Source organism: Citrobacter sp. NCU1 (assembly GCF_010231475.1).
Classification (GTDB): Bacteria; Pseudomonadota; Gammaproteobacteria; order Enterobacterales; family Enterobacteriaceae; genus Citrobacter_D.
Window position 1 is genome coordinate 288,358 of sequence record NZ_NRDO01000034.1, and the last position, 57,671, is coordinate 346,028.

Here is a 57,671-nt window from a genome sequence, read left to right on the forward strand (position 1 = left end):
TCTTTCTGAAAGAAGGAAGCAAATTGCAATTCGCGCAAGGCGCTACCCTGCTGGGTTCCACCGATCTTTCTGACTATCCGGAGATCCCTACACGGGTTGCTGGCGTTGAGATGATGTGGCCTGCGGCGGTACTCAATGCCATCGATGTTAACAACATCGAGATCTCAGGGCCTGGCAAGATTGACGGTCAGGGCACGCACTGGTGGGATCTCTATTGCGGTCCGGATAAAGAGAGCGGACTGCGTGTTGATTACGACAAAAAAGGGCTGCGCTGGATTGCGGATTATCTCGTTAAACGCCCACGCGCCTGCCTGATTTACAAGGCAGAGAACGTTACGATCTCTGATTTGACCTTTGAGCGTGCCGGGTTCTGGAATTTACAGATAACCTATGCGCACCAGGTCCTGGTGAGTGATTTAACTATCCGCGATAACCACGGGCCAAGCACCGACGGCATCGACATTGATTCCTCCAGCCACGTACGCGTCACCCGGTGTGATGTGTCGTGCGGTGATGACTGTATTGTCGTCAAGTCGGGTCGTGACGGCGATGGTTATCGGGTTGGTAAGATTGCGGAACATATCGAAATCGACAACTGTCTTATTCGCTCAGGCTACGGCGTGACTCTGGGCAGTGAAGTCAGCGGCGGCATTCGAAATGTCTATGTCCATGACATCACCTTTGAGAACTCAGATTGCGGGCTGCGAATGAAGTCGTCGAAAGAGCGTGGCGGTTTCATGGAAGATGTGGTGGTGGAAAATTTGCAGATGCACAATGTGCAATTTCCATTTTCCTGGATTATGGATTGGCACAATTCCTACAACCGCAAACTCTTTAACAACATTGATGAACTGCCAGAAGACTGGCAGGCAGTAGCAAGGCAAATCCCGGAGCATTTACAGATGACCAAAGTGCGTAATATCCGCATTAGTCACGTTAATGCCACTCTGGATGCTGACTATGCTTTACCGGCTCGCGCATTCGACCTGGTCGCCTTTACTGAAAAACCGATGGAGAACATTAGCTTTAGCCACTGTCGGATTGAGGCCAGGGAGTTTGGACGTATTGTTGCTGTGAATGATTTGCGCTTTGATGACGTGGTCGTGTCTGTTGCCGGGGAAAATGACGGCGAGAACGATACGTTTGATAATCGCTAAAACGAAAAAGCAGCGTGGTGGCCCCACGCTGCTATTGTAAAAAATCAGCTGCTACCTTTCATCATCCGGCTGTGCCCAGGCGACAATCAGTCGCCTGTTTTTTGCAAAGATAGCCGAGATCATCATGCATTATTTTTTGCTATAACAATGCGTTAACTCAATTTTTTAATTTATACAGAGTTGATTCTTGGATTTAAGAGGCGCGATCCTAATTGCAAAATTAGACTTATTATCTGATGCCACGAACAAATACTTTTACTGGTATACTGCGTGCCTTGCGCTTCGATGCTGTGCAATTCCGTGAAGGCATTGGGTGATTTGTTTTTAAATCATATGGTTAGAGATATGAAACATACTGTAGAAGTCATGATCCCCGAAGCGGAGATCAAAGCACGTATTGCTGAACTGGGTCGTCAGATTACTGAGCGTTATAAAGACAGCGGCAGTGATATGGTGCTGGTGGGTCTGCTGCGCGGTTCATTTATGTTTATGGCGGACCTGTGCCGTGAAGTTCAGGTATCTCATGAAGTCGATTTTATGACCGCCTCCAGCTACGGTAGCGGCATGTCCACGACCCGCGATGTGAAAATTCTCAAAGACCTGGATGAAGATATTCGTGGCAAAGATGTGCTGATCGTCGAAGACATCATCGACTCCGGCAATACGTTGTCAAAAGTGCGTGAAATCCTGAGCCTGCGTGAGCCTAAATCACTGGCGATTTGTACGTTACTGGACAAACCCTCACGCCGTGAAGTGAATGTCCCGGTGGAGTTTATTGGTTTCTCTATTCCGGATGAATTCGTGGTGGGTTACGGCATCGACTATGCACAGCGTTATCGCCATCTGCCGTATGTAGGTAAAGTCGTACTGCTGGACGAGTAATCAGCGGGTGCGCCTGCTGGCGCACAACGTGAAGAACGACATTAACGTCGTTTTACATGCCGGGTAAGGCGAAACCGCCACCCGGCATTTTATTGAGAACTTACTTGTGGTTGATGTGCTTTTGTTTGAGATTGGAAATCCCCTGACGGTAACGCTGCTCAAGGGATTCGCGGCTGACGGCAGTGACATCAAGATCGCGCAACAGACCATCGTGAATGCCATACGCCCAACCGTGGATCGTCACTTTCTGACCGCGTTTCCAGGCGGACTGCATGATAGTGGAGTGACCCAGGTTATACACCTGTTCCATAACATTCAGTTCGCACAGGGTATCCATACGACGCTCCTGAGGCATTTCGCCCAGCAGGGAGCTATGCTTAAACCAAATATCGCGGATGTGCAGCAGCCAGTTGTCGATCAGCCCCAGTTCCGGGTTTTCAACAGCAGCCTGCACACCACCACAACCGTAGTGACCACAAATAATAATATGTTCAACTTCCAACACATCAACGGCATACTGCACGACAGAGAGGCAGTTGAGGTCGGTGTGGATGACCAGGTTGGCCACATTACGGTGAACAAATAATTCGCCCGGTTCAAGCCCGGTTAAACGTTCTGCAGGAACGCGACTGTCGGAACATCCAATCCATAGAAAGCGCGGCTTCTGCGCTTGCGCCAGTTTTTCAAAAAATCCGGAATCCTCTTCCACCAGCATTTTTGACCATAGTGCATTATTGCTGATCAGTGTATCTATGTCTTTCATGGAGGTTAACGACCTGTAACCAAATAAATGCGTTGGGCTAATATAGGTCAACTCTGGGATTATTTAAACCACATATAAAGTGTAGGAACGTAAGGTAAGTAAAAATTTATGACCATTGCACTGGAACTTCAACAGCTTAAAAAAACCTATCCCGGTGGTGTTCAGGCGTTGCGGGGAATAGATTTACAAGTCGAAGCGGGGGATTTTTATGCGCTTCTGGGGCCGAATGGGGCAGGAAAATCCACCACAATCGGCATTATCAGCTCGTTGGTAAATAAAACGTCCGGGCGCGTCAGCGTCTTCGGCTACGATCTGGCGAAAGATGTGGTCAATGCCAAACGCCAGTTGGGTTTGGTTCCGCAGGAATTTAACTTCAACCCGTTTGAAACCGTCCAGCAGATCGTGGTGAATCAGGCGGGATACTATGGCGTCGAACGAAAAGAAGCGATCACGCGCAGCGAAAAGTACTTAAAACAGCTTGATTTGTGGGAAAAACGCAACGAACGTGCGCGTATGTTATCGGGTGGGATGAAGCGGCGCCTGATGATCGCGCGTGCGCTTATGCATGAACCGAAACTGTTAATTCTTGATGAACCGACAGCGGGTGTTGATATCGAACTTCGCCGCTCAATGTGGGGTTTTTTGAAGGATTTAAACGATAAAGGCACCACGATCATTCTGACCACCCACTATCTGGAAGAGGCGGAAATGCTGTGCCGCAATATCGGGATTATTCAGCACGGAGAGCTGGTGGAAAACACCTCAATGAAAAACCTGCTTTCAAAGCTGAAATCAGAAACCTTCATTCTCGATCTGGCGGCAAAAAGTCCGCTGCCGAAGCTCGAAGGTTATCAGTATCGCCTGGTGGATACCGCCACGCTGGAAGTGGAAGTGCTGCGTGAACAGGGGATCAACAGCGTCTTCAGCCAGCTCAGCGAGCAGGGGATTCAGGTGCTGAGTATGCGCAATAAGGCGAACCGTCTGGAAGAGCTGTTTGTTTCACTGGTTCATGAAAAACAAGGAGATCGCGCATGATGCAGCTTTACTGGGTCGCGCTGAAAAGCATCTGGGCCAAAGAGATCCACCGCTTTATGCGCATCTGGGTACAAACGTTGGTTCCGCCCGTCATCACCATGACGCTCTACTTCATTATTTTTGGTAACTTGATCGGTTCGCGGATAGGTGAAATGCATGGTTTTAGCTACATGCAGTTTATTGTGCCGGGCCTTATTATGATGGCGGTGATTACCAACTCTTACGCCAACGTGGCGTCGTCGTTTTTTAGCGCTAAATTTCAGCGCAACATCGAAGAGTTGTTAGTCGCCCCGGTCCCGACGCATGTCATTATTGCCGGATTTGTTGGCGGTGGTGTGGCGCGCGGACTGTGTGTCGGTGTGCTGGTGACGGCAATTTCGTTGTTTTTTGTGCCATTTCAGGTTCATTCGTGGCTGTTCGTTGCGTTAACGCTGGCATTGACGTCGGTGCTGTTTTCGCTGGCCGGGTTATTGAATGCCGTTTTCGCAAAAACCTTTGATGATATCAGCCTGATCCCAACGTTTGTGCTGACGCCGCTGACCTATCTCGGCGGGGTATTTTACTCTTTGACGCTACTACCGCCGTTCTGGCAGGGGCTGTCGCATCTGAACCCCATCGTCTACATGATCAGTGGTTTCCGCTATGGCTTCCTCGGTATTCATGATGTTCCGTTAATCACGACGTTTGGCGTACTGGTGATCTTCACCGTCGCTTTCTACCTGCTGTGCTGGTATTTGATCCAGCGTGGACGTGGGCTACGTAGCTGATTTCACATTCCTCTCCCGTTTTGGGAGGGGAATCCTTTGACAGTTGTCACCATTACATATTGATTACCTTGATAAACTACTTCCCTGCTAAGGAGGTAGGCAATGTTAGGTTGGGTCATTACCTGTCATGATGGTCGTGCAGAGGAACTGCTGTATCGCCTGGAAAAGAAACACGGCCCTCAGGCGCAATGCCGTGCGGTGAATTACTGGTGTGGATTAAGCGCGAATATGTTGAGCCGCATGCTGTGTGACGCGTTGCATCAAGCGGACTCTGGCGAGGGGGTGATCTTTTTAACCGACGCGCCTGGCGCTGCGCCTTATCGCATTGCATCTTTATTGAGCCATAAACATTCTCAGTGCGAGGTGATTTCCGGCGTCACTTTGCCATTGTTGGAAAAAATGCTGTCGTCGCGAGAGGCGATAAGTAGCGTTGAGTTTCGCAATCAAATCGTTGCGCACGGCACGTCTGAGGTGACCAGTCTCTGGCATCAGCAGCAAAAAAATCCCCCTTTCGTATTGCTGCATGATTTGTATGAGTATTAGCCGTTGGTATTGAGGGCGGTTTTGTTACAATAGGCAGGGTGTTCACCTCCCGGCTACTCCTCATGATCAAACATGTTTTTTTTCTCCTGCTGCTGATTTCAATGGGGGCTGGTGCTGCGTTGCCTGCGCGTTATATGCAGACAACGGAAGATGCTGCCATCTGGGCGCAGGTTGGCAATAACATGGAGAACGTGGGAACGCTTCGTGCCGGGCAGATCATCTCTGTTGAACCCATTGCCGCAGATTATTATGAATTCAAATTTGGTTTCGGCACCGGGTTTATCGATAAAGGCCACCTTGAGCCGGTGCAGGGGCATCAGAAAGTGGAAGATGGTCTGGGCGCCCTTAATAAACCCCTCAGTAATCAGAATCTGGTCACCTGGAAAGATACGCCCGTCTATAATGCGCCGGATGCGGGAAGCGCGCCATTCGGCATACTCGTAGAAAATCTACGTTACCCCATTATTAGTAAGCTAAAAGGTCGGCTCAACCAAACCTGGTATCAGGTACGGATTGGCAATCGGCTTGCCTATATCAGCGCGCTGGACGCGCAGGAAGATCACGGTCTCCCTGTGCTCACCTACCACCATATTTTACGCGACGAAGAGAACACCCGTTTTCGCCATACCTCTACGACGACATCGGTGCGAGCTTTCAGTAACCAGATGACCTGGCTGAGGGACATGGGATATACCACGTTGACGATGTACCAACTGGAAGGGTATGTGCGCAATAAGATGAATCTTCCGGCGCGCGCGGTGGTGATTACCTTTGATGATGGACTGAAATCCGTCAGTCGCTATGCGTATCCGGTATTGAAACAGTACGGTTTTAAGGCGACCGCTTTTATTATTTCATCCCGAATTAAGGGGCATCCGCAAAAATGGGATCCCAAATCGCTGCAATTTATGAGTATTTCTGAATTGCAGGAGATCAGAAATACGTTTGATTTCCAGTCGCATACGCACTTTTTGCATCGGGTAGACGGTTATCGCCGCCCGATCCTGCTCAGCCGTAACTATCACAATGTTCTTATGGATTTTGCACGTTCGCGACGCGCACTGACGCAGTTTAACCCGCATGTGCTTTATCTCTCTTATCCATTCGGCGGTTATAACGCCACGGCGCTAAAAGCGGCAAACGATGCTGGATTCCATATGGCGGTCACGACGGTGAAAGGGAAGGTAAAGCCGGGGGATAATCCGTTCTTATTGAAACGCCTGTATATCTTAAGAACGGATTCGCTGGAGACCCTGTCGCGGCTGATCAGTAATCAGCCGCAGGGGTAATTCTGCTCAGGCAACTTGTACCGGGATTGCCTTCGCTGTGCGTTTCATTTCGTTGTCGCCTTCAAAGTAGGCCACTTTGGGCTGCCAGCGACGCGCTTCTTCGTCGGACATGGTCACGAAACTGGCGATAATCACAATATCACCCACACTGGCGCAGTGTGCCGCCGCACCGTTCACTGAGATAATTTTAGAACCGCGTTCAGCCGCAATGGCATAGGTTGAGAAACGCTTGCCGTTGGTGACGTTCCAGATATCAATGGCTTCGTTTTCAAGAATGCCCGCCGCGTCGAGAAAATCCTGGTCAATAGCGCAAGACCCTTCGTAATGCAGGTCCGCCTGAGTCACTTTCACGCGATGGAGTTTGCCCTGCAACATAGTGCGAATCATAACTTCTACCTTTCTACCATACCGATAACAAAGCTGATATTTATAACAGCTTCAGGAAATTCCAGGCAGTATTGCCCGATTTTTAACCCCTGTCTACTGGGGTAATTCGACGCTCTGGTTGTCGATCAGACGCGCCTGACCCAACCAGGCCGCAACAAGGATGACCGCACGCTTACTGGTGTCCGTTAATTCCAGCAGGGTGTCGGCATCACGGATCTGAATATCATCAGCGCGGAAGCCTTTTTCATTCAGTTCTTGTTCGGCAATGGCGATCATCTCTTCGCCGTCCCGATCTCCGGCCAGTAATTTCCCGGCAATACCCTTCATGACTTTGTGTAAACCTGGGGCGATTTTACGCTGTTCAGCCGTCAGGTAACCGTTACGGGAACTCAGGGCCAGGCCGTCTTTGGCCCGGATGATGGGTACGCCAACGATTTCAATGTCATAACCCATATCGGCAACCATTTTGCGGATGAGCGCCAGTTGCTGAAAATCCTTCTCGCCAAAACAGGCGACGTCGGGTTGCACCAGGTTGAATAACTTGCTGACGATAGTGGAAACGCCGCGGAAATGGCCTGGGCGGCTGGCCCCTTCCAGCATAGTGGAAAGACCCGGTACGTCGACGTAAGTCTGCCCTTCAGTACCCTGCGGGTAAATTTGGTCAGGCGCGGGAGCAAAGACCAGATCGACTTTGCGCTTGTTCAGCTTTTCGCAGTCTTCCTGCAGCGTACGGGGATAACGCACCAGATCGTCCGGACGGTCAAACTGCATCGGGTTAACGAAAATACTGACCACCACGACGTCGGCGCGCGTTTTGGCTTCGTCAACCAGTTTCATATGACCATCATGCAGGTTGCCCATGGTAGGTACCAGCGCAATACGCTTGCCTTCCTGACGCAGACGACGGATATGCTGGCGTAGCAGCGGCAGGGTTTCAATAATTAACACAACAGGACTCCTTTAGTGGCCTGATTATCCGTAGGCCTGATAAGCGCAGCGCCATCAGGCATCTCTGCACAAACGCCGGAGGGTGACGCGGCGCGTCTTATCCGGCCTACACGATCCAAACGTTGCTTAATGGAAACTGTGTTCTTCGCCCGGATAGACGCCGGACTCAACTTCGGCAATATACTGCCGCACTGCGGCGCGGATGTCGCCCGCTTCTGCCAGGAAATTTTTAGCAAATTTTGGAATATGCCCGCCGGTGATACCAAACGCGTCATGCATCACGAGGATCTGCCCGTCGGTAACGTTGCCTGCGCCAATGCCGATCACCGGAATGGAAAGCGCTTCAGTGACCCGCTTCGCCAGTTCGACCGGAACGCACTCCAGCACCAGCAATTGTGCGCCTGCGGCTTCGAGTGCCAGCGCGTCGTCGAACAGTGTCTGACCGGCATCGCCACGCCCCTGAATTTTATAACCACCGAAAATATTGACTGATTGTGGTGTTAAACCCAGATGTCCGCAAACCGGCACTGCGCGTTCTGTCAGCATTTTTACGGTATTCACCAGCCACGCGCCGCCCTCGATTTTGACCATGTTCGCGCCCGCGCGCATAACCACTGCCGCATTCTCAAACGCCTGTTCTGGCGTGGCGTAAGCCATAAACGGCAGGTCTGCCAGTAGCAGGCTGTTCGGTGCGCCCCGACGTACGGCGCGGGTGTGATAGGCAATGTCCTCAACGGTTACCGGCAGGGTGGAGTCGTGGCCCTGTACTGTCATGCCAAGTGAGTCGCCCACCAGCATCACGTTCAGCCCTTCATCGGCAAACAGTTTGGCGAAGCTGTAGTCGTAAGCGGTAATGGTGGCGAAGCGTTTTTTGTCTTGTTTGTATTTCTGCAGTAAGGAGATGGTGGTCGGTTTCATAACATTTCCGGAGAATGAAAGTATCATTATCCGGCATTCTAACAGGAGGAGTCAGGGGGGCAATTATTTTAAGGAAATGTGTAAGTTGTCCGCAGAAAATGTTAAACGGAACGCCTGATTTACCAAAGGGCAGGTTTTTCTGCTGCCAGCAGCGTGAGTTGTTGGCGTATTGTAATGCCATCAGGAAAGACCAACTCAGGTGCAATTTCAAACAGCGGCCACAGCATAAAGCCGCGGTTTTTCATGTCATAGTGGGGAAGGGTCAGACGTTCAGTGCTAATCACTTCATCGCCGAACAGCATGATATCGAGATCCAGCGTGCGCGGTCCCCAGCGCTCCGCTTTACGAACGCGCCCCTGCTGTAACTCAATACGCTGAGTATGGTTAAGCAGCGCTTCCGGCAGAAGCGTCGTTTCCAGTGCGATAGCGGCATTCAGATAGTCAGGCTGATCCTGCGGCCCCAGTGGCGGAGTGCGGTAAAACGAGGAGAGTGCGACAATCCGGCTTTCCGGGATCTCTCCCAACGCCTGAATCGCCGCATTGACCTGCTCCAGTGGAGAGGCCAGATTACTGCCAATTGCGATATACGCAAGGGTCATGCACTGCCCTCACGACGCGGAGCGCGTTTGCGTGGGCGACGATGACGTCGACGAGCGGCCGGCTCTTCATCCAGCTCGTTCAACATGCCTTTTTGCTCAGGCGGTGCAGAGACCTGGAACTCCCCCCACCACTGCGCCAGACGTTGCAGTTCTGCGTTGTTTTCCACTTCTGCGCGTAGAGCCAGTAAATCGTAAGATGCACGGAACTTAGGATGTTCCATCAGCTTCCAGGCGCGTTTACCCTGGCGGCGCGACATACGCAACTGGAGCTGCCAGATATCACGCGTGAGCGACGTCAGGCGTTTGGGGATCGCCAGCGAGCGGCAGGCTTCGTCCAGCACATCATTCATGGCTAATGCGAAGGCGTCGTAATAAGACAGACCGCTCTCTTGCGCAATTTTCTGTGCCATCTCAAGCAACGGGTACCAGAACATGGCGGCGAACAGGAATGCCGGGTTGACGCGCATATCATTGTGGATACGGTTGTCGGTGTTCTTCAGTACCTGCGCGATAATACGTTCCATCGCGCTATCGCCGTTTTCGGTGAAATAGCGTGTGATGGTCGGGAACAGCGGCTGGAACAGGCTGTACTCGCACAGTTTTTTATAGGTTTCAAAACCATAACCCGCCTGCAGAAGTTTCAGTGATTCTTCAAACAGACGCGCAGGAGGAATATCGTTGAGCAGTGTCGCCAGGCGAGGAATAGGCTCTGCGGTTTCCGGACTGATACGCATGTCGAGTTTTGCCGCAAAACGGACAGCGCGTAACATACGTACGGGATCTTCGCGGTAACGCGTTTCCGGATTACCGATCAGACGGATCACGCCATCTTCCAGATCCTTCATGCCGCCAACATAATCACGCACGGTAAAATCAGCCACGCTGTAATAGAGGCTGTTGATCGTGAAATCGCGACGTTGCGCATCTTCTTCAATAGAACCGAAGATGTTGTCACGCAGCAGCATGCCGTTTTGTCCACGCTGAGACGTGGTGCGGTCAGTGTCGCCGCCTTCGTGATGACCACGGAAGGTGGCTACTTCGATGATTTCCGGGCCAAACATGACGTGAGCCAGGCGGAACCGGCGACCGACCAGACGACAGTTGCGAAACAGTTTACGTACCTGATCAGGCGTGGCGTTGGTCGTTACGTCGAAATCTTTCGGTTTTTTGCCGAGCAGAAGATCGCGCACACCGCCGCCGACCAGCCAGGCTTCGTAACCCGCCTTATTGAGCCTGTACATTACCTTCAGCGCATTTTCACTGATATCTTTGCGGGAAATTCCGTGCTGTTCACGCGGGATTACCGTCATATGCGGACGGGCGACGACCGGTTCAGCCTCGCTCTCTTCGCGACTTAGCACTTTGCGGCAAAAATTAGCGACTCGGGTAAAAATAGTGCACCTCGGTAGTGTCAAACTTCAATCAGGACAAAAAAATAGCGGCTAATCATAGCTCAGCATGACGCGTTTGAGAACGCTGAATTTACAATAGACGATGCAGGCACTGTCGCAAGTGTCCAGTTCTTCACCGCATATTGCAGCAATTCCTCCACATTCATGTCCTGCCATTCTAACGCGACGTTCTGACCCAGGAAGCGTAACGCATCAATAAGGACCGGGCGCGGATCGCCCTGCGGTAGCGCAGGTGCATGATTCTGCTTGGAGAGTTTAGCGCCTTGTTCGTTGAGCGCCAGCGGAAGATGAATATAGTCAGGCACCTGCCAGCCGAATTGCTGGTACAACGAAATTTGTCGAACAGTGGGTTCGATTAAGTCCGCGCCGCGCACGATTTCAGTGATGCCCTGAAAATGATCGTCCACCACCACGGCGAGGTTATAGGCAAACAGGCCGTCGCGGCGATGAATGATAAAATCTTCTTGCGCCAGATGACGGTCTGCCTGGATATCCCCGCGCAGCACATCATAAAACCGGGTGACGGGATGTTGTTGTTTAATACGCACGGCAGCGTGCTCTGGTCCATGAGCCAGATCGCGACAATGCCCGTCGTAGATCCCGCCCAGGCTTTGGATTCGGGCTCGCGAGCATGTGCAGTTGTAGCTCAGACCTTGTTCAGAGAGCCAGGCCAGCGCGTCCCGGTAGGCATCATGGCGTTGGGATTGCCATAGGATGTCGCCGTCCCAGTGCAGACCGTAATGTTCCAGCTGACGCAGGATAGTTTCTGCGGCACCGGGAACTTCACGAGGAGGGTCAATGTCCTCAATACGCACTCGCCAGATACCCTTTTGCGCCCGCGCCCGCAAGTAGCTGCCCAACGCGGCGATCAATGAACCAAAGTGTAGTTCGCCGGAAGGGGAAGGGGCGAAACGGCCAATATAGTGTGAGTCTGTCATGTCTTAAGAAAAATAAAAAAATAAGGCGGGAGTGACTCCCGCCTGGATTGAAGGTGGTAAAAATGGCCGGGATTAACCTGCCATTTGTTTTTCGCGAATCTCAGCCAGCGTTTTGCAGTCGATGCACAGATCGGCTGTCGGACGCGCTTCCAGACGACGAATACCAATTTCCACACCGCAGGATTCGCAGTAGCCGAAATCTTCGTCTTCTACTTTCTTCAGCGTTTTCTCGATCTTTTTGATCAATTTGCGTTCACGATCGCGGTTACGCAGTTCAAGACTGAACTCTTCTTCCTGTGCGGCACGGTCCACCGGATCAGGGAAGTTCGCTGCTTCGTCCTGCATATGAGTTACAGTGCGATCGACTTCATCCCTAAGTTGATTACGCCATGCTTCCAGAATACGTCTGAAGTGCGACAGCTGGGCTTCGTTCATATACTCTTCGCCCGGCTTCTCCTGGTACGGCTCCACCCCAGCGATGGCGAGAATACTCAGGGACGATGTTTTACGGTTTTGCCCTTCTTGCATGTTGCTTCTCCTTAACACGCACTATCGATCCCCATGTTCGGGGGAAAAATCAGGTCGCTATAAATAACAGATGCTTTTCCGGATAGCAATTATCTATACGTAACACTTGACAACCCTGTGAGGAAAAGCGTATTTGCGCACGCGGCCAGAATACTAATTAACCAGTTGTTTTTACCACTACAATGTAATGGGCAACGGTTCATTAAGAGTCATGCCTTCGGCAGAAAGTTCCGCTTTATAAACCAGAATTTCTACCCCCTTTTGTTGTGCTTCAATCAGGAGTTGCGCATATTTTGCATCGATATGCCGCGCGGGTGAAAACCGTGTAATGGCTGTGTGCAGCACCGCAAATAACACCACGGCGCGATGGCCAGCAGCCGCTACGCTCATCAGCTCCCGAAGATGTTTCTGACCTCGCTCAGTAACGGCATCGGGGAAATAACCATACTCTTCTTCTGCCAACGTAACCGATTTTACTTCAATATAGCAGTCGGGTCGGGAATCTGCCTGTAACATAAAATCAATACGGCTACGTTCGACGCCGTATTTTACTTCGCTTTTCAATACACTGTAGCCTGACAATTCCGGCAGGTGGTTATTTTCTATTGCCTCTTTCGTTAATCTGTTCGCCCACAGCGTATTAACACAAATGAACGCCCCGGACTGAGTTTCAGTTAATTCCCAGGTATGAGGATATTTTCGCTTCATATTTTCTGACGTCGAATACCACACGGTATCGCCTGCTGTCGCACAACCGGTCATTGCCCCTGTATTAGGGCAATGTAGCGTCAATTCGGTGCCGTCGGGCGTGATCACATCGGCTAAAAAACGCTTATAGCGCTGAATCAGCGTTGCGCGCTGTAAAGGGGGCGAAAATTTCATCTGAGTTCCTTGATTATTCGGCAAGTGTCCAGCGTTGTAATGCGGTGTATCGTGTACGTCCCCGCTCGAACGAAGAGGCATAAAGGGAAAATTCGGTCACTGGAAATGACCAGCAAAAACCTGGCGGCGGAATTGCCACGGCGTGACTGGCATCGCGCAGCAAGGTGATGTGCGGGTGAAAGGGTTGAGGGCTCTGATAACAGCCGCTACGCGCAGCTTGCGCCCGCAACATGTTGGCCAGTTGCAGCAGTCCTCGCGGCGACTGGCGCATCCCCAGCCAGACAACGCGCGAGCGTAACCATTGGCCCGCGTCATCCAGTTTGAGCGTAAATCCCGGTTGACGAATGCGTCCGGCAAGCTGTGACAGCGCCTGTTGTTTTTCCGGGCTGACCTCGCCCAGAAAGGCCAGCGTCAGATGCAGATTTGCGCTGGCCACCGGGCGACCATCCTCGGGGGCAAAATGGGCGGCACGCCAGGTGATAATTTGCTCACGAACAGGGCCGGGCAATTCAATCGCAAAGAACAGCCGTTTTGGCTCAGTCATGATGGGTACTCGGTTATGAATTAACGCGATGCTACAATGCAGCGCGAAGAAAGTTAACCCTCTGGAGTCATTTGTGACGTCGTTGCCTGTAGCCGCCGTACTGCCTGAACTGCTCACTGCCCTTGATAGCGCCCCCCAGGTTTTGTTGTCCGCGCCAACCGGGGCCGGGAAATCAACCTGGCTGCCGCTGCAGTTTCTGACACATAAAGGTATTCAGGGGCGGATTATCCTGCTGGAACCACGCCGTCTGGCGGCACGCAATGTGGCACAGCGACTGGCGGAGTTACTGAACGAAAAAACCGGTGAAACGGTAGGCTACCGGATGCGGGCGCAAAGTTGCGTGGGGCCGCAGACGCGCCTTGAAGTGGTCACAGAAGGCGTGCTGACAAGAATGATCCAACGCGACCCGGAGCTTAACGGCGTTGGGATGGTGATCCTCGATGAATTTCACGAGCGCAGTGTGCAGGCTGACCTGGCGCTGGCGTTGCTGTTGGATGTACAGCAGGGGCTGCGCGACGATTTAAAACTGCTGATCATGTCCGCAACGCTGGATAACGATCGCTTACAGCAACTGCTACCGGATGCGCCAGTGGTGGTCTCCGAAGGGCGCGTTTATCCTGTTGAACGCCGCTACCAGCCACTGGCGGCTCAACTGCGTTTTGATGAGGCAGTGGCCATTGCCACGGCGGAATTGCTGCGTAGCGAGTCGGGGTCGTTGCTGTTGTTTTTACCCGGTGTAGGAGAGATCCAGCGCGTACAGGAACATCTGGCTTCACGCGTGGGGAGCGATGTTCTGCTGTGTCCGTTGTATGGCGCATTGTCGTTGGATGACCAGCGCAAGGCCATCTTGCCAGCGCCAGCCGGGATGCGCAAAGTGGTGCTGGCAACCAATATTGCCGAAACCAGTTTAACGATCGAAGGGATCCGCCTGGTGGTGGACAGCGCGCAGGAGCGCGTGGCGCGTTTTGACGCGCGAACAGGACTGACGCGCCTGATAACCCAGCGCGTCAGCCAGGCCTCTATGACGCAGCGTGCGGGACGTGCAGGCCGACTGGAACCGGGGATCTGTCTTCACCTGCTTCCTAAAGATCAGGCACAGAGAGCGGCGGCGCAAAGCGAGCCGGAGATTTTGCAAAGCGATCTGTCGGGCGTGCTGATGGAGCTGTTGCAGTGGGGATGTCACGATCCCGCAGAGCTCACCTGGTTAGATCTTCCGCCAGCGACCCCTCTGCTGGCGGCTAAGCGGCTATTGCAGATGCTGAACGCGCTCGAGGGCGATCGCCTGAGCGCAATCGGTCAAAAAATGGCGGCGCTCGGCAACGACCCCCGACTGGCGGCGATGCTCGTTAGCGCCAAAAACAGCAGTGAAGCCGCCACGGCGGCGAAGCTCGCGGCGATGCTTGAAGAGCCGCTGCGGGGAGGGAAGTGCGATTTAAGCGTCGCATTTTCACGTCATCACCCCGGCTGGCAACAGCGCAGTCAGCAACTTCTGAAACGCCTCAACGTGCGCGCCACGGAACCGGACAGCCATTTGATAGCCCCGTTGCTTGCCCAGGCATTTGCCGATCGCATTGCGCGTCGACGTGGACTGGATGGGCGCTACCAACTGGCGAACGGGATGGGGGCAAAACTGGATGCCGATGACGCGCTGGGTCGCCATGAGTGGCTGATAGCACCTCTGTTGTTGCAAGGGAGCGCCTCACCAGATGCGCGTATTTTGCTGGCGCTGCCGCTGGATATCGACACGCTGATTCAGACGTGTCCCGCACTCTTGCAGCAATCCGACACGATTGAGTGGGATGAGGCGCAAGGCACGCTGAAAGCGCTACGCCGGTTGCGTATCGGGCAACTGACGGTAAAAGTTCAGCCGCTTGCCAAACCGTCCGAAGACGAACTGCATCAGGCGATGCTGAATGGCATTCGCGATAAAGGCTTAAGTGTGCTCAACTGGACGCCGGAAGCCGAGCAATTACGGCTGCGTTTGCACTGCGCGGCAAAATGGCTGCCGGAGTATGCGTGGCCTGCTGTCGATGAGGACTCGTTACTGGCTAGCCTGGAATCCTGGTTACTACCGCAGATGACCGGTGTGCATTCTCTGCGTGGGCTGAAGGCTGTGGATGTCGGTCTGGCGTTACGCAGTTTGCTGGACTGGTCTATGCTGCAACGTCTGGATAGTGAACTGCCTGCGCATTACACTGTGCCGACGGGAAGCCGGATAGCCATTCGTTATCATGATGATAACCCGCCTGCACTCGCTGTCAGAATGCAGGAGATGTTTGGGGAAGCGCAAACACCTACTATTGCTCAGGGGCGCGTTCCGCTGGTGCTCGAGTTATTATCACCGGCACAGCGACCACTGCAAATCACGCGGGATTTAAGCGCGTTCTGGCAGGGCGCCTACCGTGAGGTACAAAAAGAGATGAAAGGACGCTATCCCAAACATGTGTGGCCAGACGATCCGGCGAATACCGCGCCGACGCGGCGTACCAAAAAGTATTCGTAGTGGTCCCGTAGGTCGGATAAGCGAAGCGCCATCCGGCAAAAAACCAAATAATTGAGAGATTTCTTCTTCTGTCCTCTGGCGGAAGAACAGAGAATCAGGCCCTTGCGCCTGAACGTTGTGGAGAAAAAGCATGGCCGGGAATGACCGCGAGCCAATCGGGCGTAAAGGGAAACCGACGCGTCCGGTGAAACAAAAAGTGAGCCGTCGTCGACTCAGAGATGAAGAGTATGACGACGATTATGATGACGACTATGAGGATGAAGAACCGATGCCGCGTAAGGGTAAAGGCAAAGGCGGTAAGCCTCGTGGTAAGCGCGGCTGGATGTGGCTGTTGCTAAAACTGTCGATTGTTTTTGTGGTGCTGATTGCCATTTACGGCGTCTACCTGGATCAAAAAATCCGTAGCCGTATTGATGGCAAAGTCTGGCAATTGCCTGCGGCAGTCTATGGCCGTATGGTGAACCTTGAGCCGGAAATGCCGGTCAGCAAAACCGAAATGGTGAAGTTGCTGGAAGCGACGCAGTATCGTCAGGTGTCGAAAATGACGCGCCCTGGCGAGTTCACTGTACAGGCGAACAGCATTGAGATGATTCGCCGCCCGTTTGACTTCCCGGATAGTAAAGAAGGGCAGGTACGGGCGCGTTTGACGTTTGATGGCGATCATCTCGACACTATCGAGAACATGGACAACAACCGCCAGTTCGGTTTCTTCCGTCTCGATCCGCGTCTGATCACGATGCTCTCTTCACCAAACGGCGAACAGCGTCTGTTTGTACCGCGTAACGGCTTCCCGGATCTGCTGGTAGATACGCTGTTGGCGACCGAAGACCGCCATTTCTATGAACATGATGGGGTCAGCCTGTATTCCATCGGGCGCGCGGTGCTGGCGAACCTGACGGCCGGACGTACGGTGCAGGGAGCGAGTACGCTGACTCAGCAGCTGGTGAAAAACCTCTTCCTCACCAGCGAACGTTCCTACTGGCGTAAAGCCAACGAAGCCTACATGGCGCTGCTGATGGATGCGCGTTACAGCAAGGATCGCATTCTCGAACTGTACATGAACGAAGTGTACCTCGGTCAGAGCGGCGACAATGAGATTCGCGGCTTCCCGCTGGCGAGTTTGTACTATTTTGGTCGTCCGGTTGAGGAACTGAGTCTTGATCAGCAGGCCTTGCTGGTGGGAATGGTGAAAGGGGCGTCCATCTATAATCCGTGGCGTAACCCGAAACTGGCGCTGGAGCGTCGTAACCTGGTATTACGTCTGCTGCAACAACAGCAGGTCATTGACCAGGAACTTTACGAAATGCTGAGTGCGCGTCCGTTGGGCGTGCAGCCGCGCGGTGGGGTGATCTCTCCACAGCCGGCGTTCATGCAGATGGTGCGTCAGGAGCTGCAGGCGAAGCTGGGCGACAAAGTTAAAGATCTCTCCGGGGTGAAGATCTTCACGACGTTTGACTCGGTGGCGCAGGATGCCGCAGAGAAAGCCGCCGTTGAGGGGATTCCGGTACTCAAGAAACAACGCAAACTCAGCGATCTGGAAACGGCTATCGTGGTGGTTGACCGCTTCAGTGGCGAAGTGCGGGCAATGGTCGGGGGTGCTGAACCGCAGTTTGCAGGTTACAACCGTGCCATGCAGGCGCGCCGTTCCATTGGCTCACTGGCGAAACCAGCGACCTATCTGACCGCGCTCAGTCAGCCGAAGTTGTATCGTCTCAATACCTGGATCGCCGATGCGCCGATTGCCCTGCGCCAGCCAAACGGCCAGGTCTGGTCGCCGCAGAACGATGACCGCCGCTACAGCGAGAGCGGTAAAGTGATGCTGGTGGATGCTCTGACGCGTTCGATGAACGTGCCGACGGTGAATTTGGGGATGGCGCTGGGACTGCCGGCCGTCACCGATACCTGGCTGAAGCTGGGCGCGCCGAAAGATCAGCTTAATCCGGTGCCGGCGATGCTGCTTGGGGCGTTGAACCTGACGCCAATCGAAGTCGCGCAGGCGTTCCAGACGATCGCCAGTGGCGGTAACCGGGCGCCGTTGTCGGCGTTACGTTCGGTGATTGCTGAAGATGGCTCGGTGCTCTATCAGAGCTTCCCGCAGGCGGAACGCGCGGTTCCGGCGCAAGCGGCCTATATGACGCTGTGGACCATGCAGCAGGTTGTACAGCGTGGTACTGGACGTCAACTGGGGGCGAAATATCCGGGACTGCATTTGGCGGGTAAAACCGGAACCACCAACAATAACGTGGATACCTGGTTTGCCGGTATCGACGGAAGCCAGGTCACGATTACCTGGGTGGGACGTGATAATAATCAGCCAACCAAACTGTACGGCGCCAGTGGTGCGATGTCGATTTATCAGCGCTACCTGGCCAACCAGACGCCAGCTCCGCTGGTGTTAACTCCACCGGAAGACATTGTGGATATGGGCGTGGATTACGACGGCAACTTTGTGTGTGGCGGCGGAATGCGTACGCTTCCGGTCTGGACCACCGATCCTGATGCGCTGTGCCAGCAGGGCGAGATGATGCAACAACCGCAATCAGGTAATCCGTTTGACCAGTCCTCTCAACCGCAACAGCAGCAACAGCAACCGCCGCAGCAGGAGAAGAAAGACGGTGACGGCGTCGCGGGCTGGATAAAAGAGATGTTTGGCAGTAACTAATGCCCTCAAAACCCGCTTCGGCGGGTTTTTCTTTTGCCGCACGGTAAGGCGATTTCGCCTAATTCAATAACCCCTTCATTTTATCTGGTTACTTCTTAACCCCTCAGTTTCCGCAGGGTTGTGTATCGCTTGCGATCTCGCCAGCGTTTCGAATATTATGCTGCCGTCATAATAATAATTCTCGTTTACGTTATCATTCACTTTTCATCAGAGATATACCAATGGCGCGTTTTAAAACTGCTCAGCCAAACTACTCGCTGCGTAAAATTGCGGTCGTAGTAGCCACAGCGGTTAGCGGCATGTCTGTCTATGCACAGGCAGCGGTTCAACCGAAAGAAGAAACCATTACTGTTACCGCTGCACCTGCCCCGCAAGAAAGTGCATGGGGACCCGCAGCAACCATCGCAGCGCGACAATCCGCGACGGCAACCAAAACGGATACCCCGATTGAAAAGACTCCCCAGTCTATTTCTGTTGTAACCGCTGAGGAGATGGCGCTGCACCAGCCTAAATCTGTGAAAGAGGCGCTCAGCTACACGCCAGGCGTTGCTGTGGGCACTCGTGGCGCATCCAACACCTATGACTACCTGATTATCCGCGGTTTCGCTGCCGATGGCCAAAGCCAGAATAACTATCTGAATGGCCTGAAGATGCAGGGTAACTTCTACAACGACGCGGTGATCGATCCCTATATGCTGGAGCGCGCGGAAGTGATGCGCGGTCCGGTTTCCGTTCTTTACGGAAAGAGCAACCCGGGTGGCTTACTGAACATGGTCAGCAAGCGCCCAACCACAGAGCCCCTGAAAGAAGTTCAGTTTAAAATGGGCACCGACAACCTGTTCCAGACCGGGTTTGATTTCAGCGATGCGCTGGATGATGATGGTGTTTACTCCTATCGCTTAACCGGCCTTGCGCGTTCCGCCGATGCGCAGCAGCAGGGCGCAGAAGAGCAACGCTATACTATCGCGCCGTCTTTCTCCTGGCGTCCGGATGACAAAACCAACTTCACCTTCCTCTCTTACTTCCAGAACGAGCCGGAGACCGGTTACTACGGCTGGTTGCCAAAAGAGGGGACCGTGTCCGAATTGCCTAACGGTAAACGTCTGTCTACTGATTTTAACGAAGGCGCTGACAACAATACCTACTCTCGTAACGAGAAGATGGTGGGCTACAGCTTCGATCACGAATTTAACGACACCTTTACCGTGCGACAGAACCTGCGCTTTGCGGAAAATAAAACCTCGCAAAACAGCGTCTACGGCTATGGCGTGTGCTCTGACCCTGCAAACGTGGGCAGCAAACAATGTGCGGCGCTGGCACCGGAAGACAAAGGCCACTATCTCGCACGTAAGTATGTTGTTGATGATGAGAAATTGCAGAACTTTGCGGTTGATACCCAGTTGCAGAGTAACTTTGCAACTGGCGAAGTTGACCATATCCTGCTGACCGGCGTTGACTTTATGCGTATGCGTAATGACATCAACTCCTGGTTTGGTTATGACGACTCTGTTCCTCTGCTGGACCTGTACAATCCGGTGAACGGCGATTTCGATTTTAATTCGAAAGATCCTGCGACCTCTGGCCCTTATCAGGTTCTGAACAAGCAGAAACAGACTGGGGTGTATATTCAGGATCAGGCGCAGTGGGACAAAGTTCTGGTAACATTGGGCGGTCGTTATGACTGGGCTGATCAGGAGTCGTTCAACCGTGTTTATGGCACGACCTCAGAGCGTGATGACAACCAGTTTACCTGGCGTGGTGGTGTTAACTATCTGTTCGATAATGGTGTAACCCCGTACTTCAGCTACAGCGAATCGTTTGAACCGTCTTCACAGACGGATGCGCAAGGTAATCTGTTCGCCCCTTCAAAAGGCAAACAGTACGAAGTCGGTGTCAAATATGTGCCGAAAGATCGCCCGATCGTGATTACCGGCGCTCTGTATCAACTGACGAAAACCAACAACCTGATGGCGGACCCGGCGGGTTCATTCTTCTCGGTTGACGGTGGCGAGATTCGTGCGCGTGGCGTTGAGATCGAAGCGAAAGCGGCGCTGTCGGCGAGTGTTAACGTCGTCGGTTCATACACGTATACCGATGTTGAATACACAACAGACACCAAATACAAAGGCAACACGCCTGCACAGGTGCCGGAACACATGGCGTCACTGTGGGGAGATTACACCTTTTATGATGGCGCATTGTCGGGTCTGACGCTGGGTACCGGGGGACGTTTTAGCAGCTCAAGCTATGGCGACCCGGCAAACTCCTTTAAAGTGGGGAGTTATGCCGTTATGGATGCGTTAGTACGCTACGATCTGGCTCGCGTGGGTATGGCGGGTTCCAACGTGGCGCTCCACGTTAACAACCTGCTTGATCGTGAATACGTCGCCAGTTGCTTCAACACGTACGGCTGCTTCTGGGGCGCGGAACGCCAGGTTGTTGCAACCGCAACCTTCCGTTTCTAATTTCTCTTAGGGCACGGTTATCCGTGCCCGTTTTACAAGTTGGCCGCTATGCAGGAAAACACAACCCATTCCGACACGACGTTTGCATTGCACAATGTCTCTTTTCGCGTGCCTGGACGTACGCTGCTGCATCCTCTCTCTCTGACCTTTCCTGTCGGTAAAGTGATCGGACTTATCGGGCATAACGGCTCAGGTAAATCCACCCTGCTGAAAATGCTCGGACGACATCAGCCGCCTTCTCAAGGCGAGATTTTGTTGGACGGTCAGCCGCTGGAAAACTGGAGCAGCAAAGCGTTTGCGCGCAAAGTCGCTTATTTGCCCCAGCAGTTGCCGCAGGCTGAAGGGATGACGGTGCGTGAACTTGTCGCGATTGGGCGTTATCCGTGGCATGGCGCATTGGGGCGTTTTGGCGTGGCCGACAGAGAAAAAGTGGAAGAAGCGATCACGTTGGTCGGTTTAAAACCGTTGGCGCATCGGTTGGTGGATAGCCTTTCCGGTGGCGAGCGTCAGCGGGCATGGATAGCGATGCTGGTGGCGCAGGATAGCCGCTGCCTGTTGCTTGATGAACCCACCTCGGCGCTGGATATTGCGCATCAGGTTGATGTGCTGGCGTTGGTGCACCGTTTAAGCCAGCAGCGCGGCCTGACCGTAATTGCCGTGCTTCATGATATCAATATGGCTGCGCGCTACTGCGACTATCTGGTCGCACTGCGTGGCGGTGAAATGATCGCGCAGGGAACCCCCGCCGAACTGATGCGGGGTGAAACACTGGAACAGATTTACGGCATCCCGATGGGGATTTTACCGCACCCTGCGGGCGCCGCACCTGTGAGTTTTGTTTATTAATGAGTGGTTTATATCCTCTTTCTCGCCGTCGCTTTTTAACCGCGATGGCGCTTTCTCCGTTGCTCTGGAAGATGGGGCAGGCACGCGCCGCCTCTGTTGACCTGCAGCGTATTGTGGCGCTGGAATGGCTACCGGTAGAGCTTCTGCTGGCGCTAGGCATTACGCCGTACGGCGTGGCAGATACTCCTAACTACCGTTTGTGGGTCAACGAACCGCCGTTGCCGGACTCCGTGATTGACGTGGGTTTGCGTACTGAGCCGAATCTGGAACTGCTGACTGAAATGAAACCCTCATTTATGTTCTGGTCGGCAGGATACGGCCCTTCGCCTGAGAAGCTGGGCCGTATTGCACCGGGACATGGGTTTAACTTCAGTGACGGCAAAAATCCCCTGGCGGTGGCGCGCCAGTCGCTCACTGAGATGGCGCAACTTCTCAATGTGGAACCCGCTGCCCAACGCCATTTAGCAGAGTTCGACAGCTTTATCGAAAGCCAGAAAACACGCTTTACCCAGCGTGGGGAGAGGCCGTTGCTGATAACGAGCCTGCTGGATTCGCGTCATATGCTGGTCTTCGGGCCGAATTGCCTCTTTCAGCCGGTGCTGGACGAATATGGCATTCGTAATGCCTGGCAGGGTGAAACCAATTTTTGGGGAAGCTCCGTGGTGGGGATTGATCGTCTGGCGGCCTATAAAGAGGCTGATGTTGTCTGTTTTGACCACGGTAACCAGCGTGAGATGGACGCTTTGATCGCCACACCGCTGTGGCAGGCAATGCCATTTGTGCGTGCCGGGCGTTTTCAGCAGGTGCCCGCTGTCTGGTTCTACGGCGCAACGCTTTCAACCATGAATTTTGTTCGTATTCTGGATAATGCGCTGGGAGGCAAGGCGTGAGTAAACGTATTGCGCTGTTTCCGGCCGCATTTCTGGCGGTACTGCTGATTGTTGCCGCCGGGCTAACCTGGTCAAATTTCTCAATCGCACTGCCTTGTCGCCAGTGGCTGCAGGCGTTGTGGTCACCCGATATTGATGTGGTTGAGCAGATGTTGTTCCACTACAGTTTGTTGCCGCGTCTGGCGATCTCTTTGCTGGTGGGGGCGGGACTGGGATTGGTGGGCGTACTCTTTCAGCAGGTGCTGCGTAACCCGCTGGCGGAGCCGACGACATTGGGTGTGGCAACCGGTGCGCAACTGGGGATCACCGTCACCACCCTGTGGGCGCTTCCCGGCGCATTGACCACGCAATTCGCCGCACTGGTGGGCGCCTGTGTCGTCGGCGCGGTGGTGTTTGGCGTTGCGTGGGGGAAACGTCTGTCTCCGGTGACGTTAATTCTCGCCGGCTTGGTCGTCAGCTTGTATTGCGGTGCCATCAATCAACTGATGGTCCTTTTCCATCATGATCAGCTGCAAAGTATGTTTCTCTGGAGTTCCGGGACGCTGACGCAAACGGACTGGGGCGGCGTGCAGCGTCTGTGGCCGCAGTTGTTGGGTGGAGTGATGCTCACGTTGCTGTTGTTACGCCCGATGACTCTGATGGGGTTAGACGACGGCGTGGCGCGCAATCTGGGGCTGGCCTTATCGTTGGCGCGTCTGGCGGTGCTGTCACTGGCGATTGTGCTCAGTGCGCTACTGGTTAACGCGGTGGGGATTATCGGCTTCATCGGGCTGTTTGCACCGCTGCTCGCGAAAATGCTCGGTGCACGGCGTCTGCTGGCGCGTCTGATGCTCGCGCCGCTGATTGGGGCGCTGATCCTCTGGCTTTCTGATCAAATCATTCTCTGGCTGACGCGCGTGTGGATGGAAGTGTCCACCGGGTCGGCAACGGCGTTGATTGGCGCGCCGCTGCTTCTGTGGCTGCTGCCGCGTCTGCGCAGCATGAGCATGCCAGCGATGAATGCGAATGACAGGATTGTAACCGAACGACAACATGTGCTGGGTTTTGCGCTGGCAGGCGGCGTGCTGCTGCTGGCGGTGGTTATTGTGGCCCTCTCACTGGGACGAGATGTGCATGGCTGGACGTGGGCCAGCGGCGCAATGCTGGATGAATTACTGCCCTGGCGCTGGCCGCGTATTCTGGCCGCCATGATCGCTGGCGTGATGCTGGCGGTTGCCGGGTGCATTATTCAACGCCTGACCGGTAACCCGATGGCGAGTCCGGAAGTGTTGGGGATAAGCTCCGGCGCGGCGTTTGGTGTGGTATTAATGCTGTTTCTGGTTCCGGGAAATGCGTTCGGCTGGCTGCTGCCTGCCGGGAGTCTTGGCGCGGCAGTCACGTTGCTGATCATTATGATCGCCGCCGGACGCGGAGGATTCTCTCCACACCGTATGTTACTGGCGGGGATGGCGCTCAGTACGGCATTCACCATGCTACTGATGATGTTACAGGCAAGCGGCGATCCGCGAATGGCGGAAGTGTTAACCTGGATCTCGGGTTCGACCTACAACGCTTCGGGTGAGCAAGTGTTGCATACCGGGATCGTAATGGTGATTTTGTTGGCGATCGCGCCGCTGTGTCGTCGTTGGCTGACCATCTTACCGTTAGGTGGCGATACCGCTCGGGCTGTGGGGATGGCGCTGACACCTTCGCGCATTGGTCTGCTGATGCTGGCCTCGTGTCTGACGGCGACGGCGACAATGACCATTGGCCCGCTGAGCTTTGTCGGTTTGATGGCGCCGCACATTGCGCGGATGTTAGGTTTTCGGCGGACGATGCCGCATATGATCATGTCGGCGCTGGCGGGGGGCGTGCTGTTAGTCTTCGCTGACTGGTGCGGCAGGATGGTCTTGTTCCCGTATCAGATCCCTGCGGGATTGCTTTCGACGTTTATTGGCGCGCCGTACTTTATTTATCTGTTGAGAAAGCAGAGCCGGTAATAATGCTACGCGCTTAAATGGTGTATTTGTAGGCCGGGTAAGGCGTCAGCCGCTACCCGGCATTGTATTGCCTGATGGCGCTGACGCTTATCAGGCCTACGGTTCTTCACGCGTTGTTACAGCTTCGCGAACACCCGACGCGCGGCGTCGATGGTGTTATTGATATCGTCCATGCTGTGCGCTACGGACATAAAACCGGCTTCAAAGGCGGACGGCGCCAGATAAACGCCCTCGTCCAGCATCAGATGGAAGAAACGCTTAAAGCGCTCCACATCACATGCCATCACATCCTGGTAGCAGTTTACCGATTCGGCATCGGTGAAGAATATCCCGAACATGCCGCCAACATGGTTCACCACCAGCGGAATTCCCGCATCCTGTGCTGCGTCCAGCAGACCTTCAGACAGTCGCGTGGTCAGCTCATCCAGCGTTTCATGGATCCCCGGTTGAGCGACTTCGGTCAGGCAGGCAAAACCGGCGGCCATCGCGATAGGGTTACCGGAAAGCGTTCCCGCCTGATAAACCGGACCGGTCGGAGCCAGCGCATCCATCACGTCGCGACGACCGCCGAAAGCGCCAACAGGCATACCGCCGCCGATGATTTTGCCCAGGCACGTCAGATCCGGTGTCACACCGTAGTAATCCTGTGCACCTGCCAGCGCGACACGGAAGCCCGTCATCACTTCGTCAATAATCAGCAGTGCGCCGAACTCGTCACACAACGCGCGCAGACCAGGCAGGAATTCCGGCAGCGGCGGGATGCAGTTCATGTTACCTGCGACGGGCTCAACGATGATGCAGGCAATTTCCTCGGGATACTGTTCGAATGCCGCGCGAACGGAGTTCAGATCGTTGTAAGTACAGGTCAGGGTATGTTTCGCGAAATCTGCCGGTACGCCCGGTGAGTTCGGCTGGCCCAGCGTCAACGCGCCAGAACCGGCTTTAACCAGCAGGCAATCGGCGTGACCGTGGTAGCAGCCTTCAAATTTGATGATCTTGTCGCGGCCAGTAAAGCCGCGAGCCAGACGGATGGCGCTCATGGTGGCTTCGGTACCGGAGTTCACCATACGTACCATATCCATCGTTGGCACCAGATTGGTGACCAGTTCCGCCATTTTGACTTCCATCTCGGTGGGAGCACCGAAACTCAGACCACGTGAGGCGGCTTCAATCACCGCGTTACGGATCGCCGGATGGTTGTGACCCAACACCATCGGTCCCCAGGAACCGACATAATCGATGTAGGCTTTGCCATCGACATCATACAGATACGCACCGTCTGCCTTTTCGATAAACAGCGGAGTGCCTCCCACGCCAGTAAAGGCGCGAACAGGGGAGTTAACGCCGCCGGGGATGAGCTCGCGTGCTGCGCTGTAGAGGTTTTCAGACTTACTCATGGAGGGGTTCCTGGTTCGTAGAAAAAGTGAATGCCCGCTATTCTATGTAAAGTTTTCCGCATTTGAAACAACACGATTTCCAGGGGATTTTCACCGAAGAGGCGAGTACAATGCCGCCTCTGCATTTGTATTTTACCCGGCATACTTCACGTTGCAGATGCGTTGGCTCTCCTCGCTCACCCCAGTCACTTACTTTTGTAAGCGCCAGGGGATTCACTGCGTCGCCGCCTTCCTGCAACTCGAATTATTTAGGGTAATCCAATTAATGATTATCTGATGAAAACAGACACTCCCTCTTTTGGCGCTCAGCACGTTTTGCGCTTACGGCGACGGGATCTGATCCGCCGACTCGTTGAGCGCGATAAAACGCCGCTGGCGATTTTGTTGATGGCAGCCGTTGTCGGCACAGTGACCGGGTTGGCTGGCGTGGCGTTCGAAAAAGCGGTGACCTGGGTCCAGAACCAGCGTTTGGGTACATTGGCCCATGTCGCAGACCATGCATGGTTGGTCTGGCCGCTGGCTTTTATTCTCTCTGCCGGGCTTGCGATGGTCGGTTATTATCTGGTGCGCAAATTTGCGCCGGAAGCGGGTGGTTCGGGTATCCCGGAAATAGAAGGCGCTCTGGAAGAGTTACGTCCGGTTCGCTGGTGGCGCGTACTGCCCGTTAAGTTTGTGGGAGGAATGGGGACGCTCGGCGCAGGAATGGTGCTCGGGCGCGAAGGGCCCACGGTGCAGATTGGCGGAAATATTGGTCGCATGGTGCTGGACGTGTTCCGCATGCGCAGCGCTGAAGCGCGCCACACGTTGCTGGCAACCGGTGCGGCCGCGGGGCTTTCTGCCGCGTTTAACGCGCCGTTGGCGGGTATTCTGTTCATTCTTGAAGAGATGCGTCCGCAGTTTCGTTACAACCTTATTTCGATCAAGGCGGTGTTCACAGGCGTTATCATGTCCAGCATCGTGTTTCGCATCTTCAACGGAGAAGCGCCGATCATTGAGGTGGGCAAACTGTCGAATGCGCCGATTAACACCCTGTGGCTCTATTTGATCCTCGGAATGATCTTTGGTTGTGTTGGGCCTGTCTTCAATACGATGGTGCTGCGTACCCAGGACATGTTTCAACGCTTTCATGGCGGCGATCTCAAAAAATGGGTATTGATGGGCGGAGTTATCGGCGGGCTGTGCGGTATTCTCGGACTGATTAAACCGGAGGCGGCTGGCGGAGGCTTTAACCTGATTCCCATTGCCGCCGCCGGTAATTTCAGCGTTGGACTGCTGTTGTTTATCTTTATTGCGCGGGTGATTACCACGCTGCTCTGTTTTTCATCCGGCGCGCCTGGCGGTATTTTTGCGCCGATGCTGGCGTTGGGGACGTTACTGGGCACAGCGTTTGGCATGGCGGCGGCGGTATTTTTCCCGCAATATCATCTTGAGGCGGGGACATTTGCGATTGCCGGAATGGGGGCACTGCTGGCGGCATCTGTGCGTGCGCCGTTGACGGGGATTGTGCTGGTTCTGGAAATGACCGATAACTATCAGCTCATTTTGCCAATGATTATTACCTGCCTTGGCGCAACACTATTGGCGCAATTTATGGGCGGAAAGCCGCTATACTCTACGATCCTTGCCCGTACGCTGGCAAAGCAGGACGCAGAGCAGGCGGCAAAAAGCCAGAGCGTTACCGCTGGCGAGAATACTTGAACGAAATACCAGGGTATTAGATAATGACGAGAGTATTGGGTTAGAATTTGCCCAATTGCCAATGTCGTTTGGAGCAAAAAATGAGTGATGACGTAGCGCTGCCACTGCAATTTACTGAAGCAGCAGCCAATAAAGTAAAAAGCCTGATCGCTGATGAAGATAACCCGAATCTGAAATTACGTGTGTATATCACCGGTGGTGGTTGCAGCGGTTTCCAGTACGGTTTCACCTTTGATGATCAGGTGAACGATGGCGATATGACCATTGAGAAACAGGGCGTCGGCCTGGTTGTTGATCCGATGAGCCTGCAGTATCTGGTGGGCGGATCCGTTGATTACACCGAAGGTCTGGAAGGTTCTCGTTTCGTCGTGACCAACCCGAACGCAAAAAGCACCTGTGGGTGCGGCTCGTCCTTCAGTATCTGATTGTACTGAACATGAAAAAGCCGTGTCCCAGACGCGGCTTTTTGCTATCTGCTGTGATCATCCAGCGCAAAGGTGGGCAGCTTCAGGTGCCAGCGAATGGCGGCAAGTCGAATGATGAGCGTCACGACCATACCCAGCATACTGGACGTTTCCAGTGGAATATCAAAAGTGTAATACGCAGTAGCATGCACGATACCGCCGATGATACAGGCCGTTGCATAAATTTCGGTACGTAAAATCATGGGAACTTCGCGGGCTAACACATCACGAATAATCCCACCGCCGACGCCGGTAATTACGCCCATACAAATGGCAACCAGTGGACCGCTTCCCGCAATAAAGGCTTTATTCACGCCAATCCCCACAAATACCGCAAGACCAACGGCATCCAACACTGGGAGCATCCATTTAGGCAGGCGTCTGGGCTGGCGCACCAGTACAATGGTGAGCATGCTGGTGATCATCGCCACCACCAGGTCTGTCGGGTCTTTTACCCAAAATACCGGTCCGTTATCCAGCGCCATATCGCGAATGGTTCCCCCGCCTACGGCCGTAACAACGCCGAGAACCAGAACGCCAAACGGGTCCATGCGCAGCTTTCCGGCCAGTAATACGCCAGAGATAGCAAATACGGCTGTGCCTACAATATCGAGCCAATAGACGAGCATCGTCGAATCCCCACTGAGAGCCTGGCGAGGCCTGGCTCTATTTCACTTGTGAAAGCGCATTACAGAGTTGTTTTGCGGCGAGGATAATACGCGGGCTTGCGCGTTCAAACCAGTCACTGGTGAGTGGAATAACCGGAATTTTTAGCTGATTTCCCCAGTATTGTTTGATTTTGAGGATTTCGCCCGAATCTCCTGCGACGACGATCGCTTGGGGAGCCCTTGCCAGCACCTGTTCGCGACTCACCTGCGGCCAGGGAACACGACTATCGGAAAAGACATTTTCTCCGCCACACAGCTCAATAACCTGGTTCTGAATCGAGTTTTTTCCGCTGGTAAAGGGCGGATTGATGCCAAACTGGAGAAACACCCGCTTTTTCGGTTTCTCTGCATACTGAGATTTTAGCTGAGCATACTCATCCAACAAGGCTTGCGCTGCACGTTTGGCTTTTTCTGGATCGGGACTCCAGGCCGCCAACGTCTGCAACGCGCCAGCGACCTGCTCGATGGTCTCCGCGTCTATCCAGATAACTTTGATGCCCAAAGAGGTCAGTTGGTTGACCTGCCGCTCTGAATTCCCCCCACGCCAGGCGATAACCAGATCGGGCTTTAACGCCACAATCCGTTCCAGATTCATCCCTTGCCAGGTGGAAACTTCATCGATGTCTTTCGCTTCCGGGGGATAGTCGGAATAACTGCTCACACCAACGGGGGTAATTCCTGCGGCAAAGGCAAGCTCGGTGTTGGCGGGGGAGAGGGAAACGACACGCGGCGCGGCGGAGATCCACACCGGAAGGGCGAAAAGCAGGGCGGCCAGCGCCCTGGATAATGATTTAGCCATGTGCCAGTTTCTGGACCAGTGTTTCCACCATCAAGCTGGACTGTTTGGCGGCAACCACCAGGAACTCGTCAAAGCTGAGGTGAGACTGTTGATCGGCCACGTCAGAAATGGCGCGAACTACCACAAAAGGCACGTTAAAGTTATGACAAACGTGCGCGATAGCGGTCGCTTCCATTTCTACGGCAATCGCGTTCGGGAAGTTATGGCGGATGCGCGCCAGACCGACGGATCCATTAATGAAGGCGTCGCCACTGACGATCAACCCGCGCACCGCATTCAGGTTCAGTTCTGCGATGCAGGATTCGGCTGCAGCGATCAGTTTGTCATCCGCTTTAAAACCTGCAGGGCAACCCGGAAGCTGGCCAAATTCATAACCAAACGCAGTGACGTCGGCATCGTGATAACGCGCTTCGTCAGAAACCACGATATCACCGACGTTCAGCGTTGGTGCCAGTCCGCCTGCAGAACCTGTATTAACAATGACATCCGGCTTGCAGCGCTCGAGAAGCAGGGTTGCGCCCAGCGCAGCCGCGACTTTACCGATGCCTGATTTCAGTAGCGCAACCTCAGTTCCGTTCAGCTGGCCGGTGTAAATTTCACAACCGCCAAGGGTAATTGTCTGACGGTTTTCGATTTTGTCACGCAGTAGCGTAACTTCTTCTTCCATTGCACCAATGATGCCGATTTTCATAGATTTACTCGCGATAAGCCAGATTTGAGGGCATAGTCTATCATGCGCTTAAGGTGAAGCGCATTGCTCAGGCGGGAGAGAACATGGCACAGATCGATTTCCGAAATAAAATTAACTGGCACCGTCGTTATCGTTCACCGCAAGGCACGAAGTCTGAGCACGAAATTCTACGGATCTTTGAGAGCGATCGTGGTCGGATCATCAATTCTCCCGCTATTCGTCGTCTGCAACAGAAAACGCAAGTATTCCCGCTTGAACGCAATGCGGCGGTGCGGACGCGACTGACGCACTCTCTGGAAGTGCAGCAGGTTGGGCGTTATATCGCTAAAGAAATACTGAGTCGCCTTAAAGAACTGAAACTGTTAGAAAAGTATGGTCTTGATGAGTTGACCGGTCCTTTTGAAAGCATCGTGGAGATGTCCTGCCTGATGCACGATATTGGCAATCCACCGTTTGGGCATTTTGGCGAGGCGGCGATTAACGATTGGTTCCGTCAGCGTTTGTTTCCGGCAGATGCGGAAAGCCAGCCACTCAGTGACGATCGATGTGTCGTTGCGGCGCTGAGACTGCGTGAGGGTGAGGAGTCAGTGAATCATCTTCGTCGTAAAGTGCGCCAGGACTTATGTCAGTTTGAAGGTAATGCTCAGGGGATTCGTCTGGTTCATACATTGATGCGAATGAATCTGACCTGGGCGCAGGTGGGCGGTATTTTAAAATATACGCGGCCTGCCTGGTGGCGGGGGGAAACACCGTCCTCGCATAGCTATTTGATGAAAAAACCGGGCTACTATCTTTCTGAAGAACCCTATATTGAGAGGTTACGTAAAGAACTTGAAATGGCGCCTTACAGTCGATATCCATTAGCGTGGATTATGGAGGCGGCTGACGACATTTCATATTGCGTGGCCGATCTTGAGGATGCCGTTGAGAAAAGAATCTTCAGCGTGGAGCAGCTTTATCATCATCTTCATGAGGCCTGGGGGCATCATGAAAAAGGTTCACTGTTCATGCAGGTAGTTGAGAATGCCTGGGAGAAATCGCGCGCTAATTCATTAAGTCGTAGCACGGAAGACCAATTTTTTATGTATTTACGCGTAAATACACTTAATAAACTGGTGCCGTATGCTGCCCAGCGCTTTATTGATAATTTGCCGCAAATCTTTGACGGAAATTTCAATCACGCATTGCTGGAGGATGCCAGTGGCTTCAGTCAGTTGCTTGAGTTATATAAAAATGTCGCGGTAAAACATGTGTTTAGTCATCCGGATGTTGAGCAACTGGAATTACAAGGATACCGGGTGATCAGTGGTTTGCTGGAGATTTATCAGCCGCTATTAAAAATGTCGCTATTAGATTTTTCTGAGCTGGTTGATAACGAACGACTGAAACGCTTTCCTATTGAGTCCAGACTATTCCAGAAGCTCTCTACGCGTCATCGCCTGGCTTATGTTGAAGTTGTGGGAAAATTAGCACCGGACTCGCCGGAATACGTCACGCTGGAATATTATTATCGCTGCCGTCTGATTCAGGATTATATCAGTGGGATGACAGATTTGTATGCCTGGGATGAATATCGCCGTCTGATGGCAGTTGAATAATATTCAACCTTTTGTAAAGATGAACAATAAATATTTACCGTTTCCAGAAACTTTATACCGGAACTTCGCGCTATAAAACGAATCTGATGTACACAGCAATTTTGCGTTATCTGTTAATCGAGATCGAAACACATGAAAAAAACCACATTAGCAATGAGTGCACTGGCTCTGAGTTTAGGTTTGGCGTTGTCCCCCCTGTCTGCAACGGCGGCTGAGACGGCGTCTTCAGCAACAGCAGCCCAGCAGATGCCAAGTCTGGCACCGATGCTCGAAAAAGTGATGCCATCGGTGGTGAGTATTAACGTGGAAGGCAGCACGACGGTGAATACACCGCGTATGCCGCGTAACTTCCAGCAGTTTTTCGGTGAAGATTCTCCGTTCTGCCAGGATGGCTCGCCATTCCAGAGCTCGCCTTTCTGTCAGGGCGGTGTGCAGCAGGGCGGCGGTAACGGCGGCGGCCAGCAGCAAAAATTCATGGCGCTGGGTTCTGGTGTCATCATTGACGCTGCAAAAGGCTATGTCGTAACCAACAACCACGTGGTCGACAATGCCAGCGTAATCAAAGTACAGCTGAGCGATGGTCGTAAATTCGATGCGAAAGTCGTCGGTAAAGATCCGCGCTCCGATATCGCGCTGATCCAGATCCAGGATCCGAAAAATCTGACGGCGATTAAGCTGGCGGACTCTGACGCACTGCGCGTAGGGGATTATACCGTTGCCATCGGTAACCCGTTCGGTCTGGGTGAGACGGTGACCTCCGGTATTGTTTCTGCGCTGGGCCGTAGCGGTCTGAACGCAGAGAACTATGAAAACTTCATCCAGACCGACGCGGCCATCAACCGGGGTAACTCCGGTGGGGCGCTGGTGAATCTGAACGGTGAACTGATCGGCATTAACACCGCAATCCTTGCACCAGACGGCGGTAATATCGGTATCGGTTTTGCCATCCCAAGCAACATGGTGAAAAACCTGACGGCTCAGATGGTGGAGTACGGTCAGGTGAAACGTGGCGAGTTAGGGATTCTGGGAACCGAACTGAGCTCTGAACTGGCGAAAGCAATGAAAGTTGATGCGCAGCGTGGCGCATTCGTTAGCCAGGTGATGCCGAACTCTTCAGCAGCAAAAGCGGGCATTAAAGCGGGTGATGTCATTACTTCGCTGAACGGTAAGCCGATCAGCAGCTTTGCTGCACTGCGTGCGCAGGTTGGGACGATGCCGATTGGCAGCAAAATTAGCCTGGGTCTGCTGCGCGAAGGTAAGCCCGTGACGGTAAGCCTGGAGCTGCAGCAAAGCAGCCAGAATCAGGTCGATTCCAGCACCATCTTCAGTGGTATTGAAGGTGCAGAGATGAGTAATAAAGGCCAGGATAAGGGCGTGGTCGTGAATAACGTCAAAGCCAATTCTCCGGCGGCCATGATTGGCCTGAAAAAAGGCGACGTGATCGTTGGGGCAAACCAGCAGGCGATTAAAAACATCGCTGAACTGCGTAAAATCCTCGACAGCAAACCGTCCGTGCTGGCGCTGAACATTCAGCGTGGCGATAGCTCTATTTACCTGCTGATGCAGTAATCCCGCGCAACACCCTTTCCCGTAAGGGAAAGGGGTCTCCCCCGTTTTGTGAAGTTTCCCACAACTCCATATATCTTCCCGTCAGTTTGTGCATTTGCACAATGTTGCAGGCTAACATCTTCCCTATGCTTGTGTTCCGCTCACAGGAGGGTTTATGGCTGGCTGGCACCTTGATACCAAAATGGCACAGGATATCGTGTCGCGAACCATGCGCATCATTGATACCAATATCAACGTAATGGATGCCCGTGGGCGTATTATCGGCAGCGGCGATCGCGAACGTATTGGTGAATTGCACGAAGGGGCATTGCTGGTGTTGTCGCAAGGGCGTGTTGTTGATATCGATGATGCGGTGGCCCGGCATCTGCACGGCGTACGTCAGGGGATAAACCTGCCGCTGCGACTTGAGGGGGAGATCGTTGGAGTCATTGGCTTGACGGGGCAACCTGAGCACTTGCGTAAATACGGCGAACTGGTGTGTATGACCGCCGAAATGATGCTTGAGCAGTCACGCCTGATGCACCTGCTGGCGCAAGACAGCCGTCTGCGTGAAGAGCTGGTCATGAACCTCATTCAGGCGGAAGAAAATACGCCCGCGCTGACCGAATGGGCGCAGCGACTGGGGATCGATTTGAACCAACCGCGTGTGGTTGCCGTGTTGGAAGTTGACAGCGGCCAGCTTGGCGTTGATAGCGCCATGGCAGAGCTACAGCAGTTACAGAATGCGCTGACCACCCCTGAGCGTAATAATCTGGTGGCGATTGTGTCACTCACTGAAATGGTGGTGTTGAAGCCTGCGCTAAATCAGTTTGGCCGCTGGGATGCGGATGATCACCGAAGGCGTGTTGAACAGCTTATCGCGCGGATGAAAGAGAATGGGCATCTCCGTTTTCGCGTCGCCTTGGGCAACTATTTTACCGGCCCCGGCAGCATTGCCCGCTCGTATCGTACTGCCCGCACGACCCTGATGGTGGGGAAACAGCGGATGCCGGAAAGCCGCGGTTACTTTTACCAGGATCTCATGTTACCGGTGCTGCTGGACAGTTTGCGCGGCGGCTGGCAAGCCAATGAGCTGGCGAGGCCGTTAGCACGACTAAAAGCGATGGATAACAACGGATTATTGCGCCGGACACTGGCCGCGTGGTTTCGCCACAACGTACAACCGCTGGCGACATCAAAAGCGTTATTCATCCACCGCAATACGCTGGAGTACCGCCTGAACCGTATCTCTGAATTAACCGGGCTGGATTTGGGGAATTTTGACGATCGGCTGTTGTTGTATGTGGCGTTGCAGCTGGATGAACAACGGTAAAAATAGTACCGGGCGGCGTTGATGCTTGCCCGGCCTACGATTTCTGATCTGTAGGCCTGATAAGCGTAGCGTCATCAGGCAAAACAGATCGCCCCGGGTAACTTATTTACCGCGAGTCAGCTTTTCAAGATCGGACTCAATTTCAGTGATCTTGTTAGCGACGACGCTCTCCAGGTGACGAAGATCGTCGAGGATCTTACGTTTAAGATCGACTTCAGTGCGGTCACGCTGGCAGATCTGATCCAGTTCGTCGATCACATAGCGTAAATTCGGGCTGATCTCCTGCACCTCTTTGTACCCCTGACCAACACCATCGGCGACGACCGTTTTGCGCTGGCGAGGATATTTAAACTTAACGCTCTTGGCAAAGAATTCGCCTTTATCCTTCTGGAAGTAGATTTTCAGGATATCGTTGTTGGCTTCTTGCCGCAGGCTGTATCGATCGATTTCTTCAGGATTGGTAATGCCCAGACTTTTCAGATTGTCGTACATAGCGGTACCCCTAATCTCAACATAACCTTTGAATAATTAACGAAAAGTTCTTTTTCCGCCACCAGAAGATATAAAAAAAGCGGGGTTGCCCCCGCTTTTTTTAATCATGATTAGTCGATGGTGCGTAGTAGCTCGTTGATGCCCACTTTGCCACGGGTTTTTGCATCCACTTTTTTCACAATCACGGCACAGTACAGGCTGTATTTCCCGTCTTTGGACGGCAGGTTGCCGGAAACGACCACGGAGCCTGCCGGAACGCGGCCATAGTGCACTTCACCGGTTTCGCGATCATAGATACGGGTGCTTTGACCGATGTACACGCCCATGGAGATCACGGAACCTTCTTCCACAATAACCCCTTCAACGACTTCTGAACGCGCGCCGATAAAGCAGTTATCTTCGATGATGGTTGGGTTTGCCTGCAGCGGCTCCAGAACACCACCGATACCAACACCGCCAGACAGGTGAACGTTTTTACCAATCTGCGCACAGGAACCAACAGTCGCCCAGGTGTCAACCATGGTGCCTTCGTCAACGTAAGCGCCGATGTTCACGTAGGATGGCATCAGCACAGTATTGCGAGCGATAAACGCGCCCTGACGCACTGCCGCTGGCGGAACCACACGGAAGCCTTCTTTCTGGAAACGCGCTTCATCGTAGTTAGCGAATTTCATTGGCACTTTATCGAAGTAGCGGCTTTCCGCACCGTCGATAACCTGGTTATCGTTAATACGGAAAGAGAGCAGTACCGCTTTCTTCAGCCACTGATGGGTGACCCACTGACCATCAATCTTTTCTGCGACACGCAGCACGCCGGAATCCAGCAGAGAAATGACCTGATTAACCGCTTCACGGGTCACGGTATCTACATTTGCCGGAGTGATGTCGGCACGGCGCTCGAAAGCGGACTCAATAACGTTCTGTAACTGCTGCATTGTTGAACTCTTATCCATATAAATAAACACACTACACTTTATCGTTTGGATTGAGGGCCTCTGTCAACCGTTGATGCACTTCCTGCTGCAGCTCATTATTAAGCGCACGCCGGTCGGCTGTGGCGATTATGAATAAATCTTCTACTCGCTCACCAATGGTTGTAATTCGGGCGCCATGAAGCGAAATTCCCAGATCGGCAAAAATTTGCCCGACGCGTGCCAGCAGCCCGGGTTGATCGAGTGCAATCAATTCCAGGAACGATTTCCGGTCGGTATGGGTCGGGAGGAAATTCACTTCTGTCTCGACAGTAAAATGGCGAAGTTTGGCCGGTTGGCGACGCGGCTGCGGCGGTTGCCAGCTGCGCTGCGTGATCGCCTGCTCCAGCCCAAAACGGATGGCTTCGTGGCGATCCGACGAAAGAGGGCTGCCATCGGGTTCCAGAACGATAAACGTATCCATCGCCATGCCGTCGCGGGTGGTGAAAATCTGCGCGTCGTGAACGCTCAGATTACGCCTGTCCAGCTCGGCGCAGACGGCGGCAAACAGATACGGTCTGTCCGGGCTCCAGATAAATATTTCGGTTCCGCCGCGCGTGGCATGCGGGCTGAGCAGAATTAACGGTTCATTGAGATCATGCTGCAACAAATGCCGTGCGTGCCAGGCCAGTTGATTTGGGCTATGGCGGACAAAATAGTTAGCACGGCAGCGCGACCAGATGTGATGCAGCGCTTCTTCGTTAATATTATCCATACGCAACAGCGCCAGGGCCTGCAATTGGTGATGACGCACACGCTCGCGCATATCGGGCGTATTCTGCATTCCCCGACGGAGCTGTTTCTCAGTGGCGAAATACAGTTCACGCAACAGGCTCTGCTTCCAGCTATTCCACAGCGTTTCATTGGTGGCGCAAATGTCGGCTACCGTCAGACAGGCGAGGAAACGCAGACGGTGTTCTGTTTGCATCTCTTCGGCGAATTGCTTGATCACTTCCGGATCCTGAATATCGCGTCGCTGCGCCGTAACAGACATCAGCAGATGATGACGCACCAGCCAGGCAACCAGTTGCGTTTCGCGCGAGTTCAGACCGTGCAGCTCGGCGAATTTAAGCACGTCCTGCGCGCCCAACACCGAGTGGTCGCCGCCGCGTCCTTTGGCGATATCATGAAACAGCGCGGCGATAAAAATCAGCTCGGGTTGTCGCAGGCGAGGCCAGAGATCCACGCACAGCGGGTGAGCCTGACGCGTCTCTTCTTTGGCGAAGCTCTCCAGCTTCAGCATCACCCGAATGGTGTGCTCATCCACGGTATAGGCGTGGAACAGGTCAAACTGCATTTGACCGACGATGTGCGACCATTGCGGCATATAGGCCCACAGCACGCTGTGACGGTGCATCGGCAACAAACCACGGCTGACGGCGCCGGGATGGCGCAGCATACTCAGAAACAACGAACGCGCTTCCGGGATGTAGCACAGGGGCTGATTAAGATGGCGGCGTGCGTGACGCAGATGACGCAGCGTGGTGGAATAGATACCCGTGATCGCGCTGTTGCGTACCATGATGTAGAACATCCGCAGGATCGCTTCCGGTTCACGGATAAACAGATCCTCGCTGCGCAGGTCGATCAGCGTACCGCGTAACTGAAAATCGTCATCAATGGGGCGCGGTTTTTCGTCGGCCGACAGCGCGAGGATTGCTTCGTCAAACAGCTGCAGCAACATCTGATTGAGTTCAGTGACGCGGCGGGTGACCCGGAAATAATCCTTCATCATCTGCTCGACCGGCTCGTTACCTTCGCCACGGTAGTTGAGACGCTGCGCAACGTTCAACTGACGATCAAAGAGCAGGCGGTTGTCGTAACGGCTGACCACCAGGTGGAGTGCAAAGCGAATGCGCCACAGAATATGCAGGCACTCGTTTAGCTCGGCCCGTTCTGCCTGGGTTAAAAAGCCGAAACCGACCATCTCGTCTAACGATGTCGCGCCAAAATGACGACGCGCCACCCACTGCAGAGTATGAATATCGCGAAGACCGCCGGGACTGCTTTTGATGTCAGGTTCCAGATTGTAACTGGTACCATGATAGCGGTGATGGCGCTGGTGTTGCTCTTCAACTTTCGCGGCGAAAAATTTTTCTGACGGCCAAAATCCTTCGCTGAAAATGTGTTTCTGCAATTCAAGAAATAACGCCACATCGCCGATGAGCAGACGTGTTTCGATCAGGTTGGTGGCGACGGTGAGGTCCGACAACCCCTCCAGCAGACACTCTTCCAGAGTTCGCACGCTGTGCCCAACCTCCAGTTTGACGTCCCACAGCAGCGTCAGCAATTCACCAATTTTTTGCGCCTGCGCGTCCGGCAACTTTTTACGGCTCAATATCAGCAGGTCGATATCGGAAAGCGGATGAAGTTCACCACGACCGTAGCCCCCAACCGCCACCAGCGCGACATCGCTAATTTGCCCAAAACCGTAATCGATCCACAGTCGCTGTAGAAGTTGGTCAATAAATTCGGTGCGGGCTTCAATAAGCATTTCGGCTGAAACGCCATCGTCAAATGCTTCGCCCAACCATCGCTGAAAGACATCAAGATGCGCTTTGATGTTTGCGCAGGTTAGCTCATGTTGAGGCCATACGCCGGGGTTTTGCGGTTGGCCAGGTAGGGTGGGGAGGGCCGTGTTCGCATGTTGTTCTGGAAGAGTATTCATCGTATGCCACCCATTAAAAAGCCGGATGACGGCGCGAGCGCCTTATCCGGCCTACGGGATAGTGCAATTTGTAGGCCTGATAAGATGCAGGAGCATCGCCATCAGGCAAAAAATTATTCGTCGTGCGTGATTACCGCCGGGATGGTGTCATCCTTGCGTAATGTCAGAATTTCACAGCCATTCTCTGTCACCACAATAGTATGCTCATACTGCGCGGACAAGCTGCGATCTTTCGTTTTTACCGTCCAGCCATCTTTCATGGTACGGATACGATAATCACCGGCGTTCAGCATCGGTTCAATGGTGAACGTCATCCCGGTTTGCAGCACTACACCGCCGTCATCAGCATCGTAGTGCAGAACCTGCGGTTCTTCATGGAAACCACGGCCGATGCCGTGGCCGCAATATTCACGCACCACGGAGAAGCCTTCGCCTTCCGCATATTTCTGAATGGCAGCGCCCAGCGTACGCAGACGGATACCCGGTTTTACCATCCGCAGCGCCAGATACAGGCTTTCCTGCGTCACACGGCACAGACGTTCACCGAGAATGGTGGGCTTGCCGACGATAAACATCTTCGAGGTATCGCCGTGGTATTCGTCTTTAATGACGGTCACGTCGATGTTGACGATATCGCCATCTTTCAGCAGTTTTTCATCATCCGGAATACCGTGGCACACCACTTCATTAATCGAGATGCAGACGGATTTCGGGTAGCCGTGATAGCCCAGACATGCGGAAATAGCATGCTGTTCATTAACGATATAGTCGTTACAAATACGATCCAGTTCACCGGTACTAACGCCCGGTTTGATATACGGTTCGATCATTTCCAGCACTTCGGCAGCCAGACGACCAGCGACGCGCATTTTTTCGATTTCTTCAGGGGTCTTGATTGAGATAGCCATGAATTCTGTCCATCAGTGTCGATTATTTCGACAATAATTGTGTAAGTGCTGACAATGGTATCAGTCAGGGGCACACGCTGCCAAATTGAGAATCATTCTGAACTTCGCCTTTCGTGCCACAAGTGCGTTGGCTGCATTTTTTCACCCCAGTCACTTACTCCTCGTAAACGCCAGGGGATTCAAAAATTTGCCGCCTTCGTGTAACACGAAATTCATTGTTCAATTTAGCACGGACTGCCAACAATTATTGGTGTCTGCGGCGTATTTGTGGTATAAAGCGCGCCGGACTTCCGTTCTCTCTCAGATACACAAGATAGACGGAAGCGACAAATCTCACTTTGTGTAACAACACACACGTATCGGCACATATTCCGGGGTGCCCTTTGGGGTCGGTAATATGGGATACGTGGAGGCATAACCCCAACTTTATATATAGAGGTTTTAATCATGGCAACTGTTTCCATGCGCGACATGCTCAAGGCTGGTGTTCACTTTGGTCACCAGACCCGTTACTGGAACCCGAAAATGAAGCCGTTCATCTTCGGTGCGCGTAACAAAGTTCACATCATCAACCTTGAGAAAACTGTACCGATGTTCAACGAAGCCCTGGCTGAACTGAACAAGATCTCTTCTCGCAAAGGCAAAATCCTTTTCGTTGGTACTAAACGCGCTGCAAGCGAAGCGGTGAAAGACGCTGCTAACAGCTGCGACCAGTTCTTCGTGAACCATCGCTGGCTGGGCGGTATGCTGACTAACTGGAAAACCGTTCGTCAGTCCATCAAACGTCTGAAAGACCTGGAAACTCAGTCTCAGGACGGTACTTTCGAAAAGCTGACCAAGAAAGAAGCGCTGATGCGCACTCGTGAGCTTGAGAAACTGGAAAACAGCCTGGGCGGTATCAAAGACATGGGCGGTCTGCCGGACGCTCTGTTCGTTATCGATGCTGACCACGAGCACATTGCTATCAAAGAAGCAAACAACCTGGGTATTCCGGTATTTGCTATCGTTGATACCAACTCTGATCCGGACGGTGTTGACTTCGTTATCCCGGGTAACGACGACGCAATCCGTGCTGTTAGCCTGTACCTGGGCGCTGTAGCTGCAACCGTTCGTGAAGGCCGTTCTCAGGATCTGGCTTCCCAGGCGGAAGAAAGCTTCGTAGAAGCTGAATAATAAGGCACGCTCGTTAGAGTGACCCCTTATATATCCTAAATAATTCGAGTTGCAGGAAGGCGTTGACGCAGCGAATCCCCCGGAGCTTACTTCAGTAAGTGACTGGGGTGAGTAAGGAAAACAACGCACCTGCGGCTTGAAGTATGACGGATATAGGCCAGGTAGTATCACGTTTGGTTAGGGGGCCTGTATATGGCCCCCTTTTTCACTTTTAAATCTGTGCGGTTTATGGCCGGGCAGATCAAATCTTCCGAGGATTTTAGAATGGCTGAAATTACCGCATCCCTGGTAAAAGAGCTGCGTGAGCGTACTGGCGCAGGCATGATGGATTGCAAAAAAGCACTGACTGAAGCTAATGGCGACATCGAGCTGGCAATCGAAAACATGCGTAAATCCGGTGCGATCAAAGCGGCGAAAAAAGCAGGCAACGTTGCTGCTGACGGCGTGATCAAAACCAAAATCGACGGCAACATCGCTTTCATTCTGGAAGTTAACTGCCAGACTGACTTCGTTGCTAAAGATGCTGGTTTCCAGGCATTTGCTGACAAAGTACTGGACGCTGCCGTTGCTGGCAAAATCACTGACGTTGAAGTTCTGAAAGCACAGTTCGAAGAAGAACGTGTTGCTCTGGTTGCTAAAATCGGTGAGAACATCAACATCCGTCGCGTTGCTTCCCTGGAAGGCGAAGTTCTGGGTAACTACCAGCACGGTGCGCGTATCGGTGTTCTGGTTGCTGCAACTGGCGCTGACGAAGAACTGGTTAAACAGCTGGCAATGCACGTTGCTGCAAGCAAGCCAGAATTCGTTAAGCCGGAAGACGTGTCTGCTGAAGTGGTAGAAAAAGAATACCAGGTTCAGCTGGACATCGCGATGCAGTCTGGTAAGCCGAAAGAAATCGCAGAGAAAATGGTTGAAGGCCGCATGAAGAAATTCACCGGCGAAGTTTCTCTGACTGGCCAGCCGTTCGTCATGGAGCCGAGCAAATCTGTTGCTCAGCTGCTGAAAGAGCACAACGCTGACGTTACTGGCTTCATCCGCTTTGAAGTGGGCGAAGGCATTGAGAAAGTTGAGACTGACTTTGCAGCAGAAGTTGCTGCGATGTCCAAGCAGTCTTAATTTTATAAGGAGCCGCCTGAGGGCGGCTTCTTTTTGTGTCCGTCATGCAAAATTCAGACAGACTCCTGGCGTTTCTGTGCTGATATGTGACATATCATATGTCGCCAGAATTAACCCCATCTTAATCGTTGACAGTCTCAGGAAAGAAACATCATGGCTACCAATGCAAAACCCGTCTATAAACGCATTCTGCTTAAGTTGAGCGGCGAAGCTCTGCAGGGTTCAGAAGGCTTCGGTATCGACGCAAGCATACTGGATCGTATGGCTCAGGAAATCAAAGAGCTGGTTGAACTGGGTATTCAGGTCGGTGTGGTGATTGGTGGCGGTAACCTGTTCCGTGGTGCTGGTCTGGCGAAAGCGGGTATGAACCGCGTTGTGGGCGACCACATGGGCATGCTGGCCACCGTAATGAACGGTCTGGCAATGCGCGATGCGCTTCACCGCGCCTATGTGAACGCCCGCCTGATGTCTGCTATTCCCCTGAACGGCGTATGTGACAATTACAGCTGGGCAGAAGCGATTAGCCTGCTGCGTAATAACCGTGTGGTTATTTTGTCTGCCGGTACGGGTAATCCATTCTTCACTACCGATTCCGCGGCATGCCTGCGCGGTATTGAAATTGAAGCGGATGTTGTACTGAAAGCCACCAAAGTGGATGGCGTATTTACCGCCGATCCTGCGAAAGATCCAACCGCAACGATGTACGAGCAATTGAGCTACAATGAAGTGCTGGATAAAGAGCTGAAAGTGATGGATCTGGCCGCGTTCACGCTGGCTCGTGACCACAAATTGCCGATTCGTGTATTCAACATGAACAAGCCCGGTGCGCTGCGTCGTGTGGTGATGGGTGAAAAAGAAGGGACTTTAATCACGGAATAATTCCCGTGATGACCAAATACAGGTAATATTCCGCTTTACTGTCGCGGGAGAGGCTCTTACCCGTATTATGAATTAATCAGGGCTATACTTAGCACACTGCCACTGTGTGTGACTGTCTGGTCTGACTGAGACAAGTTTTCAAGGATTCGTAACGTGATTAGCGAAATCAGAAAAGATGCTGAAGTACGCATGGACAAATGCGTCGAAGCGTTCAAAAACCAAATCAGCAAAATACGCACGGGTCGTGCTTCTCCCAGCCTGCTGGATGGCATTGTCGTGGAATATTACGGCACGCCGACGCCGCTGCGCCAGCTGGCTAGCGTAACGGTAGAAGATTCCCGTACTCTGAAAATCAACGTGTTTGACCGTTCTATGGGGCCTGCTGTTGAGAAAGCGATTATGGCTTCTGACCTTGGCCTGAACCCAAGCTCTGCAGGTAGCGATATTCGTGTTCCGCTGCCTCCGCTGACGGAAGAACGTCGTAAAGATCTGACGAAAATCGTTCGTGGTGAAGCTGAACAAGCGCGTGTTGCCGTACGTAACGTACGTCGTGATGCGAACGACAAAGTGAAAGCTCTGCTGAAAGATAAAGAGATCAGCGAAGATGACGATCGTCGTTCTCAGGAAGACGTGCAGAAACTGACTGACGCAGCCATCAAGAAAATTGATGCGGCGCTGGCAGAAAAAGAAACAGAACTGATGCAGTTCTGATTCCCCTGTACGACTAAAACGCCGCACAGAAAACCTGTAAGGGTTGGCTGGCGGCGTTTTGCTTTTTATCGTATCTCAATTCTTCTGGACGTCTTATGAAGCATTTAACCATTCTGGGCTCAACCGGCTCTATTGGTTGCAGCACACTGGATGTGGTGCGCCATAACCCAGACAATTTCCGCGTTGTTGCACTTGTTGCGGGTAAAAATGTTACTCGTATGGTCGAGCAGTGCCTGGAGTTCACCCCACGTTACGCAGTGATGGACGATGAGAATAGCGCCCGTCAGGTGAAAGCTGCGCTTTTGCAGCATGGCAGCTGTACAGAGGTGCTGAGCGGACAACAATCGGCCTGTGATATGGCGGCGCTTGATGACGTTGATCAGGTGATGGCAGCGATTGTCGGCGCAGCCGGCCTGCTGCCAACGCTGGCGGCTATCCACGCGGGGAAAACCATCTTGCTGGCGAATAAAGAGTCGCTGGTGACCTGCGGACGCCTGTTCATGGATGCGGTGAAACACAGTAAAGCTCAGCTTTTACCCGTAGATAGCGAACATAACGCGATTTTTCAGAGTTTACCGCAACCTATTCAACACAACCTGGGATACGCTGATCTGGAGCAAAATGGCGTGATGTCGATTTTGCTTACCGGGTCTGGTGGCCCTTTCCGTGAAACGCCATTGCACGATTTGGCGACGATGACGCCCGACCAGGCTTGCCGTCATCCAAACTGGTCGATGGGGAGAAAAATCTCTGTCGATTCGGCCACTATGATGAATAAAGGTCTGGAATACATTGAAGCACGCTGGTTGTTCAATGCCAGTGCAAGTCAGATGGAAGTGCTGATTCATCCGCAGTCTGTGATTCACTCTATGGTGCGTTATCAGGATGGTAGCGTCCTGGCGCAATTGGGAGAACCGGACATGCGCACGCCAATTGCCCATACGATGGCATGGCCGAATCGTGTTTCTTCTGGCGCGAAGCCGCTTGATTTTTGCTCGCTCAGTGCGTTGACGTTTTCTGCTCCGGATTATCAGCGCTATCCGTGCCTGAAACTGGCCATGGATGCCTTCGAGCAGGGGCAAGCCGCCACAACCGCGCTTAATGCGGCGAATGAGGTCACTGTTGCCGCATTTCTTGCACAGCAGATTCGCTTTACCGATATCGCCGATCTGAATTTATCGGTACTGGATAACATGGATCTGCAAGAACCACAAAGCGTAGACGATGTACTGAGGGTCGATGCTGTTGCACGTGAAGTCGCCAGAAAACAAGTGACGCGACTCTCCGTATGACGATATTCCAGCTACAGTAGATCGTGCTATTTGTTAGCGTTGTGCTTCGGTGATATAGTCTGCGCCACCTGATCGCAGGTATTTGGCTTTTTTCGGTCAGGTAAGCCGTGGTTTGACACGGCTTTTTTTTGTAAAGGCTTCAGTATTCCTGAGTACCGTTAAATCCTTTCAGGGACTAAAAACGCGTTATGTTGTCTGCAACTCAACCATTAAGCGAAAATTTGCCAGCACATGGCTGTCGTCATGTTGCGATCATTATGGATGGCAATGGTCGCTGGGCGAAGAAACAAGGGAAGATTCGAGCCTTTGGGCACAAGGCCGGGGCGAAATCCGTCCGCCGTGCCGTCTCTTTCGCTGCCAATAACGGTATTGACGCGTTAACGCTGTATGCCTTTAGTAGTGAGAACTGGAACCGACCAGCGCAGGAAGTCAGTGCGTTAATGGAGCTGTTTGTGTGGGCGCTTGATAGTGAAGTAAAAAGCCTGCATCGCCATAACGTTCGTCTGCGCATTATTGGCGATACCAGTCGATTTAACTCGCGTTTGCAGGAACGTATTCGCAAGTCTGAAGCGCTAACGGCTCAGAATACTGGGTTGACGCTGAATATTGCCGCGAATTACGGCGGACGTTGGGATATTGTCCAGGGAGTCAGGCAACTGGCAGAACAGGTGCAGGAAGGTCTGCTGCGCCCTGATCAGATCGATGAAGAAATGCTAAGTCAGCAGATCTGCATGCATGAGCTGGCTCCTGTGGATTTAGTAATTAGGACTGGGGGAGAGCATCGCATCAGTAATTTTTTGCTGTGGCAAATTGCCTACGCCGAACTTTACTTTACTGATGTTCTTTGGCCCGATTTCGATGAACAAGACTTTGAAGGTGCGCTGCATGCCTTTGCTAATCGAGAGCGTCGTTTCGGCGGCACCGAGCCCGGTGATGACAAAGCCTGATGGGGGTCGCTTTTGCTGAAGTATCGCCTGATTTCTGCTTTTGTTTTAATACCTGTTGTCATCGCGGCGCTTTTTCTGCTGCCGCCGGTGGGGTTCGCCATTGTTACGCTGGTCGTTTGTATGCTGGCCGCTTGGGAATGGGGACAGTTAAGCGGTTTTGCCACTCGTACACAACGGGTCTGGCTGGCGGTGCTGTGCGGGTTATTGCTGGCACTAATGCTATTTTTATTACCCGAGTATCATCACAATATTCGTCAACCTCTGGTTGAAGTCTCGCTTTGGCTGTCGCTAGGCTGGTGGGCGGTGGCGTTATTGTTGGTGTTATTTTATCCGGGGTCAGCCGCAATGTGGCGTAATTCGAAGACATTACGCGTTATTTTCGGCGTATTGACCATCGTTCCCTTCTTTTGGGGAATGCTGGCGCTTCGTGCCTGGCACTATGATGAGAATCATTACAGTGGCGCCGTGTGGCTGCTCTATGTCATGATCCTTGTCTGGGGAGCAGACTCCGGGGCGTATATGTTTGGCAAACTGTTTGGCAAACATAAGCTGGCGCCAAAGGTTTCTCCCGGTAAAACATGGCAAGGCTTCATTGGTGGTCTGGTGACCGCTGCGGTGATCTCATGGGGTTACAGTATGTGGGCTAACCTTGATGTCGCGCCTTCAACCTTGTTCATATGCTCTATTGTTGCTGCGTTGGCCTCTGTGCTGGGTGACTTAACGGAGAGTATGTTTAAGCGTGAAGCGGGAATTAAGGATAGCGGTCATTTGATCCCTGGACATGGTGGTATTCTGGATCGTATTGATAGCCTGACGGCTGCAGTACCGGTCTTTGCGTGCCTGTTGTTGTTGGTATTCAGGACGCTTTAACGGAAGGTATTATGCTGAGTATTCTCTGGAATCTGGCTGCATTCATCATCGCACTGGGTGTGCTTATCACCGTGCATGAATTTGGTCATTTCTGGGTTGCCCGGCGCTGTGGCGTTCGTGTCGAGCGCTTTTCCATTGGTTTTGGCAAAGCGCTTTGGCGACGCACCGATCGTTTTGGCACTGAGTATGTCATCGCTCTTATCCCCCTCGGCGGGTACGTCAAAATGTTGGATGAGCGCGCAGAGCCGGTGATTCCGGAACTGCGCCATCATGCCTTCAACAATAAAACCGTTGGACAGCGGGCGGCAATTATCGCCGCAGGTCCGATTGCAAACTTCCTTTTCGCTATATTTGCTTACTGGCTGGTCTTTATCATCGGGGTTCCTGGTGTGCGTCCGGTCGTTGGCGAAATAACGCCCAATTCAATTGCTGCCCAGGCGCAAATTCGTCCAGGAACGGAACTTAAAGCGGTTGATGGTATCGAAACCCCTGATTGGGATGCCGTCCGTTTACAATTGGTGTCGAAAATCGGCGATGAGCACACGACAATCAGCGTGGCGCCGTTTGGCAGCAACCAGCGACAGGACAAAACGCTGGATTTGCGTCAGTGGGCATTTGAGCCAGACAAAGAAGATCCTGTATCGTCTTTAGGAATTCGACCACGCGGTCCACAGATTGAACCCGTGTTGTCAGAAGTGCAAACGCACTCTGCTGCAAGTAAGGCAGGTTTGCAAGCTGGCGACAGGATCGTTAAAGTCGATGGTCAATCGTTAACGCAATGGATGATGTTCGTGACGCTGGTGCGCGATAATCCGGGTAAGCCGTTAGCACTCGAAATCGAAAGACAGGGGAGCTCCTTGTCTTTGACGTTAATTCCGGATACAAAACCGGTTAACGGTAAAGCAGAGGGTTTTGCGGGCGTGGTGCCTAAAATTATTCCTCTGCCTGATGAATACAAGACAGTACGCCAGTATGGACCATTCAGCGCCATCCTCGAGGCCACGGATAAAACGTGGCAGTTGATGAAGTTGACGGTCAGTATGCTGGGGAAATTGATTACCGGTGATGTGAAACTGAACAACCTCAGTGGGCCGATTTCTATCGCCCAGGGGGCTGGGATGTCAGCGGAGTTTGGGGGCATTTATTACCTGATGTTTCTTGCGCTTATCAGCGTGAACTTAGGGATAATCAACCTGTTTCCGTTGCCCGTTCTTGACGGGGGGCATCTGCTGTTCCTGGCGATTGAAAAGCTGAAGGGCGGTCCGGTATCCGAGCGGGTTCAAGACTTTAGTTATCGCATTGGCTCGATTTTGCTGGTGTTGTTAATGGGGCTTGCACTTTTCAATGATTTCTCTCGGTTGTAAGAGAGTGTTAGGAAGAACGCATAATAACGATGGCGATGAAAAAGTTGCTCATAGCGTCGCTGCTGTTTAGCAGCGCCACCGTATACGGTGCTGAAGGGTTCGTAGTGAAGGACATTCATTTCGAAGGCCTACAGCGAGTCGCTGTTGGTGCGGCCCTCCTCAGTATGCCGGTGCGCACAGGCGACACGGTTAATGATGAAGATATCAGTAATACCATTCGCGCTCTGTTTGCCACTGGTAACTTTGAGGATGTCCGTGTCCTGCGTGACGGTGATACCCTTCTGGTTCAGGTAAAAGAACGTCCGACGATTGCCAGTATTACTTTCTCCGGTAACAAATCGGTGAAAGAAGAAATGCTTAAGCAAAACCTCGAGGCGTCTGGCGTGCGTGTTGGCGAATCTCTGGATCGCACCACTCTGGCTGATATCGAAAAAGGACTGGAAGACTTCTACTATAGCGTCGGTAAATACAGTGCCAGCGTGAAAGCGGTTGTCACACCGTTGCCGCGTAACCGCGTTGACCTCAAACTGGTATTCCAGGAAGGCGTATCAGCGAAAATTCAACAGATCAATATCGTCGGTAACCATGCCTTCAGCACTGACGAACTCATTTCTCATTTCCAACTGCGGGATGAAGTACCGTGGTGGAACGTCGTGGGCGATCGTAAGTATCAGAAACAGAAACTGGCGGGCGACCTCGAAACGCTGCGCAGCTACTATCTGGATCGCGGTTACGCGCGTTTCAACATCGACTCTACGCAGGTCAGTCTGACGCCGGATAAGAAAGGCATCTACATTACTGTTAACATTACAGAAGGCGAACAGTACAAGCTTTCGGGTGTTGAGGTGAGCGGTAACCTGGCCGGGCATTCAGCTGAAATTGAGAGTCTGACGAAGATCGAGCCGGGCGAACTCTATAACGGCACCAAAGTGACCAAAATGGAAGATGATATCAAGAAGCTTCTGGGTCGCTATGGTTATGCATATCCGCGTGTACAGTCGCAACCTGAAATCAACGATGCTGATAAAACCGTAAAATTACGTGTGAACGTGGATGCGGGTAACCGTTTCTATGTGCGTAAGATCCGTTTTGAAGGTAACGATACCTCCAAAGATTCCGTTTTGCGCCGTGAAATGCGTCAGATGGAAGGGGCATGGTTAGGCAGCGACCTGGTCGATCAGGGTAAAGAGCGTCTGAACCGTCTGGGTTACTTTGAAACCGTCGACACCGATACACAACGCGTTCCGGGCAGCCCGGATCAGGTTGATGTGGTGTATAAGGTCAAAGAACGTAACACCGGTAGCTTCAACTTTGGTATTGGTTACGGTACAGAAAGCGGCGTCAGCTTCCAGGCCGGCGTTCAGCAGGACAACTGGTTGGGTACGGGTTATTCCGTTGGGATTAACGGTACCAAAAACGACTATCAAACCTATACTGAGTTGTCTGTAACGAACCCGTACTTTACTGTTGATGGCGTTAGCCTCGGTGGTCGTGTCTTCTATAACGACTTTGAAGCTGATGATGCTGATCTGTCCGACTATACCAACAAAAGTTATGGTACGGACGTCACGCTGGGCTTCCCAATCAACGAATACAACACGCTGCGTGCAGGTTTAGGTTATGTACATAACAAACTGTCTAACATGCAGCCGCAGGTAGCGATGTGGCGTTATCTTGAATCGATGGGAGAAAACCCAGACCCGACGAATGATAACAACAGTTTTACTGCAGATGATTTCACCTTCAACTATGGTTGGACGTATAACAAACTTGACCGTGGGTACTTCCCGACGGAAGGGACGCGTATCAACCTGAACGGTAAAGTGACTATTCCGGGTTCTGACAACGAATACTACAAAGCGACATTGGATACGGCGACCTATGTGCCGATTGATGATGATCACAAATGGGTGGTTCTGGGTCGTACCCGTTGGGGTTATGGAGATGGCTTAGGCGGCAAAGAAATGCCGTTCTATGAGAACTTCTATGCGGGTGGTTCAAGCACCGTGCGTGGTTTCCAGTCCAATACCATTGGTCCGAAAGCACTGTATTTACCTGCAAACAGCCGTCATGACGGTGACGATGATTTCGAAAATGAGTGCGCAAGCACTAACACAGCACCGTGCGAATCTGATGATGCAGTGGGCGGTAACGCGATGGCTGTCGCCAGCCTGGAGTTCATTACCCCAACGCCGTTTATTAGTGAAAAATACGCCAACTCGGTCCGTACCTCGTTCTTCTGGGATATGGGGACCGTGTGGGATACTAACTGGGATTCCAGCAAGTATGCCGGTTATCCGGACTACAGCGATCCAAGCAATATCCGTATGTCCGCAGGTATCGCATTACAATGGATGTCCCCATTGGGGCCGTTGGTCTTCTCCTATGCCCAGCCGTTCAAGGATTACGATGGAGACAAAAAAGAGCAGTTCCAGTTTAACATTGGTAAAACCTGGTAACTGTTCTTCGCAAAGGAATGTAAGTGTAGTGTAGCGATGACTTTTGGCGATCCCCTCAAGGGTCGCCTGGCCACGCAAAGAGCTGTACCTTCGGGTGCAAATGGGATGGTAAGGAGTTTATTGTGAAAAAGTGGTTATTAGCTGCAGGTCTCGGTTTAGCGATGGTTACGTCCGCACAGGCTGCTGACAAAATTGCAATCGTCAACATGGGTAGTCTGTTCCAGCAGGTTGCGCAGAAGACGGGTGTTTCCAGCACGCTGGAAAATGAGTTCAAAGGCCGTGCCAGCGAACTGCAGCGCATGGAATCCGACCTGCAATCTAAAATGCAACGTCTGCAGTCTATGAAAGCTGGTAGCGATCGCACTAAGCTGGAAAAAGAAGTAATGGCTCAACGCCAGACTTTTGCTCAGAAAGCGCAGGCTTTTGAGCAGGATCGTGCGCGCCGTTCCAACGAAGAGCGTGGCAAGCTGGTTACCCGTATCCAGACTGCTGTGAAATCCGTCGCTAACAGTCAGGATATCGATCTGGTCGTTGATGCTAACACTGTTGCTTACAACAGCAGCGAAGTGAAAGACATCACCGCTGACGTACTGAAACAGGTTAAATAAGTAATGCCTTCAATTCGACTGGCTGATTTAGCAGAGCAGTTGGATGCAGAATTACACGGTGATGGCGATATCGTCATCACCGGCGTTGCGTCCATGCAATCTGCGCAAACAGGTAATATCACGTTCATGGTAAATCCTAAGTACCGTGAGCATCTGGCTTTATGTCAGGCTTCTGCCGTTGTGATGACGCAGGATGATCTTCCTTTTGCTAAGAGTGCCGCCCTGGTAGTGAAGAATCCCTACCTGACGTATGCGCGAATGGCACAAATTTTAGATACCACGCCGCAGCCAGCGCAAAACATTGCCCCCAGTGCAGTGATTGATGCGACGGCGACGCTGGGTAGCAATGTCTCCGTAGGAGCAAATGCGGTGATCGAATCCGGCGTAATGCTCGGTGATAACGTAGTTATCGGTCCGGGTTGCTTCGTTGGAAAGAATACAAAAATCGGCGCAGGGTCACGTTTGTGGGCGAATGTGACGATTTATCACGACATTCAGATTGGCGAAAATTGTCTGATCCAGTCCAGTACGGTTGTGGGTGCTGACGGTTTTGGCTATGCCAACGATCGTGGTAATTGGGTGAAGATCCCGCAACTTGGTCGCGTTATTATTGGCGATCGTGTGGAGATCGGCGCTTGTACAACTATCGATCGTGGTGCCCTGGACGATACCATTATCGGTAATGGTGTGATCATCGATAATCAGTGTCAGATTGCACATAACGTCGTGATTGGCGACAATACGGCGGTTGCCGGTGGCGTCATTATGGCGGGCAGCCTGAAGATTGGCCGTTACTGCATGATTGGCGGCGCCAGCGTGATTAACGGGCATATGGAAATATGCGACAAAGTCACGGTGACTGGCATGGGTATGGTGATGCGTCCTATCACTGAACCTGGCGTCTATTCCTCAGGCATTCCGTTGCAACCTAATAAAGTATGGCGTAAAACCGCTGCGCTGGTGATGAACATTGATGATATGAGCAAGCGTCTCAAAGCCATTGAGCGCAAGGTTAATCAGCAGGACTAACGTTTCATCTTTTGCGTGCCAAACTTTCCGGCCTGTCGGCATTCTTTCGATTGCGGCAGGCCGTGTTATTATTGCCTTTTAGTATATTTAGACAGGAAGAGTATTTTGACTACTAACACTCATACTCTGCATATTGAAGAGATTTTAGAACTTCTGCCGCACCGTTTTCCGTTTTTGCTGGTTGATCGTGTGCTGGATTTTGAAGAAGGTCGTTTTCTGCGCGCAGTGAAGAATGTCTCCGTTAACGAGCCATTTTTCCAGGGGCACTTCCCTGGCAAACCGATCTTTCCGGGCGTGCTGATTCTGGAAGCGATGGCTCAGGCAACAGGTATCCTCGCCTTTAAAAGCGTAGGAAAACTGGAGCCGGGTGAACTGTATTACTTCGCGGGTATTGACGAAGCACGCTTTAAGCGTCCTGTCGTGCCAGGCGATCAGATGATCATGGAAGTCACTTTCGAGAAAACACGCCGTGGCCTGACCCGCTTTAAAGGGGTTGCTCTGGTTGACGGTAAAGTCGTTTGCGAAGCAACTATGATGTGTGCCCGTAGCCGGGAGGCCTGATACGTGATTGATAAATCCGCCTTTATTCACCCTACCGCCATTGTGGAAGAGGGCGCCTCTATTGGCGCTAACGCTCACATTGGCCCTTTTTGTCTTGTTGGACCCCATGTAGAAATTGGTGAGGGTACCGTACTGAAGTCTCACGTTGTCGTGAATGGCCATACTAAAATTGGTCGCGATAATGAGATTTATCAGTTCGCCTCTATCGGTGAAGTTAACCAGGATCTGAAATATGCGGGTGAACCGACCCGTGTGGAAATTGGCGATCGTAACCGCATTCGCGAAAGCGTCACCATTCATCGTGGCACTGTGCAGGGCGGTGGGTTGACGAAGGTGGGCAGCGATAACTTACTGATGATCAATGCCCACGTGGCGCACGATTGTACGATAGGTAATCGCTGTATTCTGGCCAATAATGCTACCCTTGCGGGTCATGTTTCGCTTGATGATTTTGTCATCATCGGTGGCATGACTGCCGTGCACCAGTTCTGCATTATCGGCGCACACGTGATGGTTGGGGGATGTTCTGGCGTTGCTCAGGACGTTCCGCCGTATGTTATTGCTCAGGGCAACCACGCGACACCATTTGGCGTCAACATCGAAGGGTTGAAGCGCCGCGGTTTCACCCGCGAAGCGATCACTGCGATCCGCAATGCCTACAAAGCGTTGTACCGTAGCGGCAAAACGCTGGAAGAAGCCAAACCGGAAATCGCTGAACTGGCGAAGCAGTACCCGGAAGTTCAGCTATTCAGTGATTTCTTTGCCCGCTCAACACGCGGTCTGATTCGTTAATGGCTGAACAGCGCCCTTTAACGATTGCCCTGGTCGCCGGAGAAACCTCCGGCGATATTCTTGGTGCAGGTCTAATCCGTGCTCTCAAATTACGTGTGCCCAACGCCCGTTTTGTCGGTGTTGCCGGTCCACTCATGCAGGCCGAAGGCTGCGAAGCCTGGTACGAAATGGAAGAGCTGGCGGTGATGGGCATTGTTGAAGTGCTCGGACGCTTACGTCGCTTACTGCACATTCGTGCCGATCTGACCAAGCGTTTTACCGAACTGCAGCCGGATGTCTTTGTTGGTATTGATGCTCCGGATTTTAACATCACCCTTGAGGGCAACCTCAAAAAGCAGGGTATTAAAACCATTCATTACGTCAGTCCGTCCGTATGGGCGTGGCGACAGAAACGTGTTTTCAAAATAGGCAGATCCACCCATATGGTGCTGGCGTTTCTGCCTTTCGAAAAAGCGTTTTACGACAAATTTAATGTACCGTGCCGTTTTATTGGTCACACGATGGCGGATGCTATGCCACTGGACCCGGATAAAAATGCGGCACGCGATGTGCTGGGGATCCCTCATGATGCCCATTGCCTGGCATTGTTACCCGGCAGCCGTGGCGCTGAAGTCGAGATGCTTAGTGCTGACTTCCTGAAAACCGCACAGCTACTGCGACAGCACTATCCCGATCTTGAAGTGGTGGTGCCGTTGGTCAATGCCAAACGTCGCGAGCAGTTCGAGCGAATCAAAGCGGAAGTCGCGCCAGAGCTCTCTGTCCACTTGCTTGATGGGATGGGCCGTGAAGCCATGGTGGCGAGCGATGCAGCGCTGCTGGCTTCGGGTACGGCTGCGCTGGAGTGTATGCTGGCGAAGTGTCCGATGGTGGTAGGCTATCGCATGAAGCCCTTCACGTTCTGGCTAGCGAAGCGACTGGTAAAAACCGACTATGTTTCGCTACCTAACCTACTGGCAGGAAGAGAATTAGTCAAAGAGCTGCTGCAGGAAGAGTGTGAGCCGCATGCGTTGGCGGAAGCATTGTTGCCCCTGCTGGCAAACGGTAAAACCAGCCACGCCATGCACGACACATTCCGCGCACTGCATCAGCAGATCCGTTGCAATGCCGATGAGCAGGCAGCGGATGCAGTTCTGGAGTTAGCACGATGATTGAATTTGTTTATCCGCATACCCATTTAGTGGCCGGAGTGGATGAAGTTGGGCGCGGACCTCTGGTCGGCGCGGTCGTTACCGCCGCCGTTATTCTTGATCCGGCCCGTCCAATTGTGGGACTCAACGACTCAAAAAAACTTTCAGAAAAGCGCCGCCTGGCGCTGTATGACGAAATTAAAGAAAAAGCGTTAAGCTGGAGCCTGGGACGTGCGGAGCCGCATGAGATCGATGAGCTAAATATTTTGCATGCGACCATGCTGGCGATGCAGCGAGCCGTTGCAGGCCTGCATATTGCGCCGGAATATGTGCTGATCGACGGTAATCGCTGTCCGGCACTGGCGGTGCCCTCGATGGCCGTGGTGAAAGGCGACAGCCGGGTGGCGGAAATCAGTGCCGCATCCATTCTGGCAAAAGTCGCGCGAGATGCTGAGATGACCGCGCTGGACGCTGTATTTCCCCAATATGGTTTTGCGCAACACAAAGGTTATCCCACCGCTTTTCATCTGGAGGCGCTGGCTGAACATGGTGCGACGGAGCATCACCGACGCAGCTTTGCTCCTGTCAAACGTGCACTGGGACTTGCGTCCTGATTCTTGCGTCGAGAATAAGTAAACCGGAATCTAAAGATGTCTGAACCACGTTTCGTCCACCTGCGGGTGCACAGCGACTACTCTATGATCGATGGGCTGGCGAAAACCGGACCGCTGGTGAAAAAGGCGGCCGCGTTGGGCATGCCTGCGCTGGCGATCACCGATTTCACTAACCTTTGCGGTCTGGTGAAGTTCTACGGAGCGGGCCACGGCGCGGGGATAAAACCTATCGTCGGCGCTGATTTTCACGTTCAGAGCGAGCAGTTGGGCGATGAGCTTACCCAACTGACAGTACTGGCGGCGAACAATACCGGTTACCAGAATCTGACGTTGTTGATCTCTAAAGCGTACCAGCGCGGTTATGGCGCCGCCGGGCCGATTATCGATCGTGACTGGCTGGTCGAATTAAAAGAGGGGTTGATCCTGCTTTCCGGCGGGCGGATGGGCGATGTAGGACGTTGCCTGCTGCGCGGTAACAGCGCGCTGGTCGACGAATGTGTCGCGTTTTACGAAGAACATTTTCCCGATCGTTACTTCCTTGAACTGATTCGCACCGGCAGACCTGATGAAGAGACGTACCTGCATGCGGCGGTAGAACTGGCTGAAACGCGCGGCTTGCCGGTTGTGGCCACCAACGACGTCCGTTTTCTCGAAACGGGCGATTTTGACGCACATGAAATTCGCGTTGCCATCCACGATGGCTTTACCCTTGACGATCCAAAGCGCCCACGTAATTACTCGCCGCAGCAGTATATGCGCAGCGAAGAGGAGATGTGCGAGCTTTTTGCCGACATCCCGGAGGCGCTGGAAAATACCGTAGAGATAGCCAAGCGGTGTAACGTCACGGTGCGTCTCGGCGAATACTTCCTGCCGCAGTTTCCGACCGGGGACATGACCACCGAAGATTATCTGGTCAAGAAATCGAAAGAGGGTCTGGAAGAGCGTCTGGCGTTTTTGTTCCCGGACGAAGCCGAGCGCAACGAGAAGCGCCCACCTTATGACGAACGCCTGGATATTGAACTTCAGGTGATTAACCAGATGGGATTCCCGGGTTACTTCCTGATCGTTATGGAGTTTATCCAGTGGTCAAAAGATAACGGCGTGCCGGTCGGGCCGGGGCGTGGTTCCGGTGCGGGTTCACTGGTGGCCTATGCACTCAAAATTACCGATCTTGATCCGCTGGAATTTGACCTGCTGTTCGAACGTTTCCTTAACCCGGAACGTGTCTCCATGCCTGACTTCGACGTTGACTTCTGTATGGAGAAACGCGATCAGGTGATCGAGCACGTGGCGGATATGTATGGTCGCGATGCGGTATCGCAGATCATTACTTTCGGTACGATGGCGGCAAAAGCGGTAATCCGCGATGTCGGTCGCGTGCTGGGACATCCGTATGGATTTGTGGACCGAATTTCTAAGCTGGTGCCTCCCGATCCGGGTATGACACTGGCTAAAGCCTTTGAAGCTGAACCGCAACTGCCAGAAATTTACGAGGCAGATGAAGAGGTTAAAGCGCTAATTGATATGGCGCGTAAGCTGGAAGGTGTCACCCGTAACGCCGGTAAACACGCTGGTGGTGTGGTGATCGCGCCAACCAAAATTACCGATTTTGCGCCGCTGTATTGTGATGAACAGGGGCTGCATCCGGTCACCCAGTTTGATAAAAACGATGTGGAATATGCCGGGCTGGTGAAGTTCGACTTCCTGGGTCTGCGTACGCTGACGATCATTAACTGGGCGCTGGAGATGATCAACGCCCGCCGTGAGAAAAACGGTGAACCGCCGCTGGATATCGCAGCGATTCCGTTAGACGACAAGAAAAGCTTCGACATGCTGCAGCGTTCGGAGACCACTGCGGTCTTCCAGCTTGAATCTCGCGGTATGAAAGACCTGATCAAACGTCTGCAGCCTGACTGCTTCGAAGATATGATCGCTCTGGTGGCGCTGTTCCGTCCTG

51 protein-coding genes (2 of these 51 only partly in view) are annotated in these 57,671 nt (G+C 52.8%); 33 read left to right on the forward strand and 18 right to left on the reverse strand.

Annotation, left to right across the window (positions count from 1 at the left end; all coding sequences use genetic code 11):
- A protein-coding gene (locus CJP72_RS11245; RefSeq protein WP_162381082.1) for a glycoside hydrolase family 28 protein crosses the window boundary here: on the forward strand, window positions 1-1,157 show its 3' portion. Its footprint begins 148 nt before the window's first position; only the last 1,157 of its 1,305 coding nucleotides appear in the window; the start codon falls outside the window, past its left edge; the stop codon is at window positions 1,155-1,157.
- Window positions 1,158-1,502: 345 nt separating this feature from the next.
- Window positions 1,503-2,039 carry a hypoxanthine phosphoribosyltransferase gene (gene hpt, locus CJP72_RS11250; RefSeq protein ID WP_042997896.1) on the forward strand — a complete coding sequence of 179 codons (537 nt, stop codon included), beginning with the start codon at window positions 1,503-1,505 and terminating at the stop codon, window positions 2,037-2,039.
- Window positions 2,040-2,139: 100 nt separating this feature from the next.
- Here hpt and can read toward each other — a convergent pair whose 3' ends face one another.
- Complete coding sequence (gene can / locus CJP72_RS11255) at window positions 2,140-2,802, reverse strand: carbonate dehydratase (RefSeq protein ID WP_162381084.1); 663 nt, start codon at window positions 2,800-2,802, stop codon at window positions 2,140-2,142.
- Between the two features lie 108 nt (window positions 2,803-2,910).
- On the opposite strand from can, the gene CJP72_RS11260 reads away from it, so the two are divergent.
- From CJP72_RS11260 to CJP72_RS11275, 4 genes are all read left to right on the forward strand, one after another.
- Window positions 2,911-3,837 (forward strand): ABC transporter ATP-binding protein, encoded by a 927-nt coding sequence (locus CJP72_RS11260; protein ID WP_162381086.1) that lies wholly within the window; start codon window positions 2,911-2,913, stop codon window positions 3,835-3,837.
- Window positions 3,834-4,604, forward strand: a complete 771-nt coding sequence (locus CJP72_RS11265; protein ID WP_162381088.1) for an ABC transporter permease — start codon at window positions 3,834-3,836, stop codon at window positions 4,602-4,604. The genes CJP72_RS11260 and CJP72_RS11265 overlap by 4 nt, the downstream gene beginning before the upstream one ends.
- A gap of 102 nt (window positions 4,605-4,706) precedes the next feature.
- Window positions 4,707-5,147 carry a PTS sugar transporter subunit IIA gene (locus CJP72_RS11270; protein ID WP_162381090.1) on the forward strand — a complete coding sequence of 147 codons (441 nt, stop codon included), beginning with the start codon at window positions 4,707-4,709 and terminating at the stop codon, window positions 5,145-5,147.
- 62 nt (window positions 5,148-5,209) lie between these two features.
- A complete protein-coding gene (locus CJP72_RS11275; protein WP_162381092.1) occupies window positions 5,210-6,436 on the forward strand; it encodes a polysaccharide deacetylase family protein in 1,227 nt (408 codons plus the stop codon).
- A 6-nt stretch (window positions 6,437-6,442) separates the two neighbouring features.
- On the opposite strand, the gene panD is transcribed toward CJP72_RS11275, so the two are convergent.
- From panD to thpR, 9 genes are all read right to left on the reverse strand, one after another.
- Window positions 6,443-6,823: an aspartate 1-decarboxylase gene (gene panD, locus CJP72_RS11280; protein WP_162381094.1), complete on the reverse strand. Its 381-nt coding sequence runs from the start codon at window positions 6,821-6,823 to the stop codon at window positions 6,443-6,445.
- A gap of 93 nt (window positions 6,824-6,916) precedes the next feature.
- Window positions 6,917-7,771, reverse strand: a complete 855-nt coding sequence (gene panC, locus CJP72_RS11285) for a pantoate--beta-alanine ligase (RefSeq protein WP_162381096.1) — start codon at window positions 7,769-7,771, stop codon at window positions 6,917-6,919.
- Window positions 7,772-7,897: 126 nt separating this feature from the next.
- Window positions 7,898-8,689 carry a 3-methyl-2-oxobutanoate hydroxymethyltransferase gene (panB, locus tag CJP72_RS11290; RefSeq protein ID WP_162381097.1) on the reverse strand — a complete coding sequence of 264 codons (792 nt, stop codon included), beginning with the start codon at window positions 8,687-8,689 and terminating at the stop codon, window positions 7,898-7,900.
- A gap of 119 nt (window positions 8,690-8,808) precedes the next feature.
- On the reverse strand, window positions 8,809-9,288 hold the full coding sequence (gene folK, locus CJP72_RS11295) for a 2-amino-4-hydroxy-6-hydroxymethyldihydropteridine diphosphokinase (RefSeq protein ID WP_162381099.1): 480 nt from the start codon (window positions 9,286-9,288) through the stop codon (window positions 8,809-8,811).
- The gene (gene pcnB / locus CJP72_RS11300; protein ID WP_342212301.1) at window positions 9,285-10,682 is read right to left on the reverse strand and encodes a polynucleotide adenylyltransferase PcnB; all 1,398 of its coding nucleotides are present in this window, start codon (window positions 10,680-10,682) and stop codon (window positions 9,285-9,287) included. The genes folK and pcnB overlap by 4 nt, the downstream gene beginning before the upstream one ends.
- A 59-nt stretch (window positions 10,683-10,741) precedes the next feature.
- Window positions 10,742-11,638 (reverse strand): tRNA glutamyl-Q(34) synthetase GluQRS, encoded by an 897-nt coding sequence (gluQRS, locus tag CJP72_RS11305; protein ID WP_162381103.1) that lies wholly within the window; start codon window positions 11,636-11,638, stop codon window positions 10,742-10,744.
- A gap of 72 nt (window positions 11,639-11,710) precedes the next feature.
- On the reverse strand, window positions 11,711-12,166 hold the full coding sequence (dksA, locus tag CJP72_RS11310) for an RNA polymerase-binding protein DksA (RefSeq protein ID WP_003829221.1): 456 nt from the start codon (window positions 12,164-12,166) through the stop codon (window positions 11,711-11,713).
- A 177-nt stretch (window positions 12,167-12,343) separates the two neighbouring features.
- Entirely contained in the window at window positions 12,344-13,048 is a 705-nt protein-coding gene (gene sfsA / locus CJP72_RS11315; RefSeq protein WP_162381104.1) for a DNA/RNA nuclease SfsA, read from the reverse strand.
- Between the two features lie 13 nt (window positions 13,049-13,061).
- Window positions 13,062-13,592, reverse strand: coding sequence for an RNA 2',3'-cyclic phosphodiesterase (thpR, locus tag CJP72_RS11320; RefSeq protein WP_162381106.1), 531 nt, complete (start codon window positions 13,590-13,592; stop codon window positions 13,062-13,064).
- Between the two features lie 73 nt (window positions 13,593-13,665).
- Here thpR and hrpB point away from each other — a divergent pair, with 73 nt between their 5' ends.
- The 6 genes from hrpB (at window position 13,666) to fhuB (ending at window position 24,937) form a co-directional block, all read left to right on the forward strand.
- A complete protein-coding gene (hrpB, locus tag CJP72_RS11325) occupies window positions 13,666-16,095 on the forward strand; it encodes an ATP-dependent helicase HrpB (protein WP_342212298.1) in 2,430 nt (809 codons plus the stop codon).
- Window positions 16,096-16,225: 130 nt separating this feature from the next.
- Window positions 16,226-18,757 (forward strand): bifunctional glycosyl transferase/transpeptidase, encoded by a 2,532-nt coding sequence (mrcB, locus tag CJP72_RS11330; protein WP_162381110.1) that lies wholly within the window; start codon window positions 16,226-16,228, stop codon window positions 18,755-18,757.
- 221 nt (window positions 18,758-18,978) lie between these two features.
- Complete coding sequence (gene fhuA / locus CJP72_RS11335; RefSeq protein WP_162381112.1) at window positions 18,979-21,222, forward strand: ferrichrome porin FhuA; 2,244 nt, start codon at window positions 18,979-18,981, stop codon at window positions 21,220-21,222.
- Between the two features lie 48 nt (window positions 21,223-21,270).
- On the forward strand, window positions 21,271-22,068 hold the full coding sequence (fhuC, locus tag CJP72_RS11340; RefSeq protein WP_162381113.1) for a Fe3+-hydroxamate ABC transporter ATP-binding protein FhuC: 798 nt from the start codon (window positions 21,271-21,273) through the stop codon (window positions 22,066-22,068).
- Complete coding sequence (gene fhuD / locus CJP72_RS11345) at window positions 22,068-22,958, forward strand: Fe(3+)-hydroxamate ABC transporter substrate-binding protein FhuD (protein WP_162381114.1); 891 nt, start codon at window positions 22,068-22,070, stop codon at window positions 22,956-22,958. Before fhuC ends, fhuD begins: the two co-directional genes overlap by 1 nt.
- Window positions 22,955-24,937 (forward strand): Fe(3+)-hydroxamate ABC transporter permease FhuB, encoded by a 1,983-nt coding sequence (fhuB, locus tag CJP72_RS11350; protein ID WP_162381116.1) that lies wholly within the window; start codon window positions 22,955-22,957, stop codon window positions 24,935-24,937. Before fhuD ends, fhuB begins: the two co-directional genes overlap by 4 nt.
- A gap of 116 nt (window positions 24,938-25,053) precedes the next feature.
- On the opposite strand, the gene hemL is transcribed toward fhuB, so the two are convergent.
- Window positions 25,054-26,334, reverse strand: coding sequence for a glutamate-1-semialdehyde 2,1-aminomutase (hemL, locus tag CJP72_RS11355; RefSeq protein WP_162381118.1), 1,281 nt, complete (start codon window positions 26,332-26,334; stop codon window positions 25,054-25,056).
- Window positions 26,335-26,610: 276 nt separating this feature from the next.
- On the opposite strand from hemL, the gene clcA reads away from it, so the two are divergent.
- Together clcA and erpA are read left to right on the forward strand one after the other, a co-directional pair.
- A complete protein-coding gene (gene clcA, locus CJP72_RS11360) occupies window positions 26,611-28,032 on the forward strand; it encodes a H(+)/Cl(-) exchange transporter ClcA (RefSeq protein WP_162381120.1) in 1,422 nt (473 codons plus the stop codon).
- A gap of 80 nt (window positions 28,033-28,112) precedes the next feature.
- A complete protein-coding gene (gene erpA, locus CJP72_RS11365) occupies window positions 28,113-28,457 on the forward strand; it encodes an iron-sulfur cluster insertion protein ErpA (RefSeq protein ID WP_006686771.1) in 345 nt (114 codons plus the stop codon).
- Between the two features lie 44 nt (window positions 28,458-28,501).
- On the opposite strand, the gene CJP72_RS11370 is transcribed toward erpA, so the two are convergent.
- Genes CJP72_RS11370 through mtnN form a run of 3 tightly spaced genes read right to left on the reverse strand, consistent with a single transcriptional unit; the run spans window position 28,502 to window position 30,654 of the window.
- Entirely contained in the window at window positions 28,502-29,125 is a 624-nt protein-coding gene (locus tag CJP72_RS11370; RefSeq protein WP_162381122.1) for a TRIC cation channel family protein, read from the reverse strand.
- A 37-nt stretch (window positions 29,126-29,162) separates the two neighbouring features.
- Window positions 29,163-29,963, reverse strand: a complete 801-nt coding sequence (gene btuF / locus CJP72_RS11375; RefSeq protein WP_162381124.1) for a vitamin B12 ABC transporter substrate-binding protein BtuF — start codon at window positions 29,961-29,963, stop codon at window positions 29,163-29,165.
- Window positions 29,956-30,654, reverse strand: coding sequence for a 5'-methylthioadenosine/S-adenosylhomocysteine nucleosidase (gene mtnN / locus CJP72_RS11380; RefSeq protein WP_162381126.1), 699 nt, complete (start codon window positions 30,652-30,654; stop codon window positions 29,956-29,958). Before mtnN ends, btuF begins: the two co-directional genes overlap by 8 nt.
- A gap of 83 nt (window positions 30,655-30,737) precedes the next feature.
- Between mtnN and dgt the strand changes: the two genes are divergently transcribed.
- The 3 genes from dgt to cdaR all read left to right on the forward strand — a co-directional run bounded on the left by dgt (window position 30,738) and on the right by cdaR (window position 35,133).
- Window positions 30,738-32,252, forward strand: a complete 1,515-nt coding sequence (gene dgt / locus CJP72_RS11385) for a dGTPase (RefSeq protein ID WP_162381128.1) — start codon at window positions 30,738-30,740, stop codon at window positions 32,250-32,252.
- Window positions 32,253-32,384: 132 nt separating this feature from the next.
- Window positions 32,385-33,821, forward strand: coding sequence for a serine endoprotease DegP (gene degP, locus CJP72_RS11390; protein WP_162381130.1), 1,437 nt, complete (start codon window positions 32,385-32,387; stop codon window positions 33,819-33,821).
- 154 nt (window positions 33,822-33,975) lie between these two features.
- The gene (gene cdaR / locus CJP72_RS11395; protein ID WP_162381132.1) at window positions 33,976-35,133 is read left to right on the forward strand and encodes a DNA-binding transcriptional regulator CdaR; all 1,158 of its coding nucleotides are present in this window, start codon (window positions 33,976-33,978) and stop codon (window positions 35,131-35,133) included.
- A gap of 102 nt (window positions 35,134-35,235) precedes the next feature.
- Here cdaR and CJP72_RS11400 read toward each other — a convergent pair whose 3' ends face one another.
- The 4 genes from CJP72_RS11400 to map all read right to left on the reverse strand — a co-directional run bounded on the left by CJP72_RS11400 (window position 35,236) and on the right by map (window position 40,172).
- On the reverse strand, window positions 35,236-35,625 hold the full coding sequence (locus CJP72_RS11400) for a DUF3461 family protein (RefSeq protein ID WP_162381133.1): 390 nt from the start codon (window positions 35,623-35,625) through the stop codon (window positions 35,236-35,238).
- Between the two features lie 110 nt (window positions 35,626-35,735).
- A complete protein-coding gene (gene dapD, locus CJP72_RS11405) occupies window positions 35,736-36,560 on the reverse strand; it encodes a 2,3,4,5-tetrahydropyridine-2,6-dicarboxylate N-succinyltransferase (protein ID WP_162381135.1) in 825 nt (274 codons plus the stop codon).
- Window positions 36,561-36,591: 31 nt separating this feature from the next.
- A complete protein-coding gene (gene glnD, locus CJP72_RS11410) occupies window positions 36,592-39,264 on the reverse strand; it encodes a bifunctional uridylyltransferase/uridylyl-removing protein GlnD (RefSeq protein ID WP_162381137.1) in 2,673 nt (890 codons plus the stop codon).
- A 113-nt stretch (window positions 39,265-39,377) separates the two neighbouring features.
- Window positions 39,378-40,172: a type I methionyl aminopeptidase gene (gene map / locus CJP72_RS11415; protein ID WP_162381139.1), complete on the reverse strand. Its 795-nt coding sequence runs from the start codon at window positions 40,170-40,172 to the stop codon at window positions 39,378-39,380.
- 447 nt (window positions 40,173-40,619) lie between these two features.
- Here map and rpsB point away from each other — a divergent pair, with 447 nt between their 5' ends.
- From rpsB to dnaE, 16 genes are all read left to right on the forward strand, one after another.
- Window positions 40,620-41,345, forward strand: a complete 726-nt coding sequence (gene rpsB, locus CJP72_RS11420; protein ID WP_162381141.1) for a 30S ribosomal protein S2 — start codon at window positions 40,620-40,622, stop codon at window positions 41,343-41,345.
- Window positions 41,346-41,609: 264 nt separating this feature from the next.
- Window positions 41,610-42,461: a translation elongation factor Ts gene (gene tsf / locus CJP72_RS11425; RefSeq protein WP_162381143.1), complete on the forward strand. Its 852-nt coding sequence runs from the start codon at window positions 41,610-41,612 to the stop codon at window positions 42,459-42,461.
- A 153-nt stretch (window positions 42,462-42,614) separates the two neighbouring features.
- Window positions 42,615-43,340 carry a UMP kinase gene (gene pyrH, locus CJP72_RS11430; RefSeq protein ID WP_162381144.1) on the forward strand — a complete coding sequence of 242 codons (726 nt, stop codon included), beginning with the start codon at window positions 42,615-42,617 and terminating at the stop codon, window positions 43,338-43,340.
- A 153-nt stretch (window positions 43,341-43,493) separates the two neighbouring features.
- Entirely contained in the window at window positions 43,494-44,051 is a 558-nt protein-coding gene (gene frr / locus CJP72_RS11435) for a ribosome recycling factor (protein ID WP_162381146.1), read from the forward strand.
- Between the two features lie 95 nt (window positions 44,052-44,146).
- Complete coding sequence (ispC, locus tag CJP72_RS11440) at window positions 44,147-45,343, forward strand: 1-deoxy-D-xylulose-5-phosphate reductoisomerase (RefSeq protein WP_162381148.1); 1,197 nt, start codon at window positions 44,147-44,149, stop codon at window positions 45,341-45,343.
- A 188-nt stretch (window positions 45,344-45,531) separates the two neighbouring features.
- Window positions 45,532-46,290, forward strand: coding sequence for a (2E,6E)-farnesyl-diphosphate-specific ditrans,polycis-undecaprenyl-diphosphate synthase (gene ispU / locus CJP72_RS11445; protein ID WP_162381150.1), 759 nt, complete (start codon window positions 45,532-45,534; stop codon window positions 46,288-46,290).
- A 12-nt stretch (window positions 46,291-46,302) separates the two neighbouring features.
- Window positions 46,303-47,160 carry a phosphatidate cytidylyltransferase gene (gene cdsA, locus CJP72_RS11450; protein ID WP_162381151.1) on the forward strand — a complete coding sequence of 286 codons (858 nt, stop codon included), beginning with the start codon at window positions 46,303-46,305 and terminating at the stop codon, window positions 47,158-47,160.
- An 11-nt stretch (window positions 47,161-47,171) separates the two neighbouring features.
- Window positions 47,172-48,524: a sigma E protease regulator RseP gene (rseP, locus tag CJP72_RS11455; protein WP_162381153.1), complete on the forward strand. Its 1,353-nt coding sequence runs from the start codon at window positions 47,172-47,174 to the stop codon at window positions 48,522-48,524.
- 29 nt (window positions 48,525-48,553) lie between these two features.
- Window positions 48,554-50,983: an outer membrane protein assembly factor BamA gene (gene bamA, locus CJP72_RS11460; RefSeq protein WP_162381155.1), complete on the forward strand. Its 2,430-nt coding sequence runs from the start codon at window positions 48,554-48,556 to the stop codon at window positions 50,981-50,983.
- A 122-nt stretch (window positions 50,984-51,105) separates the two neighbouring features.
- Complete coding sequence (skp, locus tag CJP72_RS11465; RefSeq protein ID WP_162381157.1) at window positions 51,106-51,591, forward strand: molecular chaperone Skp; 486 nt, start codon at window positions 51,106-51,108, stop codon at window positions 51,589-51,591.
- A 3-nt stretch (window positions 51,592-51,594) separates the two neighbouring features.
- Entirely contained in the window at window positions 51,595-52,620 is a 1,026-nt protein-coding gene (gene lpxD / locus CJP72_RS11470) for a UDP-3-O-(3-hydroxymyristoyl)glucosamine N-acyltransferase (RefSeq protein ID WP_162381159.1), read from the forward strand.
- Window positions 52,621-52,725: 105 nt separating this feature from the next.
- Window positions 52,726-53,181 (forward strand): 3-hydroxyacyl-ACP dehydratase FabZ, encoded by a 456-nt coding sequence (gene fabZ, locus CJP72_RS11475; protein WP_003018528.1) that lies wholly within the window; start codon window positions 52,726-52,728, stop codon window positions 53,179-53,181.
- A gap of 3 nt (window positions 53,182-53,184) precedes the next feature.
- Window positions 53,185-53,973: an acyl-ACP--UDP-N-acetylglucosamine O-acyltransferase gene (gene lpxA / locus CJP72_RS11480; protein WP_162381161.1), complete on the forward strand. Its 789-nt coding sequence runs from the start codon at window positions 53,185-53,187 to the stop codon at window positions 53,971-53,973.
- The gene (lpxB, locus tag CJP72_RS11485; protein WP_162381163.1) at window positions 53,973-55,121 is read left to right on the forward strand and encodes a lipid-A-disaccharide synthase; all 1,149 of its coding nucleotides are present in this window, start codon (window positions 53,973-53,975) and stop codon (window positions 55,119-55,121) included. Before lpxA ends, lpxB begins: the two co-directional genes overlap by 1 nt.
- Complete coding sequence (gene rnhB / locus CJP72_RS11490; RefSeq protein WP_162381164.1) at window positions 55,118-55,714, forward strand: ribonuclease HII; 597 nt, start codon at window positions 55,118-55,120, stop codon at window positions 55,712-55,714. The genes lpxB and rnhB overlap by 4 nt, the downstream gene beginning before the upstream one ends.
- Before the next feature lie 36 nt (window positions 55,715-55,750).
- A protein-coding gene (gene dnaE, locus CJP72_RS11495; protein WP_162381166.1) for a DNA polymerase III subunit alpha crosses the window boundary here: on the forward strand, window positions 55,751-57,671 show its 5' portion. Its footprint extends 1,562 nt past the window's final position; 1,921 of the gene's 3,483 nt are visible here — the first part of the coding sequence; it begins with the start codon at window positions 55,751-55,753; its stop codon lies off the right edge, out of view.

What these genes read in the sequence shown, in the direction of transcription:
- dapD (WP_162381135.1), bottom strand. Translation starts at nt 36,560, where the DNA reads ATGCAGCAGTTACAGAACGTTATTGAGTCCGCTTTCGAGCGCCGTGCC.
- dksA (WP_003829221.1), bottom strand. Translation starts at nt 12,166, where the DNA reads ATGCAAGAAGGGCAAAACCGTAAAACATCGTCCCTGAGTATTCTCGCC.
- map (WP_162381139.1), bottom strand. Translation starts at nt 40,172, where the DNA reads ATGGCTATCTCAATCAAGACCCCTGAAGAAATCGAAAAAATGCGCGTC.
- CJP72_RS11400 (WP_162381133.1), bottom strand. Translation starts at nt 35,625, where the DNA reads ATGTACGACAATCTGAAAAGTCTGGGCATTACCAATCCTGAAGAAATC.
- hemL (WP_162381118.1), bottom strand. Translation starts at nt 26,334, where the DNA reads ATGAGTAAGTCTGAAAACCTCTACAGCGCAGCACGCGAGCTCATCCCC.
- degP (WP_162381130.1), top strand. Translation starts at nt 32,385, where the DNA reads ATGAAAAAAACCACATTAGCAATGAGTGCACTGGCTCTGAGTTTAGGT.
- cdaR (WP_162381132.1), top strand. Translation starts at nt 33,976, where the DNA reads ATGGCTGGCTGGCACCTTGATACCAAAATGGCACAGGATATCGTGTCG.
- lpxD (WP_162381159.1), top strand. Translation starts at nt 51,595, where the DNA reads ATGCCTTCAATTCGACTGGCTGATTTAGCAGAGCAGTTGGATGCAGAA.
- hpt (WP_042997896.1), top strand. Translation starts at nt 1,503, where the DNA reads ATGAAACATACTGTAGAAGTCATGATCCCCGAAGCGGAGATCAAAGCA.
- fhuD (WP_162381114.1), top strand. Translation starts at nt 22,068, where the DNA reads ATGAGTGGTTTATATCCTCTTTCTCGCCGTCGCTTTTTAACCGCGATG.
- rnhB (WP_162381164.1), top strand. Translation starts at nt 55,118, where the DNA reads ATGATTGAATTTGTTTATCCGCATACCCATTTAGTGGCCGGAGTGGAT.
- rpsB (WP_162381141.1), top strand. Translation starts at nt 40,620, where the DNA reads ATGGCAACTGTTTCCATGCGCGACATGCTCAAGGCTGGTGTTCACTTT.
- CJP72_RS11275 (WP_162381092.1), top strand. Translation starts at nt 5,210, where the DNA reads ATGATCAAACATGTTTTTTTTCTCCTGCTGCTGATTTCAATGGGGGCT.
- folK (WP_162381099.1), bottom strand. Translation starts at nt 9,288, where the DNA reads ATGACCCTTGCGTATATCGCAATTGGCAGTAATCTGGCCTCTCCACTG.
- mrcB (WP_162381110.1), top strand. Translation starts at nt 16,226, where the DNA reads ATGGCCGGGAATGACCGCGAGCCAATCGGGCGTAAAGGGAAACCGACG.
- fhuC (WP_162381113.1), top strand. Translation starts at nt 21,271, where the DNA reads ATGCAGGAAAACACAACCCATTCCGACACGACGTTTGCATTGCACAAT.
- bamA (WP_162381155.1), top strand. Translation starts at nt 48,554, where the DNA reads ATGGCGATGAAAAAGTTGCTCATAGCGTCGCTGCTGTTTAGCAGCGCC.
- sfsA (WP_162381104.1), bottom strand. Translation starts at nt 13,048, where the DNA reads ATGAAATTTTCGCCCCCTTTACAGCGCGCAACGCTGATTCAGCGCTAT.
- clcA (WP_162381120.1), top strand. Translation starts at nt 26,611, where the DNA reads ATGAAAACAGACACTCCCTCTTTTGGCGCTCAGCACGTTTTGCGCTTA.
- erpA (WP_006686771.1), top strand. Translation starts at nt 28,113, where the DNA reads ATGAGTGATGACGTAGCGCTGCCACTGCAATTTACTGAAGCAGCAGCC.
- glnD (WP_162381137.1), bottom strand. Translation starts at nt 39,264, where the DNA reads ATGAATACTCTTCCAGAACAACATGCGAACACGGCCCTCCCCACCCTA.
- thpR (WP_162381106.1), bottom strand. Translation starts at nt 13,592, where the DNA reads ATGACTGAGCCAAAACGGCTGTTCTTTGCGATTGAATTGCCCGGCCCT.
- dgt (WP_162381128.1), top strand. Translation starts at nt 30,738, where the DNA reads ATGGCACAGATCGATTTCCGAAATAAAATTAACTGGCACCGTCGTTAT.
- ispU (WP_162381150.1), top strand. Translation starts at nt 45,532, where the DNA reads ATGTTGTCTGCAACTCAACCATTAAGCGAAAATTTGCCAGCACATGGC.
- ispC (WP_162381148.1), top strand. Translation starts at nt 44,147, where the DNA reads ATGAAGCATTTAACCATTCTGGGCTCAACCGGCTCTATTGGTTGCAGC.
- mtnN (WP_162381126.1), bottom strand. Translation starts at nt 30,654, where the DNA reads ATGAAAATCGGCATCATTGGTGCAATGGAAGAAGAAGTTACGCTACTG.
- rseP (WP_162381153.1), top strand. Translation starts at nt 47,172, where the DNA reads ATGCTGAGTATTCTCTGGAATCTGGCTGCATTCATCATCGCACTGGGT.
- fhuA (WP_162381112.1), top strand. Translation starts at nt 18,979, where the DNA reads ATGGCGCGTTTTAAAACTGCTCAGCCAAACTACTCGCTGCGTAAAATT.
- panB (WP_162381097.1), bottom strand. Translation starts at nt 8,689, where the DNA reads ATGAAACCGACCACCATCTCCTTACTGCAGAAATACAAACAAGACAAA.
- tsf (WP_162381143.1), top strand. Translation starts at nt 41,610, where the DNA reads ATGGCTGAAATTACCGCATCCCTGGTAAAAGAGCTGCGTGAGCGTACT.
- CJP72_RS11260 (WP_162381086.1), top strand. Translation starts at nt 2,911, where the DNA reads ATGACCATTGCACTGGAACTTCAACAGCTTAAAAAAACCTATCCCGGT.
- lpxB (WP_162381163.1), top strand. Translation starts at nt 53,973, where the DNA reads ATGGCTGAACAGCGCCCTTTAACGATTGCCCTGGTCGCCGGAGAAACC.
- CJP72_RS11370 (WP_162381122.1), bottom strand. Translation starts at nt 29,125, where the DNA reads ATGCTCGTCTATTGGCTCGATATTGTAGGCACAGCCGTATTTGCTATC.
- pyrH (WP_162381144.1), top strand. Translation starts at nt 42,615, where the DNA reads ATGGCTACCAATGCAAAACCCGTCTATAAACGCATTCTGCTTAAGTTG.
- CJP72_RS11270 (WP_162381090.1), top strand. Translation starts at nt 4,707, where the DNA reads ATGTTAGGTTGGGTCATTACCTGTCATGATGGTCGTGCAGAGGAACTG.
- CJP72_RS11265 (WP_162381088.1), top strand. Translation starts at nt 3,834, where the DNA reads ATGATGCAGCTTTACTGGGTCGCGCTGAAAAGCATCTGGGCCAAAGAG.
- gluQRS (WP_162381103.1), bottom strand. Translation starts at nt 11,638, where the DNA reads ATGACAGACTCACACTATATTGGCCGTTTCGCCCCTTCCCCTTCCGGC.
- panD (WP_162381094.1), bottom strand. Translation starts at nt 6,823, where the DNA reads ATGATTCGCACTATGTTGCAGGGCAAACTCCATCGCGTGAAAGTGACT.
- can (WP_162381084.1), bottom strand. Translation starts at nt 2,802, where the DNA reads ATGAAAGACATAGATACACTGATCAGCAATAATGCACTATGGTCAAAA.
- btuF (WP_162381124.1), bottom strand. Translation starts at nt 29,963, where the DNA reads ATGGCTAAATCATTATCCAGGGCGCTGGCCGCCCTGCTTTTCGCCCTT.